At 61.8% G+C, this 55,954-nt stretch carries 52 protein-coding genes and 5 tRNA genes; 21 read left to right on the top strand and 36 right to left on the bottom strand.

Translation table 11 applies throughout. From position 1 onward, the window contains the following. Positions 1-188 precede the first annotated feature (188 nt). From PPA02S_RS17075 to PPA02S_RS23065, 5 genes are all read left to right on the top strand, one after another. Positions 189-779 (top strand): tail assembly protein, encoded by a 591-nt coding sequence (locus tag PPA02S_RS17075; RefSeq protein WP_028635520.1) that lies wholly within the window; start codon positions 189-191, stop codon positions 777-779. 11 nt (positions 780-790) lie between these two features. Next, a complete protein-coding gene (locus PPA02S_RS17070; RefSeq protein WP_028635519.1) occupies positions 791-1,153 on the top strand; it encodes a hypothetical protein in 363 nt (120 codons plus the stop codon). Next, entirely contained in the window at positions 1,153-1,767 is a 615-nt protein-coding gene (locus tag PPA02S_RS17065; protein WP_028635518.1) for a tail assembly protein, read from the top strand. Before PPA02S_RS17070 ends, PPA02S_RS17065 begins: the two co-directional genes overlap by 1 nt. Then, on the top strand, positions 1,716-2,351 hold the full coding sequence (locus PPA02S_RS23365) for a tail assembly protein (protein WP_345940169.1): 636 nt from the start codon (positions 1,716-1,718) through the stop codon (positions 2,349-2,351). The genes PPA02S_RS17065 and PPA02S_RS23365 overlap by 52 nt, the downstream gene beginning before the upstream one ends. Before the next feature lie 266 nt (positions 2,352-2,617). After that, positions 2,618-4,192 carry a hypothetical protein gene (locus PPA02S_RS23065; RefSeq protein ID WP_154660105.1) on the top strand — a complete coding sequence of 525 codons (1,575 nt, stop codon included), beginning with the start codon at positions 2,618-2,620 and terminating at the stop codon, positions 4,190-4,192. A 359-nt stretch (positions 4,193-4,551) separates the two neighbouring features. On the opposite strand, the gene PPA02S_RS17050 is transcribed toward PPA02S_RS23065, so the two are convergent. From PPA02S_RS17050 to phnN, 3 genes are all read right to left on the bottom strand, one after another. Continuing rightward, the gene (locus PPA02S_RS17050) at positions 4,552-5,451 is read right to left on the bottom strand and encodes an FRG domain-containing protein (RefSeq protein WP_028635516.1); all 900 of its coding nucleotides are present in this window, start codon (positions 5,449-5,451) and stop codon (positions 4,552-4,554) included. 124 nt (positions 5,452-5,575) lie between these two features. Next, a tRNA-Arg gene (locus PPA02S_RS17045) sits at positions 5,576-5,652 on the bottom strand. Positions 5,653-5,762: 110 nt separating this feature from the next. Beyond that, positions 5,763-6,356 carry a phosphonate metabolism protein/1,5-bisphosphokinase (PRPP-forming) PhnN gene (gene phnN / locus PPA02S_RS17040; RefSeq protein ID WP_028635515.1) on the bottom strand — a complete coding sequence of 198 codons (594 nt, stop codon included), beginning with the start codon at positions 6,354-6,356 and terminating at the stop codon, positions 5,763-5,765. Between the two features lie 345 nt (positions 6,357-6,701). Here phnN and PPA02S_RS17035 point away from each other — a divergent pair, with 345 nt between their 5' ends. Beyond that, positions 6,702-7,028, top strand: a complete 327-nt coding sequence (locus PPA02S_RS17035; protein WP_003254499.1) for an Arc family DNA-binding protein — start codon at positions 6,702-6,704, stop codon at positions 7,026-7,028. A 63-nt stretch (positions 7,029-7,091) separates the two neighbouring features. Here PPA02S_RS17035 and mgtE read toward each other — a convergent pair whose 3' ends face one another. From mgtE to alaS, 8 genes are all read right to left on the bottom strand, one after another. Continuing rightward, the gene (gene mgtE, locus PPA02S_RS17030; RefSeq protein ID WP_028635514.1) at positions 7,092-8,534 is read right to left on the bottom strand and encodes a magnesium transporter; all 1,443 of its coding nucleotides are present in this window, start codon (positions 8,532-8,534) and stop codon (positions 7,092-7,094) included. A gap of 347 nt (positions 8,535-8,881) precedes the next feature. Beyond that, a tRNA-Arg gene (locus PPA02S_RS17025) sits at positions 8,882-8,958 on the bottom strand. Positions 8,959-9,028: 70 nt separating this feature from the next. Continuing rightward, positions 9,029-9,105: transfer RNA gene (locus PPA02S_RS17020), tRNA-Arg, on the bottom strand. Positions 9,106-9,178: 73 nt separating this feature from the next. After that, a tRNA-Arg gene (locus PPA02S_RS17015) sits at positions 9,179-9,255 on the bottom strand. Between the two features lie 104 nt (positions 9,256-9,359). Then, positions 9,360-9,450: transfer RNA gene (locus PPA02S_RS17010), tRNA-Ser, on the bottom strand. A 72-nt stretch (positions 9,451-9,522) separates the two neighbouring features. Beyond that, the gene (gene csrA / locus PPA02S_RS17005) at positions 9,523-9,711 is read right to left on the bottom strand and encodes a carbon storage regulator CsrA (protein ID WP_023533771.1); all 189 of its coding nucleotides are present in this window, start codon (positions 9,709-9,711) and stop codon (positions 9,523-9,525) included. A gap of 167 nt (positions 9,712-9,878) precedes the next feature. Then, positions 9,879-11,114, bottom strand: coding sequence for an aspartate kinase (locus tag PPA02S_RS17000; protein WP_028635513.1), 1,236 nt, complete (start codon positions 11,112-11,114; stop codon positions 9,879-9,881). A gap of 85 nt (positions 11,115-11,199) precedes the next feature. Next, a complete protein-coding gene (alaS, locus tag PPA02S_RS16995; RefSeq protein WP_028635512.1) occupies positions 11,200-13,824 on the bottom strand; it encodes an alanine--tRNA ligase in 2,625 nt (874 codons plus the stop codon). Positions 13,825-14,196: 372 nt separating this feature from the next. Between alaS and PPA02S_RS16990 the strand changes: the two genes are divergently transcribed. Then, positions 14,197-15,033: a hypothetical protein gene (locus PPA02S_RS16990; protein ID WP_028635511.1), complete on the top strand. Its 837-nt coding sequence runs from the start codon at positions 14,197-14,199 to the stop codon at positions 15,031-15,033. Between the two features lie 5 nt (positions 15,034-15,038). On the opposite strand, the gene astE is transcribed toward PPA02S_RS16990, so the two are convergent. The 13 genes from astE to acs all read right to left on the bottom strand — a co-directional run bounded on the left by astE (position 15,039) and on the right by acs (position 29,535). Continuing rightward, positions 15,039-16,049: a succinylglutamate desuccinylase gene (gene astE, locus PPA02S_RS16985; protein WP_028635510.1), complete on the bottom strand. Its 1,011-nt coding sequence runs from the start codon at positions 16,047-16,049 to the stop codon at positions 15,039-15,041. A gap of 11 nt (positions 16,050-16,060) precedes the next feature. Continuing rightward, positions 16,061-16,351, bottom strand: coding sequence for a hypothetical protein (locus PPA02S_RS16980; RefSeq protein ID WP_016488488.1), 291 nt, complete (start codon positions 16,349-16,351; stop codon positions 16,061-16,063). A 14-nt stretch (positions 16,352-16,365) separates the two neighbouring features. Further along, positions 16,366-17,715, bottom strand: a complete 1,350-nt coding sequence (gene astB, locus PPA02S_RS16975; RefSeq protein ID WP_028635509.1) for an N-succinylarginine dihydrolase — start codon at positions 17,713-17,715, stop codon at positions 16,366-16,368. Between the two features lie 20 nt (positions 17,716-17,735). Then, on the bottom strand, positions 17,736-19,199 hold the full coding sequence (astD, locus tag PPA02S_RS16970; RefSeq protein WP_028635508.1) for a succinylglutamate-semialdehyde dehydrogenase: 1,464 nt from the start codon (positions 19,197-19,199) through the stop codon (positions 17,736-17,738). Continuing rightward, positions 19,196-20,227: an arginine N-succinyltransferase gene (gene astA, locus PPA02S_RS16965; protein ID WP_028635507.1), complete on the bottom strand. Its 1,032-nt coding sequence runs from the start codon at positions 20,225-20,227 to the stop codon at positions 19,196-19,198. Before astA ends, astD begins: the two co-directional genes overlap by 4 nt. Positions 20,228-20,296: 69 nt before the next feature. After that, positions 20,297-21,316, bottom strand: coding sequence for an arginine/ornithine succinyltransferase subunit alpha (aruF, locus tag PPA02S_RS16960; RefSeq protein ID WP_028635506.1), 1,020 nt, complete (start codon positions 21,314-21,316; stop codon positions 20,297-20,299). A 135-nt stretch (positions 21,317-21,451) separates the two neighbouring features. Next, positions 21,452-22,672 (bottom strand): aspartate aminotransferase family protein, encoded by a 1,221-nt coding sequence (locus PPA02S_RS16955; protein ID WP_028635505.1) that lies wholly within the window; start codon positions 22,670-22,672, stop codon positions 21,452-21,454. A gap of 271 nt (positions 22,673-22,943) precedes the next feature. Next, on the bottom strand, positions 22,944-23,924 hold the full coding sequence (gene argR / locus PPA02S_RS16950; protein ID WP_028635504.1) for a transcriptional regulator ArgR: 981 nt from the start codon (positions 23,922-23,924) through the stop codon (positions 22,944-22,946). 98 nt (positions 23,925-24,022) lie between these two features. Next, complete coding sequence (locus tag PPA02S_RS16945) at positions 24,023-24,787, bottom strand: ABC transporter ATP-binding protein (protein ID WP_028635503.1); 765 nt, start codon at positions 24,785-24,787, stop codon at positions 24,023-24,025. A gap of 22 nt (positions 24,788-24,809) precedes the next feature. Then, positions 24,810-25,508 (bottom strand): ABC transporter permease, encoded by a 699-nt coding sequence (locus tag PPA02S_RS16940; RefSeq protein ID WP_028635502.1) that lies wholly within the window; start codon positions 25,506-25,508, stop codon positions 24,810-24,812. After that, positions 25,505-26,194: an ABC transporter permease gene (locus PPA02S_RS16935; protein WP_028635501.1), complete on the bottom strand. Its 690-nt coding sequence runs from the start codon at positions 26,192-26,194 to the stop codon at positions 25,505-25,507. The genes PPA02S_RS16940 and PPA02S_RS16935 overlap by 4 nt, the downstream gene beginning before the upstream one ends. Positions 26,195-26,282: 88 nt before the next feature. Further along, complete coding sequence (locus tag PPA02S_RS16930) at positions 26,283-27,068, bottom strand: ABC transporter substrate-binding protein (RefSeq protein ID WP_028635500.1); 786 nt, start codon at positions 27,066-27,068, stop codon at positions 26,283-26,285. A gap of 505 nt (positions 27,069-27,573) precedes the next feature. Continuing rightward, positions 27,574-29,535 carry an acetate--CoA ligase gene (gene acs / locus PPA02S_RS16925; RefSeq protein WP_028635499.1) on the bottom strand — a complete coding sequence of 654 codons (1,962 nt, stop codon included), beginning with the start codon at positions 29,533-29,535 and terminating at the stop codon, positions 27,574-27,576. 395 nt (positions 29,536-29,930) lie between these two features. On the opposite strand from acs, the gene PPA02S_RS16920 reads away from it, so the two are divergent. Beyond that, positions 29,931-30,185 (top strand): DUF2790 domain-containing protein, encoded by a 255-nt coding sequence (locus tag PPA02S_RS16920; RefSeq protein WP_028635498.1) that lies wholly within the window; start codon positions 29,931-29,933, stop codon positions 30,183-30,185. A 95-nt stretch (positions 30,186-30,280) separates the two neighbouring features. Here PPA02S_RS16920 and PPA02S_RS16915 read toward each other — a convergent pair whose 3' ends face one another. After that, complete coding sequence (locus tag PPA02S_RS16915; protein WP_028635497.1) at positions 30,281-31,840, bottom strand: sigma-54-dependent phenylalanine hydroxylase transcriptional regulator PhhR; 1,560 nt, start codon at positions 31,838-31,840, stop codon at positions 30,281-30,283. 253 nt (positions 31,841-32,093) lie between these two features. On the opposite strand from PPA02S_RS16915, the gene phhA reads away from it, so the two are divergent. The 3 genes from phhA to PPA02S_RS23455 all read left to right on the top strand — a co-directional run bounded on the left by phhA (position 32,094) and on the right by PPA02S_RS23455 (position 33,566). Beyond that, positions 32,094-32,882, top strand: coding sequence for a phenylalanine 4-monooxygenase (gene phhA, locus PPA02S_RS16910; protein ID WP_028635496.1), 789 nt, complete (start codon positions 32,094-32,096; stop codon positions 32,880-32,882). A 39-nt stretch (positions 32,883-32,921) separates the two neighbouring features. Continuing rightward, entirely contained in the window at positions 32,922-33,278 is a 357-nt protein-coding gene (locus PPA02S_RS16905) for a 4a-hydroxytetrahydrobiopterin dehydratase (RefSeq protein WP_028635495.1), read from the top strand. Between the two features lie 159 nt (positions 33,279-33,437). Then, positions 33,438-33,566 (top strand): hypothetical protein, encoded by a 129-nt coding sequence (locus PPA02S_RS23455; protein ID WP_268933268.1) that lies wholly within the window; start codon positions 33,438-33,440, stop codon positions 33,564-33,566. A gap of 82 nt (positions 33,567-33,648) precedes the next feature. Here the strand turns inward: PPA02S_RS23455 and ydiJ are convergent, their stop codons facing one another. Next, a complete protein-coding gene (gene ydiJ / locus PPA02S_RS16900; RefSeq protein ID WP_028635494.1) occupies positions 33,649-36,669 on the bottom strand; it encodes a D-2-hydroxyglutarate dehydrogenase YdiJ in 3,021 nt (1,006 codons plus the stop codon). 150 nt (positions 36,670-36,819) lie between these two features. Here ydiJ and PPA02S_RS16895 point away from each other — a divergent pair, with 150 nt between their 5' ends. Next, positions 36,820-37,704 carry a LysR substrate-binding domain-containing protein gene (locus PPA02S_RS16895; RefSeq protein WP_028635493.1) on the top strand — a complete coding sequence of 295 codons (885 nt, stop codon included), beginning with the start codon at positions 36,820-36,822 and terminating at the stop codon, positions 37,702-37,704. 76 nt (positions 37,705-37,780) lie between these two features. Here PPA02S_RS16895 and PPA02S_RS16890 read toward each other — a convergent pair whose 3' ends face one another. From PPA02S_RS16890 to PPA02S_RS16865, 6 genes are all read right to left on the bottom strand, one after another. Further along, positions 37,781-39,199 (bottom strand): amino acid permease, encoded by a 1,419-nt coding sequence (locus PPA02S_RS16890; protein ID WP_161629601.1) that lies wholly within the window; start codon positions 39,197-39,199, stop codon positions 37,781-37,783. A 661-nt stretch (positions 39,200-39,860) separates the two neighbouring features. Next, positions 39,861-40,913: a 23S rRNA pseudouridine(2605) synthase RluB gene (gene rluB, locus PPA02S_RS16885; RefSeq protein WP_028635491.1), complete on the bottom strand. Its 1,053-nt coding sequence runs from the start codon at positions 40,911-40,913 to the stop codon at positions 39,861-39,863. A 149-nt stretch (positions 40,914-41,062) separates the two neighbouring features. Then, entirely contained in the window at positions 41,063-41,827 is a 765-nt protein-coding gene (gene scpB / locus PPA02S_RS16880; protein ID WP_028635490.1) for an SMC-Scp complex subunit ScpB, read from the bottom strand. After that, positions 41,814-42,653: a segregation and condensation protein A gene (locus tag PPA02S_RS16875; protein ID WP_487042803.1), complete on the bottom strand. Its 840-nt coding sequence runs from the start codon at positions 42,651-42,653 to the stop codon at positions 41,814-41,816. Before PPA02S_RS16875 ends, scpB begins: the two co-directional genes overlap by 14 nt. An 11-nt stretch (positions 42,654-42,664) precedes the next feature. Beyond that, a complete protein-coding gene (locus PPA02S_RS16870; RefSeq protein ID WP_033728206.1) occupies positions 42,665-43,294 on the bottom strand; it encodes an L-threonylcarbamoyladenylate synthase in 630 nt (209 codons plus the stop codon). A gap of 13 nt (positions 43,295-43,307) precedes the next feature. Next, the gene (locus tag PPA02S_RS16865) at positions 43,308-44,168 is read right to left on the bottom strand and encodes a PHP domain-containing protein (protein WP_028635487.1); all 861 of its coding nucleotides are present in this window, start codon (positions 44,166-44,168) and stop codon (positions 43,308-43,310) included. 67 nt (positions 44,169-44,235) lie between these two features. On the opposite strand from PPA02S_RS16865, the gene PPA02S_RS16860 reads away from it, so the two are divergent. The 5 genes from PPA02S_RS16860 (at position 44,236) to PPA02S_RS16840 (ending at position 47,903) form a co-directional block, all read left to right on the top strand. Then, on the top strand, positions 44,236-44,829 hold the full coding sequence (locus tag PPA02S_RS16860; protein ID WP_028635486.1) for a septation protein A: 594 nt from the start codon (positions 44,236-44,238) through the stop codon (positions 44,827-44,829). A gap of 1 nt (position 44,830) precedes the next feature. After that, positions 44,831-45,130, top strand: a complete 300-nt coding sequence (locus PPA02S_RS16855) for a YciI family protein (protein WP_028635485.1) — start codon at positions 44,831-44,833, stop codon at positions 45,128-45,130. 110 nt (positions 45,131-45,240) lie between these two features. After that, a complete protein-coding gene (locus PPA02S_RS16850) occupies positions 45,241-45,918 on the top strand; it encodes a response regulator transcription factor (RefSeq protein WP_028635484.1) in 678 nt (225 codons plus the stop codon). Positions 45,919-46,076: 158 nt separating this feature from the next. Beyond that, entirely contained in the window at positions 46,077-46,493 is a 417-nt protein-coding gene (locus PPA02S_RS16845) for a Spy/CpxP family protein refolding chaperone (protein WP_028635483.1), read from the top strand. Positions 46,494-46,562: 69 nt separating this feature from the next. After that, positions 46,563-47,903 (top strand): sensor histidine kinase, encoded by a 1,341-nt coding sequence (locus tag PPA02S_RS16840; RefSeq protein ID WP_028635482.1) that lies wholly within the window; start codon positions 46,563-46,565, stop codon positions 47,901-47,903. Positions 47,904-47,918: 15 nt separating this feature from the next. Here the strand turns inward: PPA02S_RS16840 and PPA02S_RS16835 are convergent, their stop codons facing one another. Then, positions 47,919-48,473 carry a nitroreductase family protein gene (locus PPA02S_RS16835; RefSeq protein WP_028635481.1) on the bottom strand — a complete coding sequence of 185 codons (555 nt, stop codon included), beginning with the start codon at positions 48,471-48,473 and terminating at the stop codon, positions 47,919-47,921. Between the two features lie 151 nt (positions 48,474-48,624). Here PPA02S_RS16835 and PPA02S_RS16830 point away from each other — a divergent pair, with 151 nt between their 5' ends. Continuing rightward, positions 48,625-50,079, top strand: a complete 1,455-nt coding sequence (locus tag PPA02S_RS16830; protein WP_028635480.1) for a TrkH family potassium uptake protein — start codon at positions 48,625-48,627, stop codon at positions 50,077-50,079. On the opposite strand, the gene PPA02S_RS16825 is transcribed toward PPA02S_RS16830, so the two are convergent. Beyond that, the gene (locus tag PPA02S_RS16825; RefSeq protein ID WP_028635479.1) at positions 50,036-51,097 is read right to left on the bottom strand and encodes an AraC family transcriptional regulator; all 1,062 of its coding nucleotides are present in this window, start codon (positions 51,095-51,097) and stop codon (positions 50,036-50,038) included. The genes PPA02S_RS16830 and PPA02S_RS16825 overlap by 44 nt on opposite strands. A 152-nt stretch (positions 51,098-51,249) precedes the next feature. On the opposite strand from PPA02S_RS16825, the gene PPA02S_RS16820 reads away from it, so the two are divergent. Further along, entirely contained in the window at positions 51,250-51,561 is a 312-nt protein-coding gene (locus tag PPA02S_RS16820; RefSeq protein WP_028635478.1) for an Mpo1-like protein, read from the top strand. Between the two features lie 3 nt (positions 51,562-51,564). On the opposite strand, the gene PPA02S_RS16815 is transcribed toward PPA02S_RS16820, so the two are convergent. Further along, positions 51,565-52,371 (bottom strand): UDP-2,3-diacylglucosamine diphosphatase, encoded by an 807-nt coding sequence (locus PPA02S_RS16815; protein WP_028635477.1) that lies wholly within the window; start codon positions 52,369-52,371, stop codon positions 51,565-51,567. A gap of 127 nt (positions 52,372-52,498) precedes the next feature. On the opposite strand from PPA02S_RS16815, the gene PPA02S_RS16810 reads away from it, so the two are divergent. Further along, positions 52,499-53,389, top strand: coding sequence for a DMT family transporter (locus PPA02S_RS16810; protein WP_028635476.1), 891 nt, complete (start codon positions 52,499-52,501; stop codon positions 53,387-53,389). Here PPA02S_RS16810 and PPA02S_RS16805 read toward each other — a convergent pair whose 3' ends face one another. Continuing rightward, entirely contained in the window at positions 53,390-53,671 is a 282-nt protein-coding gene (locus PPA02S_RS16805) for an Rdx family protein (protein ID WP_028635475.1), read from the bottom strand. 67 nt (positions 53,672-53,738) lie between these two features. Between PPA02S_RS16805 and PPA02S_RS16800 the strand changes: the two genes are divergently transcribed. Then, positions 53,739-55,925 (top strand): patatin-like phospholipase family protein, encoded by a 2,187-nt coding sequence (locus PPA02S_RS16800; RefSeq protein ID WP_028635474.1) that lies wholly within the window; start codon positions 53,739-53,741, stop codon positions 55,923-55,925. The last annotated feature ends 29 nt before the right edge of the window (positions 55,926-55,954 follow it).

Raw genomic sequence — 55,954 nt, 5'->3', positions numbered from 1 at the left:
AACACCCCCTGTTAAGTGCAAGGATCGCCAGCAGCCGGGCGTGTCTAGCTCGCCTGCCCTCGCTCTGTAATGACTAACTACGCAAATTTATGAGGTTATCCAATGAGTAGTGGGATCAATTGCACCCTCGTCGCCAAGATCTGCAGGGCCGGCTTCTGTAGTGAAACCTTCAATAATCGGAGTTGCCGATGAAACGAAAGATCAAGCTGTACGGCGTGCTGCGCCAGCGTTTCGGCCGCCAATACATCCTCGATGTGCACACCCCGCGGGATGCCATCCAAGCGCTGTGCAACATGGTGCCAGGCTTCGAAAAGTTCTTGGCCACAAGCGAGGAAAGGGGACTGGTGTTCACCGTCTTTTCCGGTACCAGGAATCTCTCTGCAGACGATCTGGACCTCAAAGGTGACGATGTAGGTGTTATTCGAATCGCGCCGATCATCCAAGGCAGTAAGCAGGCCGGCGTGTTTCAGACGATCTTGGGCGCAGTTCTTATCGTTGTCGGTGTGATGTACGACTGGAGCGGAAGCACTTCAACCGTGGGCATGGCAATGATCGCTGGCGGAGCTGCTATGGCCGCATCGGGCGTAGTGCAGATGCTTTCACCTACGCCCAACACGGGCGCCCTGGACCGCAACGAAGACGGCAACAATCCCAGCTATGGATTCGGCGGGGCGGTTACAACGATTGCCCAGGGCAATCCCTACCCGGTGCTGTACGGCGAGCGGGAGATCGGCGGGGCCGTGGAGTCTGGCGGCATCTACACACAAGACCAGCTGTAGACGAGGCACACATGACCACCGAAATTTCAAAGTCATCCTTTCAGCAGCGGTTCGCTCAAGCATGCAAATCGGAGCATTTCACTCTGCATGAAGGCGGCCCCTGCTATTCGCTGTGGAATGTGCAACACGTCAAGGACGGCAGCCACGCACTCCTTGACGGCGTTTTCTTCACAGAGGAGGAGGCGCAGATCTCCGCTGACCTTCTCCGAGGCACTATGCGTGGAGCGCGAGCATACAAGGTCATCTATGCCCCTACCTGGAGGCCCGACCCGGCCCGGGAGGCCGCAATCCGCCTGGAGGCGTTGCAGTGCCGCGAGATGCTTGCACGGCGCCTGGGCGTAAAACATACAACCCGCGAATTGGAGAATTTCTGATGGCTGCAGTCGTCCAAAGCAATCCGACCATGACCACCGTCTACCTGTCCGGCCCCCTGATCCGGAAGTTCTTCCGCAAGAAGGACTACTTGCTGGACAGCCAGAACACCTGGGAGGTGTTTCGAGCCTTGAAGGCAACGCTGGAAGGATTCGAGCAAGAGATTAAGCGCTTAGAAACGCTGGGCATGAGGTTCGCGATATTCCGTAATCGAAAGAACGTCGGAGAAGACGACTTCGAGCGCGGCGGCGCCACTGAGGTGCGTATCGTTCCGGTGGTTGGAGGCAGCAAGCGGGGTGGCGGCTTGCAGACGGTCCCCGGGGTGGTGCTCATCGCCCTGGCCTACTTTAACCCGTTTGGATATTTCTCAGGCCCGGCTGTTAGCGCTATGTACGCCGCAGGCGCGGCGAACGTAGCTGGGGGCGTGATGCAGATGCTAAGCCCCCAGGCACGGGGGCTATCACAGAGTGGCGCTCCGGAGAATCTGCCGTCCTACGCGTTCGGCAGCGCCAAAAACACCACCGCCAGCGGTAACCCCGTCCCGATCTGCATCGGTGAACGCCGCTGGGGCGGAGCTATCATCTCGGCATCGATCGAGGCGCAGGACAAGGCATAAGCGAACGACTTCGAACCATCAAACTGTCCGGCCAACTGGGTGAGCGCTTTGGGAAGGTGCACCGCCTAGCATTAGGCTCAGCGGCCGAGGCAGTCAGAGCGCTGGGCGTGCTGCTACCCGGCTTCAAGCAGTATCTGGTCAGCTCCAAGGTTCGCGGTGTTCCACGGCAAACGCAACATCGGTCAGGACGAGCTGGGCCACCCCCTGGTGCTGCTGACATCCTGATCGCGCCGGTCGTACTGGGGATCGCGCTGATGGCAGCGGCAACCATTGCCACTGGCGGCGTGGCCGGCCTCGCTATCGCAGGTGCAGGCGGATGGGGTGGCGCGCTGGCTGCCAGCAGCTTTGCTGGCGCCTCCGCTATGTTCGGCCTATCCCTGGCCATCGGCGGTGTCGCCCAGATGGTCACCGGCCAGCAGGCCAGGATCGACAGCAGCGAATCAGTTTACAACCGGCCAAGTTACAACTTCACAGGCATCAAGAACACCATAACCCAAGGCAACCCGGTACCGCTGTGCTACGGCGAGATGACCACCGGCTCTGCTCATCTCTCCCTCGGCATTATGGCCGAAGACCAGCAATAGACCTTTCGCAAAGGGTGTCCTCACTTTTGAGGATACCCCTGGCTCGGCAGGACCCCATTCAGGTAACGGCGCGCTTAAGAGATGTGAGCAAGGCTGCGCGCATCGATAGGGGTCCTTAAATGTGACCATGGCTCACTTCTAAAATACCCTACATTGAGGGTAATTCTCCCAGCTGTATAGATCACTCGTGGTCCAAGACGGCAACACTGCCACACCCATGGTCCCCAGTCGTGCCCTCGTGCCCTCAGTGGTGCCCATCCAGGGGCATGGGCACCACTGGAGAAAAAGGACACGAATGGGGGAGGCCTTGCGGGCGCATTGCGACCAAAGATCTCGCAGAAGGAATCGGATTCCGAACTACAATCCAGGGCGAATTGAAACCAGACGAAAACGAGGGATTTATGCTTTTTTGGGAATGGGAACAGCTAGGTCCTTGGAGCGAAGAAAACGCGATAGAAATAACAAACCCAGGAAAACTATTGCACCCAATTACAAAATTTAAAATCTGGAGAGATGAAAAACTTCAAATATTTATCGAAACAGCATCAAGCACCTTACCCAAACAAGACAAAGACTTTATTGAGGCAGGGACGGTGTATGAAAACAATGACTTTATCGAATTTACTGGCTTCAGCAAAGTAACTGCTAAAGCGAGCGGGATAGCCATATTGAGCACCAGCACAACATGCACTAATGGAGAGACCATAACCACACAATTAAGCTCGATACATACATTAGAATATTTCGATGACAGGCCAGACGATGTCGAACTAACGTTCGACTGGATAGCGAATATCGACATGCGCTCTTACATCTGGCCGGGCTTCACTGCGGACTTAGTGCAAAAGGTTTCCAAACGTCAATTTGGAAGGAGTAACACACTTGAACTGGTAGATATTAGTGATCGGGAGGGACTCAGCTCTCACAGTATAGAAATTAACGCCTGTGGCTACCGTACAATTGTCGGTTGTACACGCAACAAAGAAATAGAAGAAAAACTAAAGCCAGGATACATTTTATATCGTGGCAATCCTGACGATCTTACTCGAAAAAAAATTAGAGAAGCACTCTCTTTTGTGCTTGGCTTCCCCATCGTTCATATAGGTCATGCAAAGTTCTGCAAAAACAATAGAAGACTCCAGCTTTCAGCAAGGGAGGCGTACTCAATGGACGGCCGAGCCTTCAATGTCCATGCCTTACCACCCGCGCCAATCTGCCTAAAAATAGTAAGAATGCCAGAATCTCAGGTAGTCGAGCAGATGGTTAACGCCTATTGCGACAGCTACGAAGAGTTAAATCTGAAATCATTTAGCTGGAATTACTGGCACGCCGTAACTGCACCAGTACATATGGCGCCAGCCTACTTTGGGGCTTTGATTGAAAGCATGCAAGAGAATTACATAAAGAAAAAAGGAGAGAAATTTAATACCCGCATTACAAGTAAAGCTGGATATAAGGAGATAAGAAAACTCATACTTAATGCAACGAAGGATATAAAATTACCAGCCGACGAATTAGAGATGCTAATGGATAAACTCAATCAGGGAAACAAAATATCTCTAAAATTGAAATCCGAACGTTTTTTTACAGAAATGGGATTAACCCTGGGGGATCTTGAAAAGGCAGCATGGCAGCGACGGAATGACGCTGCACATGGCAACCAACTACATGACGGAGATTACATCGCTTTAATCAGAGATACCAAACTGCTCAAGTTAATCCTCCATCGCATCATTTTGAAAAGGGCTAGAATCAGCGACAACTATGTAGACTATTATTCGATAGGGTTTCCAATAAGAGAAATCAACGACCCAGTCGACGTAGCCTTTAATGAAAACTGAATACACAGCTTAAGCCCTAGGTTGTTGCTATTCAACCATGCAATACTGTGAGTAAATTTGTGAGTAGGTTTTTAAGCCCTTAACACAGTAGATATGTAATACAGGGGTTTCCGAGCATAGTTCGAGTCTCCCACACGACTCGAACCGTGGACCACAGGATTATGAGTTATTGGGCAACGCAGGAGCGGTGTCTATCACACCGCTTTTGGATCGGTGTCCTCAGGACAGGGGTACCGACGGCGACAGGGGGCTGCTGAGCGCCACTCCACGTATCAGGCCATAGGTGTCGTGAGTTTCGAGAACACTATGGCCTGATAGTTTTCTCCTGATCACTGGCAGGCAGACTCGGCTATGCTGCCTTAGGAACGTACTAGGACTTCCTTTTTATTCCAATGATGCCCAGCCGCTTCGATGTTCAAACCGTCCAGGACGGCCTTTCCTGCTCCGTCCGGTGTAGGGTAAATCTCAGCACCACTGAACCCAGCCTTGCAGCACAGCCGCAGAAGCCGGGCTGATTCGAACACGGGCAGTGTCAGCTTGAAAAGCGGCGAAGGAATATCATCGAAATAGTTTTCGAGGCCATGCACTTGAAATTCGCCGCGGCGTGATCCCGAATGAGGGTGGATGCTGAAAAGGCCACCCTGGGCTGCTAGATGTTTGCTAACGACCCCGGGTGACGTATGGAGCCTTATCTGCTGATGGAGTCCCAGCCCAGATCGATTCATAACCCAGATCGCTAGACGTTGCTCAGCAACCCAGGAGTTAAAGTTAGCTAGAGCAAAGCTTGCGGCAAAGTAGAGCGAGGTGAATGGCTTGGTAGTCCAGTCAAGCAGTCTTGTGGGCACGCCGTGATGTTGTGCCATCGCCATCAGATCAAGTACCTCTGGGTTAGGCCAGAGCGAAGGTTCTTTGAGATAACGGTCTGCGGTTTGAGATTCAATTACGTCTCTCCTAAAGCCCGGAGAGTCGTTGGGCACAGCTATCCCGATAGAATCGCAGTGGCGAGCAAACTCGTTGAGCATGAGGATTTCGTAAAAAACCATCTCACTCGCGTCGACCATTTCGGGATGGCAAACCCTAGGAGGCTGCTGGCGCGGCCTCAGTATGGATGGCACAAGTGGCCACCGGGCGTCGGCCTGGCCCCGGTAGATCAAGTCCTCTGGACCATCACTGACCTTTGAGATCGGCGAAACGGCAAGCCAGAGCTCGTCTGCAGTTTCGTAATGGCGCTCAACGAACGCGGGATGCTTCCTTGCCATAAACCCTCCTCGCACGAAAAAAGCCCCGCCAGATCGTCTCTGTGCGAGGCTTCGTTTGCACCCACCCAGCACCCACGTCCTTGTGACGCGTAACTGCTGATTTCGGTGGAGGCCTTTGTTTATATGGCGTCCCAGGCAGGAATTGAACCTGCAACCTTCCCCTTAGGAGGGGGATGCTCTATCCAATTGAGCTACTGAGACGCAGCGGCCGGCAGCAGGCGCTGCACAGCGGAACGGCGAGCATGTTAACCAGCATGCCCGGGTTTGTCATGTGCTGAGCAGGGTTTTTCGCGTAATCCTTTTCTGCCCCGTCATTCACCCGGCACAACCCCTTCCTGGTGAAGCAGTTCGAACAGGGCGCCGACGGCGGCCTGCAGGGTGGTCGAATTGTCCAGTATGCGCACGCTCGGGTCGTAGGTGGACTGCAGGCCGGCATTGCGAGCCAGGCGCTGCTCCACCTCTTCCAACGTTTCGCGACCGCGTGCCAACAAGCGCTGGCGCAGCACGTCAGGCTGCACATCCAACCGTATCGCAAGCAGGTCGGGGTAACGCTGACGCGCCTGTGGCAGGTAGGCCCGCGAGCCATTCACCAACACGGAGATACCGTTTGCCAACCAGTCATCCACCTGGCGGGGTATGCCGTAGCCCAGCCCATTGGCTTGCCAGTGCATGGCAAACGCGCCCTCCTCGCGCAGCGTGGCGAACTGCGCAGGTGTTACACCGATGGCGGCCTCACCCTTCGATTCGGCAGAGCGGGTGATGATTCGGCGGGCAACCTGAACCCCCGCCACCGCAAGACGGTCTCGGGCGGCGTCGATCAGGGAATCTTTCCCGGCACCTGAGGGTCCCATGAGTAGTATCAATTTGCCGGTGCATGAAGGGGTACCGCTTGCGTCATGGTGCATAGTCACTATGCTCTTGAGTAGGAAGCCGGCGCATTTGAGGATTTTTCCAAGCTTTTTTGCCGGGTTTTGCTACGAATCAATGGCTCAAGCCTGACGTTCGTGACCAGGCGTAAATGTGAAACTTTTCGAACCAGTGCTCATTTCTGATAATTGGTACTGGCAAAAAGCCTTTATCCGGCTCACTATTTGTCACAGAATTGACGCCAAGGAAACGGCGGTAATGAGGCAATATGTGCGTCCATTTTCACTGCCGGTTGAACATTTTGTCGTTGCTACGGTCTTATTTCCACCCCGCGCGGCCAATTTGAGAACCGCTTCCCCTGAACCAAAATCTGGTCAACTTATATGCGCCCAATGAAACAGGCTATCTATTCGAGCCGCACTGCTGACAAGTTCGTCGTCCGCCTGCCAGACGGGATGCGTGAGCGCATTGCCGAGGTAGCACGCAACCACCACCGCAGCATGAACTCGGAAATCATCGCACGCCTGGAGCAGAGCCTCATCCAGGAGGGTGCGCTCGGTGATGAGTTGAGCATGCGCCTGGACAGCCCCGAGCTGTCGTTGCACGAGCGCGAGCTGCTGCAACGCTTCCGCCAGCTGTCGCACCGCCAGCAGAATGCACTGGTGGCCCTCATCGCTCACGATGTGGAAATGGCCGCAGACGCCTCCTGAGTTTTTCAGGCCCATAAAAAAGCCAGCGAAAGCTGGCTTTTTTATGGGCGCGGTGTGTACTGCCTAAAGCAGGAACACCGTGGCAAGGCCCAGGAAGATGAAGAAACCGCCACTGTCGGTCACGGCGGTGATCATTACACTGGAGCCCATGGCAGGGTCCCGCCCCAGGCGGGTCAGGGTCATGGGGATTAGCACCCCCATCAATGCGGCCAACAGCAGGTTCAGCGTCATCGCGGCCGTCATCACCAGGCCCAGCGACCAGCTGCCGTACAGCCAGAACGCGACAGCGCCGATTACCCCGCCCCAGATCAAGCCATTGAGCAGCGACACCGCCAGCTCCTTGCGCATCAACCGGCTGGTATTGCCCGGCGACACCTGGTCCAGCGCCATGGCGCGGACAATCATGGTAATGGTCTGGTTGCCAGAGTTGCCCCCGATCCCTGCAACGATCGGCATCAGTGCAGCCAACGCCACCAACTTCTCGATGGAGCCTTCGAACAGGCCAATGACCCGCGAGGCGACAAAAGCGGTAATCAGGTTGATGGCCAGCCAGGCCCAGCGGTTGCGCAGCGAACGCCACACCGAAGCGAAGATGTCTTCTTCTTCGCGCAGGCCGGCCATGTTCAGCACTTCGCTTTCGCTCTCTTCGCGAATGAGGTCGACCATTTCGTCAATGGTCAAACGGCCGATCAGGCGCCCAGCCTTGTCCACCACCGGCGCCGATACCAGGTCGTAACGCTCGAACGCCTGAGCTGCATCGTAGGCGTCTTCCTCAGGGTGGAACGACACAGGGTCGGTAGCCATCACATCAGCCACCTTCTTGTCCGGGTCATTGACCAGCAGACGCTTGATGGGCAATACGCCCTTGAGGATGCCGTCGTTATCCACCACGAACAGTTTGTCGGTGTGGTTGGGCAGCTCCTTCAGGCGGCGCAGGTAACGCAGTACAACCTCGAGCGTGACGTCTTCGCGGATGGTGACCATCTCGAAGTCCATCAGTGCACCGACTTGCTCCTCGTCGTAGCTCAGCGCCGAGCGCACACGCTCACGCTGCTGGGCATCGAGGGTTTCCATCAGCTCATGAACGACGTCACGGGGCAATTCAGGCGCAAGGTCGGCCAGTTCGTCGGCGTCCATGTCCTTGGCCGCGGCGAGCAGCTCGTGGTCGTCCATGTCGGCGATCAACGACTGGCGAACGGCGTCGGACACTTCCAGCAGAATGTCGCCATCGCGATCCGAGCGCACCAGCTGCCAGACCGTCAGGCGGTCTTCCAGGGGCAAGGCTTCGAGGATGTAGGCGATGTCGGCGGGGTGCAGGTCATCGAGTTTGCGTTGCAGCTCGACGAGGTTCTGGCGATGGACCAGGTTTTCGACCAGGTCGTTGTGCGCGCCTTCCTGACGGTGGGTGAGGTCTTCGACCAGGCGCTGACGCTGCAGCAGTTCGACAACCTGAGCCAGGCGGTCCTGCAGGCTGTCTTGAGTTTTCTTTACTTCTACTTCGGTCATAGGCGAACTCCACTCCCAGCAGCGGAGCACGCCGGGGGAATCAATCGATTGGATCTAGCGGTATGAAAACGGTTGGTAAGTGACTACTGGGTAAGTCCATGGTGGTTTTCCACAAGCCCCGGCGGGGCTGACGGGCGCAATCATACACGGGTCGCGGCGCTAGATCGCTTAAATTTTTGGGCAGAACAATCGTTTGCGCGATAGAGATGGGACAACACTCGAAGCCTTCCGTGCCACAGATAATCCTGAGCAGGAAAGCACAAGCATGTGACGGATGCAGGCGCGGGATTAACAATCGCGCACAAACAAAAAGCCCGCTCATGTGAGCGGGCTTTTTGTATTGGGTATGGCGGACTCAGCAGGATTCGAACCTGCGACCGCTCGGTTCGTAGCCGAGTACTCTATCCAGCTGAGCTATGAGTCCATGGTGGTAGTTTTAGACCAGATTACCACTGGTGGTTGAAGCCGCTTTGCAAGCAAAACCACTTCAAAAGTGGCGGACTCAGCAGGATTCGAACCTGCGACCGCTCGGTTCGTAGCCGAGTACTCTATCCAGCTGAGCTATGAGTCCGTCGTTGGTAGTTTTAGACCAGATTACCACTGGTTGATTTGAAGCAGCCTTGCAAACAAAGCCACTTCAAAAGTGGCGGACTCAGCAGGATTCGAACCTGCGACCGCTCGGTTCGTAGCCGAGTACTCTATCCAGCTGAGCTATGAGTCCGTGTCTTGCCGCGCATTATAGGTCACTAAAACATTTTTGCAAGAACTTTTCGTTTAAAAACAACTACTTAGCGTCTTACTGTTTACAGCGCCCTAAGCGAATAATGGCGGTGAAGGGGGGATTCGAACCCCCGATACCCTTATGAGGTATACTCCCTTAGCAGGGGAGCGCCTTCGGCCACTCGGCCACCTCACCGCAACACGAGGCGAATATTAAACAGGCTCTTCCTCGTTTGCAACCCTTTTTTTGAAAAAAACTTCAAAAGAATTAAAGGCTTGGCTCTTCGTCCTTCTCGTTCTTGATCCGCAGGTAGATTTCTTCACGGTGCACGGCCACTTCTTTAGGGGCGCTCACACCGATGCGTACCTGGTTGCCTTTGACGCCGAGCACCGTCACGGTGATCTCGCCATCTCCAATGATCAGGCTCTCGGCGCACCGACGAGTCAGAATCAACATAGCTTTCTCCTTACGCAAAACATTCAGGGATTACAGTCTTGGGGTTCGGCACCGCGCCGTGGACGACGGCACGGGCGCCGGTTGCCCATCGCGCATGGCAGGACAGGGCCTGCGCAACGGGCAGAAACGCGAAGGGCGCGGCAAGCCGCGCCCTTCCAGGCAAGGCGTTACTCGCTCTGTCGGGCAGGCGCATCAAGCTCGAACGCGGTATGCAGTGCACGTACCGCCAGCTCCAGGTACTTCTCTTCGATCACCACGGACACCTTGATCTCGGACGTGGAAATCATCTGGATGTTGATGCTTTCCTTGGCCAGGGCCTCGAACATGCGGCTTGCAACGCCGGCATGCGAACGCATGCCTACGCCGACGATGGACACCTTGGCGATCTTGGTATCGCCGATCACTTCCCGGGCACCCATCTCGCGAGCAGTGGCTTCCAGCACGCTCTGGGCCTTCTCGTACTCGTTGTGGTTAACGGTGAAGGTGAAGTCGGTGGTGTTATCGTGGGCAACGTTCTGCACGATCATGTCGACCTCGATGTTCGAGGCGCTGATCGGGCCGAGGATCTTGTAGGCCACGCCAGGGGTATCAGGCACGCCGCGGATGGTCAGCTTGGCTTCATCACGGTTGAAGGCGATACCGGAAATGATCGGCTGTTCCATGGATTCCTCTTCATCAATGGTAATGAGGGTACCCGGACCCTCCTTGAAGCTGTGCAGCACGCGCAGCGGAACGTTGTACTTGCCGGCGAACTCCACCGAACGGATCTGCAGCACCTTGGAACCGAGGCTGGCCATTTCCAGCATCTCTTCGAAGGTGATCTTCTCCAGGCGACGGGCCTGCGGCACCACCCGTGGGTCGGTGGTGTAGACGCCATCGACATCGGTGTAGATCTGGCACTCGTCAGCCTTCAATGCAGCCGCCAGGGCCACACCAGTGGTGTCGGAGCCGCCACGCCCCAGGGTGGTGATGCTGCCATGCTCATCCACACCCTGGAAGCCCGCTACCACGACCACGCGCCCGGCCTTGAGGTCGGCGCGAATCTTCTGGTCATCAATTTGCAGGATGCGCGCCTTGTTGTGCGCGCTGTCGGTGAGGATGCGCACCTGGTTGCCGGTGTAGGACACCGCCGGCACACCACGCTTGATCAGGGCCATGGCCAGCAGGGCAATGGTCACTTGCTCGCCGGTGGACACGATCACGTCCAGCTCACGCGGAACCGGTTGCTCGCTGATCTGCTTGGCCAGGTCGATCAGGCGATTGGTTTCACCGCTCATGGCCGACAGCACGATCACCAGGTCGTCGCCCGCTTCGCGGTGTTTCTTGACCTTATCGGCTACCTGTTCGATCCGCTCGATGGAACCGACAGAGGTGCCGCCAAATTTCTGTACGATCAACGCCATTTCAATGGTGCCTCAGCCCAAAGGGCCCCAAAAAACAATCCAACATGAAGGGCAAGCCGGCCCCCAGGCCGCCCTGCCCTTCATCTCAAAGTCCCTGCTCTGCGAACGGCACGGCCAGCGCCAGGGCCTGGTCCAGCGCGGCGACGTCTACGCCACCGCCCTGTGCCATGTCCGGGCGCCCGCCGCCCTTGCCGCCCACTGCCGCAGCGGCTTGTTTCATCAGTTCGCCAGCCTTGAGTTGGCCGGAGAGGTCTTTGGTCACGCCGGCCACCAGCACGACCTTGCCCTCATGCTCGCTGCCCAGCAGGATCACTGCATGGCCGAGCTTGTTCTTCAGCTGATCGACCAGGGCGAGCAGCGCTTTGCCATCCTGCCCATCCAGGCGGGCGGCTAGCACCTTGGCGCCCTTGACCTCCACGGCCGCATTGGAGAGATCATCCCCTGCGGCGCTGGCGGCCTTGGCCTGCAGCTGTTCCAGCTGCTTCTCCAGCTGGCGGTTGCGCTCGAGCACAGCCGACAGCTTGTCGATCAGGTTGTCGCGGTTACCTTTCACCAGTTGCGCGGCTTCCTTCACCTGCTCTTCGGCAGCGTTCAGGTAGGCCAGCGCAGCAGCGCCGGTGACAGCTTCGATACGGCGCACGCCGGAAGCCACGCCACCTTCGCTGATGATCTTGAACACACTGATGTCGCCGGTGCGCTTGGCATGGATGCCGCCGCACAGCTCCACCGAGAAATCACCGCCCATGGTCAGCACGCGCACGGTATCACCGTACTTCTCGCCGAACAGCGCCATGGCACCCTTGGCCTTGGCGGTCTCGATGTCGGTCAGCTCGGTTTGCACCGGCGTGTTCCTGCGCACTTCGCGGTTGACGATGTCTTCCAGGGCCTTGATCTGCTCCGGTTTAACCGCCTCGAAGTGGCTGAAGTCGAAGCGCAGACGCTGGCTGTCGACCAGCGAGCCTTTCTGCTGCACGTGCTCGCCCAGCACTTGGCGCAGAGCTTCATGCAGCAGGTGGGTAGCGGAGTGGTTCAGCGAGGTGGCGTGTTGCACCTGCTCGTCAACCTTGGCCTGCACCGGCGAACCAATCACCAGCGCACCGCTGGCCACCACCCCATGATGCAGGAACGCGCCGCCGGTCTTGGTGGTGTCGCGCACGTCGAAACGCGCAACACCGGCCTGCAGGAAACCGGAGTCGCCCACCTGGCCGCCGGACTCGGCGTAGAACGGTGTGCGGTCAAGCACGACCACACCCTGCTCGCCCTCGCCCAGCTGGTCCACCGCCTGGCCGTCCTTGTACAGGGCGATGATCTTGCCCTCGCCTTCGGTAGCGTCGTAACCCAGGAACTCGGTGGCGCTGTCGACCTTGACCAGGCTGTTGTAGTCCATGCCGAAGGCGCTGGCGGAACGCGCACGTTCACGCTGCGCGTCCATTTCACGCTCGAAACCAGCCTCGTCGATGGTCAGCTCGCGTTCACGGGCAATGTCGGCGGTCAGGTCCATGGGGAAGCCGTAGGTGTCGTACAGCTTGAACACCACGTCGCCTGGTACAACGTCGCCCTGAAGCTGGGCCAGGTCCTGCTCGAGGATGCGCAGGCCCTGCTCGAGGGTTTTGGCAAACTGTTCTTCTTCGGCCTTGAGCACACGCTCGATGTGCGCCTGCTGGCTTTTCAGCTCAGGGAAGGCTTCACCCATTTCGGCCGCCAGTGCGCCGACGATCTGGTAGAAGAAGCTGCCCTTGGCACCCAGTTTGTTGCCGTGGCGGCACGCGCGGCGGATGATGCGACGCAGCACGTAGCCACGGCCTTCGTTGGACGGCAGCACACCGTCGGCGATCAGGAAACCGCAGGAGCGAATATGGTCGGCGACCACCTTCAGCGAGGCCTGGCCTTCATTGCTGCAACCGATGGCCTTGGCAGCCGCCGCCAGCAGGTTCTGGAACAAGTCGATCTCATAGTTCGAGTGCACATGCTGCAGCACGGCGCTGATGCGTTCCAGGCCCATGCCGGTGTCTACCGAAGGGGCCGGCAGCGGGTGCAGTACCCCGTCCGCGGTGCGGTTGAACTGCATGAAGACGTTGTTCCAGATCTCGATGTAGCGGTCGCCGTCTTCCTCGGGCGAGCCGGGTGGGCCGCCCCAGATGTCGGCGCCATGGTCGTAGAAGATCTCGGTGCACGGGCCGCACGGGCCGGTGTCGCCCATGGTCCAGAAGTTGTCCGACGCGTAGGGTGCGCCCTTGTTGTCGCCGATGCGTACCATGCGCTCGGCAGGCACGCCGACTTCTTTGGTCCAGATGTCGTAGGCTTCGTCGTCGGTGGCGTAGACGGTGACCCACAGCTTGTCCTTGGGCAGGTTCAGCCACTTGTCCGAGGTCAGGAAGGTCCAGGCAAAGGTGATGGCGTCACGTTTGAAATAGTCGCCAAAGCTGAAGTTGCCCAGCATTTCGAAGAAGGTGTGGTGGCGCGCGGTGTAGCCGACGTTTTCCAGGTCGTTGTGCTTACCACCGGCGCGCACGCACTTCTGGCTGCTGACAGCACGGGTGTAGGCGCGCTTCTCCGCACCGAGGAAGCAGTCCTTGAACTGGTTCATGCCGGCATTGGTGAACAGTAGGGTGGGGTCGTTGTTCGGAATCAGCGAACTGGACGCGACTCGGGTATGTCCCTGCTCTTCGAAGAAGCGAAGGAAGGCTTCACGGATTTCTGCGCTTTTCATAGGTTCTTCCACGGAAACGGCGGCCCGTCTGGGCAAAGCGTCGACGAAACGACGGCAAAGGGCCGCATTATATCGGTCCTGTAGTCTCGATGCAGTGTGTTTATGCGATACAAACCGCGCTTTCGGCGGTTTTTCGGGGCATGCACGCGAAAACGACATGCCCCGATGCTAAAGCCTGCCTTTTGCTACTGGCAAGCCATTAGCGCTCATGCCCGGGCAAAATGGAACAGGCGGTGAGTTAAAAGGATTTCATCTACGCTCGCCCCTGCCCTGGCGCTAGCACAGGCCTTACCTGCACGGTGCTAGATGTGCAATGCACCGCGCTGCCGCGCGCTCCGTAGTCTGGCCTTTCATTCTCTGGAGGCCCCGAACATGACGACACCTGTAGCAACCACACACCTGCTGGATGCAAATGACAAAACCCGAATTGCGGCCCACGGCGAAATGGATGAAGCCATTGCCCACGACATCGTGAGCGAAGCCGGCCTGCACAGCACACGGATCTATTACGATTACGAGCTGTTCGACCTGCACACCTCGCCACTGGCAACCCTCCAGCGCAGGCTGATCACCGCCTACGATGGCGATGAGCGCATCGGGGAGTGCGACGAGATCCTGGCGTGGTTGTCGAGCCCCGATGCAGAGCTGAGCCAGGACAAGGACATCACCCTGAAGGTGGCCGGCCAAACGTTCATCATCCAGCACGCCACTGCCGAGCAACGCCTGCACCTGCTGTTTCTGGGTAACGACGCGCCGGAAGGCATCGGCCAAGGTATCGCCCAGCCGCTGCGCGTGGACAACCATGCCGACCCGCACAACCGCTTCGATGTGACGGCGCTCGACAACCTGTACCTGTATGGCACCCCCCAGTTCCAGGCAAGGGTGTACGAGCAGTTGCTGCTGCTGCCCGGCTACCCGGCGCTCAAGCAGTTGCTGGATACCGCACGCCAGCGCTACGAAACCGTGCCGGACATGGTGCTGATGCAATGCTACGCAGGCCCGGCCCAGTTCGGCCCAGGCTTCGACCTGGAGCGGGTGATCCCCAACGAGCACGCCCACCGGGTGTCAGGCGACTACACCGCGGTGCTCTATGACCCGTACGAAGCCAGCGGCCTGGACGGTTTGACCACACTGGCAAGGTTGCTGCAACAAGCCTACGACGCGCTGGCGCCAGACGTGCTGCTGCCCGCCCCGGCCACCGGCGGCTAAGCGGGTCAGGGCGAAAGGTCGTGCCCCTCTGTGGGCACGATCAGGATCCCGGCCCTGAGGCCGTTCTTCACCTTCGGGTTGGGAAAGATGATGCGCGCGCCCTCTTCTTCCACCACCCAGCGCATTTCTGCCAGGTCTTCGGCCAGCAGGTAGCCCTTGCTCAATTCGGAGAAGTTCTCGATGTCGGCGGGCAGGTGCAAGTGGAAACTGTCGCTGTGCTTGATGATTTCACGGGCCACACTGAACAGTTGCAGCCCATCGAGTGACTGCTCTGCCTGCGGCTCGGTCGCCTCCAGAATGCGTACCAGGCGCGCTGCCAGCTTGTCGAGGTTCACTTCGTCGTTCTGGCCAAACGGCCGCGCCTTGCCCAGTTCCAGCGTAAAGGCTTCGGCATCGAGTTGCTCATAGGTGAAGGCACTGAACGTGATGGACGGCTTGCGCTGCAGCAGCACCGCCTGCATGCCCGCCGCTGCCAGCCGTGCCAACTCACGGCGCGAATGCTGGCGACCCTCCTTGAAGGGGTACAGGGCGAACTGCTCGACCTTCGAGCCACGAATGGCCGTGTGCAGGTCGTAATGCAGGCGGCTACGGCCAGGCTTGCTGAAGAACACCCGGGCAAACTGCTCCAGCTCTGCAGCCCGCAAGGCTTCCATGCCGCTGGTCTGCTCATGGCGGCCATTGAACAGGCGGTTGATGTCCTGCTCGATGTAGCGCTCGCCCTTGATGATGGCAGCGGGGTTGCCGAACAGAAACAGCACCCGCGCCCTGGGCACGATTTCGCCTTTGGCCACACCGTGCAGCAACTGCTCAAGCAGTTCGATAGGCGCCGTCTCGTTGCCATGAATGCCGGCAGACAGCAACACATCGAGGCCGCAGTCGTCGCCTTCGGCTGGGCGCACTTCCAGCGCGCCATGCCCCAACCAGCGCAAACGCACGCCCTGGGTGGTCACTTGGGTCTTCTCGGCCGGTTCATGGCCGGTAAGGGTCAGCTCAAGCAGTTTGCCAAGGGCGAGCATAGCGGGCTTCCTTAGTGGTGGTGGCCGCAGTCCGGGCCGTGCACGTGATCGTCGTCTTCACCCACCTCTGCCGGTTCCATTTCCAGCTGCAGGCTGACCAGGTTGGTGGCCATCGGGCGCAGCAGCAGGTTGGCGTATTCGGTGTCGTCCTCATCCACGTCCACCCCGATCAGCAACTGGCCACGGCCGTCCTGCTGAATCCACACTTCCTTGCCTTGCCAGACCACGGCAAAGCGGGTGCACGAGGTTTCCAGCTGGGTGCCGTCTTCATCTTCAAGGATCAGGCGCAGGGCATCGGTCATTGCAAAGTCTCTCTTCAAGGTTGGCGTTGGAACGGGTATACCGAGCCCAACTTGAGTATCTGGGTCAATTCGTCCAGTGCGGTTCGGCACTCCACCAGCAACTGCGGGTCGGCCAGGTCCGAATCGACCAGGCGGTCGCGGTAGTGGCGGTCAACCCACTGCAGCAGCGTGTCGTACAGCGGGGCGGTCATGATAACGCCTTGGTTCACCGCCGCCAGTTCCGTTTCAGTCAGGGCTACACGCAGGCGCAGGCAAGCCGGCCCACCGCCGTTGCGCATGCTCTGCTTGAGGTCGAACACCTGCACCTCCTGCACGGGCGTACCCTGGGTGGTCAGTTGCTCCAGATAAGCCCAGACTCGCTCGTTGTTGCGGCATTCCTCGGGTACCACCAGCAGCATCGAGCCGTCGGCGCGGCTGAGCAATTGGCTGTTGAACAGGTAGGAGCGCACTGCATCCTCCACCGTCACTGCCGCCCGTGGCACGCTGATGGCCTGCAACGTACCGCCCTTGCCGGCCAGTTTGCTACGCAACTGGTCGAGCACTGCCTCGCTGTCCAGGAAGGCATCCTCGTGGTGGAACAGCACCTCACCATTGCCTACCGCGATCACGTCGTTGTGGAACACACCCTGGTCGATCACCGCCGGATTCTGCTGAGCATAGACCACGCCGTCCTCGCGCAGCCCATGCAGGCGCGCCACGGCCTGGGACGCCTCGAGGGTCTGCCGGGCGGGGTATTTCTGCGGCGCCGGGTAGCGGCTGTCGAAGGCACTACGCCCGTAGACGAAAAACTCTACGCCAGGCTCGCCATAGGCGCGGCAGAACCGGGTGTGGTTGGCGGCGCCTTCATCGCCGAACTGAGCCACGGCCGGCAACGCGGGGTGGTGCGCGAAGTGAGCCGGGTGCTGGAACATGGCCGCCAGTACCCGGCTGGTGGTGGGGTGTTCGATACTGCGGTGGTACTTGCAGTTGAGGTTGGCGGCCGTGAAATGCACGCGCCCGTCGACGGTATCGGCACTGGGGCTGACGGTGGCGGCGTTGGCCACCCACATACTGGAAGCCGAACAACTGGCCACCAGCAGCGGCATGGCCTCACGTGCAGCACGCTGGATGACGTCAGCGTCGCTGCCGGTAAAGCCCAGCTGGCGCAGCGCGGCAACATCTGGGCGCTCCTGGGGGGCCAGCACACCCTGCTTGAAACCCATGTCGGCCAGCGCTTTCATTTTCGCCAGGCCCTGGCGCGCCGCCTCGCGAGGGTTGGAGCCCTGCTGGCTGTTGCTCTGGGAGGCCACGTTGCCGTAGGACAGCCCGCCGTAGTTGTGGGTCGGCCCCACCAGGCCATCAAAATTTACTTCGTAGGATTTCATCGGCTAGGCTCCGACCGTTGTTATAGGGTGATACCCGGCGTCAGGGTCGCCGGCAATGCAAGGCTGTCGGCCTCCAGCGAAGCCACCGGGTACGCGCAATAGTCGGCCGCGTAGTAGGCGCTGGCGCGGTGGTTGCCACTGGCACCCACGCCGCCGAACGGCGCGCTGCTGGCAGCCCCGGTCAGTTGCTTGTTCCAGTTGACGATGCCGGCGCGGCTGCGCAGCCAGAAGTACTGGTAACGGGCGCGGGAGTCTGAGAGCAGCCCCGCAGCCAGGCCGTACTGGGTGGCATTGGCTTCGTCGATGGCAGCATCCAGGCCCGAGTACCGAATCACCTGCAGCAGCGGGCCGAAGAACTCCTCGTCCGGGCGTTCGGCAACGGCTGTGACATCGACAATGCCCGGTGTCAGCAAAGCCGCGCCCGGCTGCGGCTGGGTCATGCCCAGCAGCTGTACTGCGCCTTTGGCCACCAGGTCGGCCTGGGCGCTGAGCAGTGCCTGGGCGGCCTGCAACGAGATGACCGAGCCCATGAACGGCGCAGGCTGCTGGTCGAACGCCCCCACGGTCACGGTTTTGCACACCTCAACCAGGCGCGCCAGCAGCGCGTCACCCCAGGCCCCCTGCGGCACCAGCAGGCGCCTCGCGCAGGTGCAGCGCTGGCCGGCGGAAATGAATGCCGACTGGATGATGGTGTACACCGCCGCCTGCACATCCTTGACCTCATCCACCACCAGCGGGTTGTTGCCGCCCATCTCCAGGGCCAGGATCTTGTCCGGGCGGCCGGCGAACTGCTGGTGCAGCAGGTTGCCGGTGCGGCTGGAGCCGGTGAAGAACAGCCCATCGATGCCCGTGTTGGCAGCCAGCGCCACACCGGTTTCACGGGCACCCTGCACCAGGTTCAGCACGCCTGCGGGCAGGCCGGCGGCCACCCAGCAATTTACCGTCAGCTCCGCGACCTTGGGCGTCAGCTCGCTGGGCTTGAACACCACGCAGTTGCCGGCCAGCAGGGCTGGCACGATGTGGCCGTTGGGCAGGTGACCGGGGAAGTTGTAAGGCCCAAACACCGCGACCACCCCGTGGGGTTTGTGCCGCAGCACAGCGGTGGCGTCGGCCAGCGGCCCGCTTTTCTCACCGGTGCGCTCCCGGTAGCTCTGTACCGAGATAGCCACCTTGTTGATCATGCTGGTGACTTCGGTGGCCGATTCCCATAACGGTTTGCCGGTTTCTTCACCAATGCAGTAGGCCAGCGCATCGGTATGCAGCTTGAGCTGCGCAGCGAACTGTTCGAGCACGCTGATGCGCGCCTCCAGGCTAAGCTGAGCCCAGGCCGGAAAGGCCTGCCGGGCCGCTTGTACCGCAGCCTCCACCTGGCCCACATCGGCGCCCTGCCCTTGCCAGACCACAGCCTGGGTCACCGGGTTGAGCGATTGCAACGCTTCGCCGTGGCCGGCGTGCCAATGACCTGCAATGTAGTGGGTAGTCATCGCTGGCCCTCCCGGCCTGCCGAAAGCGGCACGGCGCGTACGTTGTCCCCGGCCCCCATGCGCAGGCGCTTGGCGGTCAGCGGGTCGACCACCAGCGTACCGGCAGCCAGGCGCGCGGGTGCAGCCGTGATGCGGCAGTCGTCACGCTTGCGGTTGTGAATGATGTAAGGGGTGGCGTCGTCGCCTGGGGTACCAATTGCCAGTACCAGGGTCTGGCTGTCGCGCACCGCACGGATCCTGTCGGTGTCGCACTCGATGGCCGGCCCGGCGTCGAAGATGTCTACGTAGCCCTGGTAGTTGAAGCCTTCCTGCTTGAGCATCGCCAAGGCCGGCTCGGTATCGGCGTGTACCCGGCCGATCACGCTGCGCGCCGCCTCGGACAGGAAGCAGGTATACAGCGGGAACTTGGGCATCAGCTCAGCGATGAACGACTTGTTGCCCACGCCCGTCAGGTAGTCGGCCTGGCTGAATTCCATCTTGAAGAAGTGCCGGCCCAGGCACTCCCAGAACGGCGAGCGGCCCTGGGCGTCGGACATGCCGCGCATTTCGGCAATGATCTTCTTGCCGAACAGCTCGGGAAACTCGGCGATGAACAGCATGCGGGCCCGCGACAGCAGGCGGCCATTCAGGCCGCAGCGGTGGTCATGGCGCAGGAACAACGAGCACAGTTCGGAGTTGCCGGTCAGGTCGTTGGCCAGGAACAGCGTGGGGATCTCGCGGTAGATCTTCAGTTCCTGGGAGGCGCTCACCGTCAACCCGACCCGGTAGTTGTACCAGGGCTCGCGCAGGCCCACGGCGCCGGCGATGGCACTGATGCCCACCACCAGGCCCTCGTCGTTTTCCAGCACGAACAGGTAATCGGTATCGGCACGCTCGGCTTCGCCACGGAAGGTCTTTTCCGCCCAGCCCACGCGATGCCCAAGGCGCTCTTCGTTGGCCGGCAGGGTAGTCAGGCCGGTGGTGCCGGTGCTGCGCGCCAGCTCGATCAACGCAGGCAAGTCGCTGCTGCGTACAGGACGAACGATCATGCTATCTCCTTGTGCGTCGGCATCGGCCGGCGCGAAACACGTCTAAACCTGCAACGTCGCCCTCAGGCCTCAAGCGGCAACCAGGCGCACGCTGGCACCCTCGCCCACCCCTAATGCATCTGCCGCTTCCTGGCTCAGGCTCACTGGCTTGCCAGGCACCCAGTCCAAGTCCAGCAGCACGGCGCGGTAGTCCTGCAACTGGCCATTGCACACCAGGTACGGGCGCCCGCCCTTGCCGGCAGCCTGCTCGACTTTCACCGGCACCACGCGGCTCTGGGCGATGGAACGGATGCCAGAAGTGCGCGCATGCAGGGTGGGGCCGCCATCGAAGATGTCGATGTAGTGCTCGGTTTCGAAGCCTTCGCGCATGAGGATGTCGAACGTGATCTGTGCCCTTGGGTGCACCTGGCCCATGGCCTCTTGCGCCTGGTCAGGCAACAGCGGCACGTAGATCGGGTAATGCGGCATCAGCTCGGCGAGGAACGTGCGGCTTTTCAGCCCGCACAGGCGCTCGGCATCGGCGTAGTTGAGGTCGAAGAAGTTACGCCCAATGGCATCCCAGAACGGCGACTCGCCCTGCTCGTCGCTGAAGCCGACTATTTCGGTGACCACCGAATCGGCGAAGCGCTCCGGGTGGGCTGCCATGAACAGCAGGCGACCCCGAGAGTTGAGTTCTGCCCAACCGCTGTTCACCAGTTCTGGCAGCACGTAAAAGCTGGTCAGCAGGCTGTTGCCCGTCAGGTCATGACACAGCGAAAGCACGTGGATCTTGTTGTGGATCTTCAACTCGCGCGAGGCGTGGACGAAGGTTTCATTGCGAAAACTGTAGAACGGCTCGGAATAGCCGGCCGACGCAACGATGGCCGAGCAACCGGCCAACTGGCCGGTCTGGCTGTCTTCGAGCACGAAGAAATAACTTTCCTCACCGTTGAAGCTCACCTCGGCGGCAAAGGATGTTTCAGAGGCGGCGATCTTGTCGCCCAGGCGGGCAGTATCGTCCGGCAGAGACGTGACACCAATCGGGCTGTCTGCAGCCATGCGCTGCACTTCGTTCAGATCAGCCATTTGCGCAGGGCGCATCACCAGCATGGTGTCACTCCTTTGGAAGACGCGCCGTTCACGGCGTCACGTAAAAACGGCAGGCGCCTGGGCACCTGCACTGAAATCGGGTTTCACCGGCCTGCCCTGGGTGGGGCCAGGCCGGTGAAGGCACAGCAGGCCGGGTCAAGCCTGGGTCAGCGTGGCCACAGCACGTTCGAAGCGGTCCAGGCCGGCATCGATGTCGGCATCTTCCACCACCAGGCTGGGCGCGAAGCGCACCACGTCTGGGCCGGCCTGCAGCACCATCACGCCTTCTTTCTCGGCCGCATTGAGCACGTCCTTGGCCTTGCCCTGCCAGGCAGGGGTCAGGACGCAGCCCAGCAGCAGCCCCACGCCACGCACCTGGCTGAACAGGTTGTAGGTGCTGCCGATTGTTTCCAGGCGCGACTTGAAGCGCTCATGCTTGGCCTTGATGCCCGCCAGGGTCTGCGGCGTATTGACCACATCCAGCACCGCACAGGCGACTGCGCACCCCAGCGGGTTGCCGCCGTAGGTGGTGCCGTGGGTGCCGACGGCCAGGTGCTTGGCCAGTTCGGCGGTGGTGAGCATGGCGCCGATGGGGAAGCCGCCACCCAGGCTCTTGGCGCTGGTGAGAATATCCGGGGTGACGCCGTAATGCTGATAGGCATACAGCGAGCCGGTGCGGCCAACACCGGTCTGCACTTCGTCGAAGATCAGCAAGGCATTGTGCTGGTCACACAGCGCGCGGGCACCTTCAAGGTAGGCCTTGTCTGCCGGGACCACACCGCTTTCGCCCTGGATCGGCTCGATCACCACCGCGCAGGTCTTGTCGGAGATCTGTGCCTTCAACGCTTCCAGGTCGTTGTAGGGCACATGGCTGATACCAGTGATCTTCGGGCCGAAACCGTCGGAATACTTGGGTTGCCCACCCACACTGACGGTAAACAGGGTGCGGCCGTGGAAGCTGTTGACCGTGGCGATGATCTCGTGTTTTTCCGGGCCAAAACGGTCATGGGCAACACGGCGGGCCAGTTTGAAGGCCGCTTCGTTGGACTCGGCGCCCGAGTTGCAGAAGAACGCACGGTCGGCGAAGGTGGCCTCCACCAGTTTGTGGGCCAGCCGCAGTGCGGGCTCGTTGGTGAAGACGTTGGAAACGTGCCAGAGGGTGTTGGCCTGCTCGGTCAGGGCCTTGACCAGCGCCGGGTGGCAATGCCCCAGGGCGTTGACCGCGATGCCGCCCGCGAAGTCGATCAGCTCGCGACCGGTCTGGTCCCAGACGCGGGAACCCTCGCCTCGCACAGGAATGAACGCCGCCGGGGAATAGTTGGGGACCATCACCTGATCGAAATCGGCACGTTGCACCGGGGCTTGCTCAACGGACATCTGAGTCTCCTGAAGAGGAACGCTGGCCTGGAAGTGGCGAGCGATGGGGGGGATTGTAAGGATTGGACTGCGCCCGGCCTTGCGGCCAAGCGACAACTTGTTACAGCGCAACACCCGGTTTTAACCAAGCTTTCGGCAATGCGACAAACACTGTCGCAATCGCGCAGTGTACGGCAGAGCGAAGACTGGGTGAACGGGTGTTCACATATAGAGGGCTGTGAGGTGTTCACCGCCGGGAGTGCGGCGCCCACGCGACCACGTTGCGACGAACTCAGCCCTTATCGACCGCCGCCGAACTCAATTCGAACGGGCTGCTGCTGCGCCGCTGGTTGCGGTCTTCCCGCGGCGTGGCACCGAAGAAATTGCGGTAGGCACTGGAAAAATGCGGCCCCGAAGAGAACCCGCACGACAGGCCGATCTGGATGATCGACTTGCTGGTCTGCATCAGCATCTGCCGTGCCTTGTTCAGGCGCAGTTCCAGGTAGTACTGGCTCGGCACCCGGCTCAGGTACTGTTTGAAGATGCGCTCCAGTTGCCGGCGCGAAACGCACACGTGCTGGGCGATTTCGTCGGTGGTGAGGGGCTCTTCAATGTTGGCTTCCATCAGCAGCACCGCCTGGGTGAGCTTGGGATGGCTGGACCCCAGCCGGTTCTGCAACGGGATCCGCTGGCGCTCGCCCCCTTCACGGATGCGCTCGACCACCAGTTCCTCCGACACAGCCCCCGCCAGCTCTGCCCCGTGATCACGGGCCAGCACCGCCAGCAGCAGGTCGGTCACCGCCATGCCGCCGCAGGCCGTGAGGCGGTCGCGGTCCCAGTCGAACAGGTGACTGGTGGCAATTACCTTGGGGAAACGCTCGGCGAAATCATCCTGCCAACGCCAATGCACCGCCGCCCGGTAACCGTCCAGCAGGCCCAGCATGGCCAGCGGATACACCCCGGCAGACAACCCGCCCACCATGCACCCACTGCGGGCCAGTTGCTTGAGGGCAGCGGACAGGGCGGCGCTTATACCGGCAGGCGGTTCGTCGGCCAGCACAAACAGCTTGTGGCAGCCTTCGAGGCGCCCGTTCCACGCCTCGCCAGGCAAACGCCAGCTGCCGTCCTGGGCAGGCTCGGCCTGCAGAAAGAGCAGGTCGTAGATCACCTCAGGGTGCACCCGCTGCGCCACCTGCAAGGCTTCCTCTGCCAGCGCCAAGGTCAGGGGCCTGGTACTGGGCCAGATGAGAAAACCGATTCGCTGGGTGGTCATAGGGTGCGGTCCGAAACCTGGGGTCGTTCGATTCAATGCGCCGGGTCAGGCTGCGCGTGAAACGCAGCATGCCCTATTGTGGTGCAAAAAAGCAGCCTTTACTTGAGGCTGCCAGACAGGAACTGCTTCAGGCGCTCCGAGCGCGGGTTGGCCAGCACGTCACGCGGGCAGCCAGTCTCTTCCACCAGGCCCTTGTGCAGGAACACCAGCTGGTTGGACACCTCGCGGGCGAAGCCCATCTCGTGGGTGACCACCACCATAGTGCGGCCTTCCTGGGCCAGCGCCTGCATCACCTTGAGCACATCGCCCACCAGCTCCGGGTCCAGGGCCGAGGTGGGCTCGTCGAACAGCATCACTTCCGGCTCCATGGCCAAGGCGCGGGCAATGGCCACGCGCTGCTGCTCACCGCCCGACATGTGCCCCGGGAAGGCGTCCTTGCGGTGGGCCACCCCCACCTTGGCCAGGTAATGCTCAGCCTTTTCCAGGGCTTCCTTGCGGTTCATGCCCAGCACATGCACCGGGGCTTCGATGATGTTCTCCAGCGCGGTCATGTGCGACCACAGGTTGAAATGCTGGAACACCATGGCCAGGCGTGAACGCATGCGCTGCAACTGGCGGGGGTCGCCGGCCTTGAGCGCGCCGTCCTTGCCTGCCACCAGCTTCAGCTCTTCGTTGTTGAGCAGGATCTTGCCCGCGTGGGGCTGCTCCAGCAGGTTGATGCAGCGCAGGAACGTGGACTTGCCCGAACCGCTGGAGCCGATGATGCTGATGACGTCGCCAGCCTTGGCCGCCAGAGAAACGCCCTTGAGCACCTCATGGCTGCCGTAGCGCTTGTGCAGGTCTTGGACTTCGAGTTTGTACATGCTGTCGATTCTCACAAAGCGGTCAGTGCTTGCGCGGCGCCAGGTAGCCGAGCCAGCGGCGTTCGGCCATCTTGAACAGGCGCACCAGGATGAAGGTCAGGCACAGGTAGAACACGCCCGCCGTGATATAGGCCTCGAAGGGCAGGTAGTACTGAGCGTTGACCGTACGCGCAGCGCCGGTGATGTCGATCAGGGTAACGATCGACGCCAGGCTGGTGGTCTGCAGCATCATGATCACTTCGTTGCTGTACTGCGGCAGTGCACGGCGCAGGGCGGACGGCAACAGGATGCGGCGGTACATCTTCATGCGCGACATGCCCATGGCCTTGGCCGCTTCGATCTCGCCATGGGGCGTGGCCTTCAGGCTGCCAGCGATGATTTCGGCGGTGTAGGCACTGGTGTTGATGGCGAAGGCCAGGCACGCACAGAACGTGGCGCTGGACAGCAACGGCCAGAACACGCTTTGGCGCACGGCTTCGAACTGGGCCAGGCCGTAGTAGATCAGAAACAGCTGCACCAGCATCGGTGTGCCACGGATCACGTAGGTATAGAGCCAGGCGGTGAGGTTCACCACCGGTTGCTTGGACACCCGCATCAACCCCAGCGGAATGGCCGCCAGCAAGCCGAAGAACAGGGAGATGGCCAGCAGCTTGAGCGTGGTCAGCAGGCCGTCGATATACATCGGCAAAGCGTCCCAGACCACGTTGTAGTCGAAGATCATAGTTCAGCCACCTTCACGCCCACCGAGTAGCGGCGCTCCAGATACTTCAGCGCCAGCAGCGACACACTGGTCAGCACCAGGTACAGCGCGGCCACCGCCAGGAAAAAGGTGAACGGCTCACGCGTGGCGTCGGCCGCCTGCTTGGCCTTGAACATCATGTCCTGCAGGCCCACCACCGAGATCAGTGCAGTGGCCTTGGTCAGTACCAGCCAGTTGTTGGTAAAGCCCGGGATCGCCAGCCGGATCATCTGCGGCACCTGGATACGGAAGAACACCTGACGGGCGCTCATGCCATAGGCAACGCCCGCCTCGGCCTGCCCTTTGGGAATACCCAGAAACGCACCACGGAAGGTTTCCGACAGGTAGGCGCCAAAGATGAAGCCCAGGGTACCGATACCCGCCAGCAGCGGGTTCAGGTCGATGTAGTCATCGTAGCCAACCAGCGGCGCAACGCGGTTGATGATGTCTTGCCCGCCATAGAAGATCAGCAGGATCAGCACCAGGTCCGGGATGCCGCGCACCACCGTGGAATACAGGTCGCCCAGCCATGCCAGCCAGCGCACGGGCGACAAGCGCAGCGCCACGCCGATCAGGCCGAGCACGATGGCCAGGGCCATCGACGACAGGGCGAGCTGTAGCGTCAGCCACGCCCCGTCGAGGATGACTGCCCCGTAGCCTTTCAACATGTTGTGGTCCTCGACCTAGAGAATGAAAAATGGTGCAAACCTCAGAACCTCTGCTGTTTGCACCATTGCACAGGGGTTGCCCGAAGCCTTAGTTGGTTTCCGGGCCGTAGATGTCGAAGTTGAAGTACTTCTTCTCGATCTCTTTGTACTTGCCGTTGGCACGGATGGCGGCGATGGCCGCGTTGATGCGGTCGAGGTTTTCCTTGTCCCCTTTGCGCACGGCGATGCCGACGCCGTCACCGAAGTACTTCACGTCGGTGAACGATGGGCCGACGAAGGCAAAGCCCTTGCCCGCATCGGTTTTCAGGAAGCCATCTTCCAGCAGGGTGGCATCGGCCACGGTGCCGTCCAGGCGGCCTGCCGCCACATCCAGGTAGATTTCGTTCTGGGTGCCGTAAGGCACAACGGTAGCGCCTTTGGGTGCGAGCACTTCCTTGGCGAAGCGGTCGTGGATCGAGCCGCGCTGCACGCCGATCTTCTTGCCCTTGAGTTCATCCAGGCTGTCGCTGACGGTGGAGCCTTCCTTCATCACCAGGCGCGCGGGTGTGAGGTAGTAACGGTTGGTGAAGTCAACCGACTTCTTGCGGTCGTCGGTGATGGACATGGACGACAGGATGGCGTCGATCTTGCGCACCTTCAGGGCGGGGATCAGGCCGTCGAATTCCTGCTCGACCCACGTGCACTTGGCCTTCATTTCTTCGCACAGGGCATTGCCGATGTCGTAGTCGAAACCGGCGATGCTGCCGTCGGGCTGCTTGAAGGCGAACGGAGGGTAAGCGGCTTCGATGCCGATTTTCAGCGGTTTTTCATCGGCCTGCGACACCAGGGAAAACACAGACAGCGCCAGGGCGCCAAGCAGTGCGAGCTTCTTCATCAGGTAACTCCATCGGTACGGGGCAATACAAGGCAGGTAACGGCTGCCCGATATGCGAATGGGTACAACGCGAGCCGCGCAGGGTTCGACCAAGGTCGCAGACCACGAGCGAGTGAGTGGCATTTTAACGACAGCCCGGTAGTCGATATTTCTTCAAAGCGACAACTACTTACAGAAGCGCTTGAAACCACTGCGGGCGATGTTGACAGCCTATGCAAAATATGCAAAAGCGCAAGAATATAGAACCTACGAGTCTAGCAATTCCCGGGCCTATTATTGGCAAAGCCTTGTAGTACGGCAAGTCCGGCGTTTCGCCAGCTGCCCAACGCTTTGAAAATGCCCAGGAATGGGCACGGAGTGTTTCCTGGCGCCCCGGTGTGGTGCGCGGCGGTGACAGATCGGGTTACCGATGAATGTCGGGTAACAATAAAGCAAAAACCCCGCCGAATGTTCGGGCGGGGTTTGCAGGGGGCCACTAACCACCGGCTTGCCGGCGATGGCCGGCTCAGGCAGTCGCCAGGTTCATCGCCTTGTGGGTGTCGATCAGGTGCTGCACCACCCCAGGGTCTGCCAGGGTCGAGATATCACCCAACGCATCGTACTCCCCCGTGGCGATCTTGCGCAGGATGCGGCGCATGATCTTGCCCGACCGGGTTTTTGGCAGGCCCGGGGCCCACTGAATGACGTCTGGCGAAGCGATCGGGCCAATCTCCTTGCGCACCCAGTTCTTCAGTTCCAGGCGCAATTGCTCGGTAGGCTCAATGCCGGCATTGAGGGTGACGTAGACATAGATGCCCTGGCCCTTGATGTCGTGCGGCACACCCACCACGGCGGCTTCAGCCACTTTGGCATGGGCCACCATGGCGCTCTCGATCTCGGCGGTGCCCATGCGGTGGCCGGACACGTTGAGCACGTCATCCACACGGCCGGTGATCCAGAAGTAGCCGTCCTCGTCGCGGCGCGCGCCGTCGCCGGTGAAGTACATGCCGCGGAAGGTCTTGAAGTAGGTATCGACGAAGCGGTCGTGGTCACCATACAGCGACCGCGACTGGCCCGGCCAGGAGTCGAGGATGACCAGGTTGCCCTCGGCGGCCCCCTCGATCAGGTTGCCCAGGTTATCCACCAAAGCCGGCACCACACCAAAGAACGGCCGGGTGGCCGAGCCTGGCTTGAGGGCCGTGGCACCTGGCAGCGGGCTGATCAGGATGCCCCCGGTTTCGGTCTGCCACCAGGTGTCGACGATCGGGCAGCGCTCCTTGCCCACGGTCTTGTAGTACCAGTTCCAGGCTTCGGGGTTGATCGGCTCACCCACCGAACCCAGCAGGCGCAGGCTGGAGCCGTCGGCGCCGTCTACCGCTGCCTGCCCCTCGGCCATCATCGCGCGGATGGCAGTGGGTGCGGTGTACAGGATGTTGACCTTGTGCTTGTCGACGATTTTCGACACGCGGGTGATGTCCGGGTAGTTCGGCACGCCTTCGAACAGCAGCGTGGTCGCCCCGTTGGCCAGCGGGCCGTAGACGATGTAGCTGTGGCCAGTCACCCAACCCACGTCGGCTGTGCACCAGTACACCTCGCCCGGGCGGTAGTCGAACACGCGCTCATGGGTGAGCGCCGCGTACACCAGGTAACCCCCGGTGGTGTGCAGTACGCCCTTGGGTTTACCGGTGGAGCCGGATGTGTAGAGGATGAACAGCGCTTCTTCGGCGCCCATTTCTTTCGGTGCGCAGTGGCTGGAGGCCACTTTCATCAGGTCTTCGTACCAGATGTCGCGATGCTGGTGCCAGGCGATGTCGCCACCGGTGCGCTTGCACACGATGATCTTCTGCACACTGCTGGTTTCCGGGTTGGTCAACGCCAGGTCGACATTGCCCTTGAGCGGCGTACGGCGGCCACCGCGCACACCCTCGTCGGCAGTGATCACCACCTTGGACTTGCAATCGATGATGCGCCCGGCCAGGGCCTCGGGGGAGAAACCACCGAATACCACCGAGTGGATCGCGCCGATGCGGGCACAAGCCAGCATGGCCACCACGGCCTCGGGGATCATCGGCATGTAGATGGTGACCACATCACCGCGGTGCACATCCTGCCCGCGCAGGGCGTTGGCGAACTTGCAGACCTGCTCGTGCAGCTCGCGGTAGGTGATGTTGCGGTGCTCGGAAGGGTCGTCGCCCTCCCAGATGATGGCCAGCTGGTCACCGCGCTCTTCGAGGTGGCGGTCGAGGCAGTTGGAGGAAACGTTCAGAGTGCCGTCGGCGAACCACTTGATGTCCACATGGTGGTCGTCGAACGAGGTCTGCTTGACCTTGGTGAACGGCTTGATCCAGTCCAGACGCTGGGCCTGCTCACGCCAGAAGCCGTCCGGGTTGATCACCGATTGCTGGTACATGGCCTTGTAGGTGGCCTCGTCGGTCAGGGTGGTGGCCGCGATCTCGGGACGAACGGGATACAGTGGAGCCGCACTCATCTTGTTTACCTCGGTGTAATAGTTGTTTTTGTATGGGACCGTTGTAACTGTACCAGAGCGATAAAGGCCATTCGACGTTGGTAGTAATTTCCCCGGCAGGTCGCTGGAAACTGCGCAGGCCATGCCTTCACCGCTCGGCATTGCACGCCCCAGGCGGACCACAAGATTGTTACCAATTCTGCCAAAACACTTTATCAAAAGCGCCACTGTTTCAAGTTGAACCGCCGCCCTAGAATTCACCTCGCCAACAACGGCACATGGATTAACGACTGACACCCGCCCCCACACAGGCAACCGTTAATCTTCTTATTAAAGTAACTGATTGCAACAACTGCAGTCGCGGCGCCCAGTGTGCCGCGTGCGCCCCCTCACGGCCTTATATAGGTAAACGAAAAATGAAAGCGTTACTGGTATTGGTACTTGGCAGCTTGTGCGGTGCGGCAATGGCCGACGACGTCAAGGTTGCCGAGCAGATTCCGGTCGAACAGTACAGCTACTCGCAGCACCTGGACATCGCCCACGTCATTTCCCTGAGCGAAGTACCCAATGTCTGCGAAGTAGTACCGGCGCGCATGACCTACGAAGACTCGCAGGGCCAGCGACACATCCTTGAATACCGCGTCATGGGCGGTGGTTGCTCGAATGGGTGATACCGTGTGAACGGGGCCCTGCGGGGCCCCTTCGCGGTGATACCCGCCGCCACAGGGAGCCTATATAACTGCCTAACGCGTCATCATTAATAAGTTTATTCCAGCGACTTGCCGAGATGATAATCCCGCAACTTGTTGGCAATCGTAGTATGCGATACGCCTAGCCGCTTGCCCAATGCGCGACTGCTCTTGAACTCCCCCATCAAACTTTCCAACACGGCCTTTTCAAAACGCCCCACAATCGCGGAAAGATCACCCTCCAGCGAAAAATCCCCCAACGGTTGACGGACGCCATAATCAGGCAGGCGCACATGCTCACTTTTCACCACGCCTCCTTCCGATAAAGAAACCGCCTGGAACACTACGTTTTCCAGTTGCCGTACATTACCCGGCCAGTTATAGGCGGCCAGTTTTTCCCGTGCAGCGGCGGCCAGCCGTGGCAGGGGGCAACCAATCTGCCGGCTGGCCTGGTCGAGAAAATGCTCCACCAGCCCGTCCAGGCCATCCATGCATTCACGCAGGGGCGGAATATGCAGGGACAGCACATTGAGGCGGTGGTACAGGTCCTGGCGGAATTCACCCCGCGCACAGAGTTCGGACAGGTCAACCTGGGTGGCGCAGATCACCCGCACATCCAGGTACACCTCTTCGTCGCTACCCACCCTTCGGAAGCAGCCGTCCTGCAAGAAGCGCAGCAGCTTCACCTGCAGCCGCGGGCTCATCTCCCCTACCCCATCGAGGAACAACGTACCGCCAGCGGTCAGTTCCAGCAGCCCCAGCTTGCCCTCCGCACGGGCGCCCTCGAATGCCCCGGGGCCATAACCAAACAGCTCGGTTTCAGCCATGGATTCCGGCAACCCGGCGCAGTTGAGGGCCATCAGCGGCGACTGGCCACGGGGGCTGGCCAGGTGACAGGCGCGGGCCAGCAGCTCTTTACCCGTACCCGTCTCGCCTTCGATCAGCAACGGCGCATCCAGCGGCGCCATGCGCCGCGCTTCACGGACAACGGCGGCCATCACCCGCGAACTCTGGAAGATGCTGTCGAAGCCGCGCAACTCCTGCTTGCGCACATTGTAGATGCGCTCGCCGATACGATCGGCGCGGTGCAGTGTCAGCACCGCACCCGCCAGGGCCTCGCTGTCATCGTGCTCGGATTGAAGCGGTGCGATATCCGCCAGGAACACCCCCCCTTTCACCTGGACCCGCAGCCCGTTGATACGCGACTTGTTGGCCCGCACCAACTCCGGCAGGTCGAAGTCCTCCACGTAACGCGCCAGCGGCATGCCGGGCACCTCGTCTACCCGCACCCCCAGCAACTGCGCCGCAGCCCGGTTGGCGGCGACGATGCTACCCGCCATGTCTACGGACAGTACCGGAAACTCCAACGCCCCGAGCAAGGCATTGAGCTCCATGTGCCGCCGCTCGCTGGGCATCAACCCCACTCGCTTGACCCCGAACACCCCGGCAATGGCCTCGAACTTGGGCCGTAACGCCTGGAACTGCAAATTGATCAAGTTGGGGCAATGCAGGTAGATGGCATTGCCGTGGTCACCCCCCACCTCGCCGCGCAGCACGTTGATACCGTATTCCACCAACAGGTTGAGGATGTCCCGCAGGATGCCTATGCGGTTCTGACAATGCACTTTGATACGCATGCGCGCTCCAAGACCCGATGTTTATCATCCAGCCTGTGAAAATGTGTAAAGTTAAATTTCCAAGATCAGACTATTCACCGCCTGTATGCAGCGGATTTTCCAACGGCCAGGCCGATTTGTAAAATAATCGTTACGAAACGCACGCTCATTACCCTCATGCTGTGCGCATCACCCAGTGCAACCGCCGCCTGGAAGCGCTATTCCTGATGCATGTCCTGAACACAACAAGAACAGCGTTCACCAGGAGACACCCATGAAGCACACGCAGTACGTGGCAAGAGAGCCCGATGCGCAGGGGTTTATCGATTACCCGCAGCAAGATCATGCGGTGTGGAATACCCTGATCACCCGCCAACTGAAGGTCATCGAAGGCCGCGCCTGCCAGGAGTACCTGGACGGCATCGATCTGCTGGGTCTGCCCCATGACCGCATTCCACAATTGGGTGAAATCAACAAGGTGCTCGGTGCCACCACCGGCTGGCAGGTGGCCCGCGTACCTGCCCTGATTCCCTTCCAGACCTTCTTTGAACTGCTGGCCAGCAAGCGTTTCCCTGTGGCCACGTTCATCCGCACCGCTGAAGAACTGGATTACCTGCAAGAACCCGACATCTTCCACGAAATTTTCGGCCACTGCCCGTTGCTCACCAACCCCTGGTTCGCCGAGTTCACCCACACCTATGGCAAGCTGGGGTTGGCCGCGAGCAAGGAGCAGCGGGTGTTCCTGGCGAGGCTGTACTGGATGACCATCGAATTCGGCCTGATGGAGACTCCGCAGGGCCGCAAGATCTACGGCGGCGGTATTCTCTCGTCACCCAAGGAAACCGTGTATAGCCTGTCGGGCGAACCGGAACACCAGGCCTTCGACCCGATCGAAGCCATGCGCACGCCCTACCGTATCGACATTCTGCAGCCGCTGTACTTCGTGCTGCCGAACATGAAGCGGCTGTTTGACCTGGCCCACGAAGACATCATGGGCATGGTCCGGCAAGCTTCGCAGCTGGGCCTGCACGCCCCGAAGTTTCCGCCCAAGGCGGCTGCCTGAGCCGCCCTGCCGATAACAACTCGAACTGGAAAACACCCTATGAACGCCTTGAACCAAGCCCACTGCGAAGCCTGCCGGGCCGATGCGCCAAAGGTCACCGAGCAGGAACTGGCCGAACTGATCCGCGAAATTCCGGACTGGAACATTGAAGTTCGCGACGGCCATATGGAACTGGAGCGTGTGTTCCTGTTCAAGAACTTCAAACATGCCCTGGCTTTCACCAACGCGGTCGGCGAAATCGCCGAGGCCGAAGGCCACCACCCCGGGCTGCTGACCGAGTGGGGCAAGGTGACGGTGACTTGGTGGAGCCATTCGATCAAAGGCCTGCACCGCAACGACTTCATCATGTGCGCGCGCACCGACAAGGTCGCCGAGGGTGCCGAAGGCCGCAAGTGATAGCGGCGGGCGGATCCGTCCGGTATCCGCCCGCTATAGCAACCGGCGAACGGGAAAAATCGAAACTGTCATCCAGACTTGTGTATCCTGCCTCAGCTTTGTGAAGCCTTACACGCGCCTGGCGCAGCCTTTTCACTCACACTTGCGAGGAACGACGAGATGCATGAAATCCCGAACTTTCCCTTCCCAAGCCTGAACCCCGAAGAGCCCACCGTTACCGCCCACGCCGAGCCGGCACCTGCACGCGAGCAGGAGGGTGACGATCAACCCAGCGCCGAACAGGACTAGAACTCGCGCGCCGACAGTGTGAAAACGGCTGACCTGCGGGCTACCCCCGTCATCACGTTTTCACACTCCCCACACCTGGGGCTCAACCCCGGGCGTACTGCAACACCACTTCCAATGGGTGACGCATCTGCCGCTCGGTCATGCGCTTGACCTGGCTGCGGCACGAATAGCCCGTTGCCAACGGCTCCCCTTCCTTGTCCAGCTTGGTTGCCCAGGACTGCTCGAAAATGGTTTTCGAGGTGTGCTGGTTGCGAGCCTCATGGCCATACGTGCCCGACATGCCGCAACAGCCGGTAGCTTCGGTCACCAGCTTCAAACCCAGACGCTGGAATACCTGCTCCCACTGCCGGGTGCTGGCGGGCGCATTGGTTTTTTCGGTGCAGTGCGCCATCAGGCGGAAGCTGGCCGTGGCGCCGGTCGCCTGCTCTGGCAGAGCATTGAGCAGCCATTCCTGGGGTAGCAGCACCGCCGGGCAACCCTGCAGGCCAGGCACTTTCTGATACTCTTGGCGGTACACCAAGGTCATGGCCGGGTCCAGGCCCACCAGCGGCACCCCGCAATCAGCCAGCGCTTGCAGTTGGGTAGCATTGCGGATGGCCGCCTTGGCAAATGCCCCCAGGAAGCCCTGCACATGCAAAGGCTTGCCATTGGCACTGTAGGGCGCCAGGAACACACGGTGGCCCAAACGGTGCGCCAGGTCGATGAAGGCCGACAGCAACGGTGTCTCGAAGTAGCGGGTGAACGCATCCTGTACCAGCACGATGCTGCGCTCGCGCTGGGCCGGGGTCAGCTCGCGCAGCGCCGGCACCGTAGCCACACCCACGCGGCAGCGGGTCAGGGTGGCCTGGAAGTTGAAGCGGCTGATCAGCGGGCTGTCGACCATGCCTACCTTGTCGGCCAACAGGCGGCTGACCCACCTCGACCCCATCAGCGCGTTGTACAGCCCTGGCGCATGGGCCAGGTAGGGGATGGTGAACTCCAACGAACCGATCAGGTAGTCACGCAGGGGCCGCTGATAACGCCCGTGGTACAGCTCGAGGAAGCGCGAACGGAAGTCCGGCACATTGACCTTGATCGGGCATTGCCCTGCGCAGGATTTGCACGCCAGGCAACCGGCCATGGCGTCGTACACTTCATGGGAAAAGTCGCCCTCCCCCTGCTGGCGGGCGCGATTGTTGCGCAGGCGCGCCGGCAGGCCTTTAAGCCAGGCCACCTGGCCACGCGCGCTGGCCAGCACGTCTATACCGGCATCGCCCTGCAGGCGCAGCCATTCGCGCATCAGCGAAGCGCGGCCTTTGGGCGAATGCCGGCGTTCACGGGTGGCCTTCCACGACGGGCACATGGCGTCGTTGGGGTCATAGTTGTAGCAGGCACCGTTGCCGTTGCAGTGCACCGCACTGCCGAAGCTCTGCCAGACCCGCTCGTCGATGGTACGGTCAAGGTCACCGCGCAGGGTCACGCCATCGACCCGGGTCAACCCCTCGCTACTGCCGGGAGGGGTGCAGATTTTGCCCGGGTTGAGCTGGTTATGGGGATCGAACGCTGCCTTCAGCCGCTGCAGCGACGGGTAGAGTTCGCCGAAGTATTCAGGGACGTATTCCGAACGCAAGCCTTTGCCATGCTCACCCCAAAGCAGGCCGCCATAACGGCGGGTCAGTGCCGCGACGGCGTCGGAGATGGGCTTGACCAACGCGGCCTGAGCCGGGTCTTTCATGTCCAGCGCCGGGCGCACGTGCAGCACCCCGGCATCCACATGCCCGAACATGCCGTAGGCCAGGCCATACCCATCGAGCAACGCGCGGAAGTCGGCGATGTAATCGGCCAGTTGCTCGGGTGGCACCGCAGTGTCTTCCACGAAGGGTTGCGGGCGCACTTCACCCTCCACGTTGCCCAGCAAACCCACAGAACGCTTGCGCATGGTGTAGACCCGGGTCACCGCCTCGGCGCCTTCGGCCAGGGTGTGGCCCAGGCGCTCGACACCGGTGTCGTTGCGCAGGTGCTCGATGAACGCCTGCACCTTGCTGTTGACTTCGGCAGGGTCGTCGCCGCAGAACTCCACCAGGTTGATGCCCAGGGTCGGGCGCTCGGGGTCGGCCGGGAAGTACTCGGCAACGCTGTGCCAGACGATGTCCTTCATCGCCAGCATCAGCACCTTGGAATCGACTGTCTCGATCGACAGGGGCCGGTGGGCCATCAGCGCGTTGGCATCGCGCAGGGCATCCATGAAGCTGCCGTAACGCACGTTCACCAGCACCGCGTATTTGGGAATCGGCAGCACATTCAGCTTGGCCTCGACCACGTAGCCCAGCGAACCCTCGGCACCGCACAGCACGCTGTTGAGGTTGAAGCGGCCGTGCTCGTCGCGCAGGTGTGCCAGGTCGTAGCCGGTCAGGCAGCGGTTGAGCTTAGGGAAGGTGGCCTGGATACGTTCGGCCTGGGTGTCGTAAATCTCGCGGGCCATGCGATACACCTCGCCCACACGCCCCGGCGCCTCACACGCCGCCTGCAACGCAGCGTCGTCGATCGGCTGGCTGTGCAGGTGCTCACCACCCAGCAGCACGCTGTGCAGCTCCAGCACGTGATCGCGGGTTTTACCGTATGTGCAACTGCCCTGGCCGCTGGCGTCGGTGTTGATCATGCCGCCGACGGTGGCGCGGTTGGAGGTGGACAGCTCAGGGGCAAAGAACAACCCGTGGGGTTTCAGGGCCGCATTGAGCTGGTCCTTCACCGTACCGGCCTGCACCCGCACCCAGCGCTCCTGCACGTTGATCTCGAGGATGCGGTTCATGTGCCGGGACAGGTCGACCACGATACCGTCGGTCAACGACTGGCCATTGGTACCGGTACCGCCGCCACGCGGGGTCAGCTTCACCGCCTGAAAACGCGCCTCATCCATCAAGGTGGCCACACGTGCCACATCATCGGCATCCAGCGGGAACACCGCCGCCTGGGGCAGGCGCTGGTAGATGGAGTTGTCGGTGGCCAGCACCGTGCGGGTGCCATAGTCGGCGCTTATCTCGCCACGAAAGCCGCTGTCGCGCAGGGCCTGGAGGAATGCAGGGTAATCGGCGGTGGGGGCAACGGTTTGCAACTGGGCGATCATCGATGGATGGCCTCGGAATAATGGCGGTTCGCGGGATCAGTGTCGTGCCGGCATGGGTCGGTGCTGGCCTGATGACGTAGGGGGCCATGTTCCTGTAGTTTTGCCTAAGGGGCAAACGGATAATCCTGCCGCTATTAATGACTTTGATGAATGAATTACCGCCACCTGACCCCTTCCATGTCGCTGCTGCTGGCCTTCGAGGCGGCAGCGCGGCACCAGAGCTACACCCGCGCCGCCGCAGAGCTGTCGCTGACGCAAAGTGCCGTAAGCCGCCAGGTGCAGGCACTGGAGCAGCAGCTTGGGCTGACCTTGTTCCGCCGCGAGGGGCGCCAGGTCCAGCTGACCGATGTGGGGCGCCTTTATCAACGCGAACTCAGCGAGGCCTTGGGGCGCATCCGCAGCGCGACCTTGCAAGCGCTGGCCTACCAGTCCGGGGTAGGCACCCTGCGCCTGGCCACCCTTCCCACGTTCGGCTCCAAATGGCTGCTGCCGCGCCTGCACGCGTTCTACCAGGCGCACCCTGGCATGCTGGTGCACATTCATTCACGCATCGAAGCCATCGACTTCGACACCAGCGAAATCGATGCGGCCATCGGTGTAGCCACCCATGACCTGCCTGGGCTGGTCTGCCACCGCCTGCATGCAGAGCAACTGGTGGTCATCCTGCCCCCGCAGGCGGCCACAGATCGCCAGGGCTGGCCGCCCGCGCGCATCAGCGAACAGGTGCTGTTGAACGTGGCCAACAACCCCCATGCCTGGGGCGAATGGTTTTCGCACCACGGCCTGCCGCACCGGGCCATGCGCCTGGGGCCAAGCTTCGAATTGACGTCGCACCTGATCCAGGCGGTAAGGGCCGGCATCGGCATCGGCCTGGTGCCGCGCATTCTGGTGGAAGATGAACTGGCAAAAGCCGAGCTCTACAGCCCAGGCATGGCCTTCGCCAGCGAGCGCAGCTACTACCTGATCTACCCGCCCAGAAACGAAGGGCTGCCTTCGCTCAAAGCATTCAAAGGTTGGTTGCTGGCGCAGATCTGAACGGGCAGCGGCAGCCAATAAAAAACCCGAAGCCGTGCAGGGGCTTCGGGCTTTCGTCTACCCAGACCGCGGCGCTTTACTTCGCTACGCCGCCTGCCGCGTTCTGCGCACTGGCACTGCGACGTGACTTGACCACGTACGAAACGAACATCACCAGCAACCATACCGGAATCGCGTAGACCGAGTTCTGGATGCCCGGAATCTGCAGCATGATGCCCAGGATAAGCAGCACGAACGCCAGTACCAGGTAGTTGCCGTAGGGGTACCACAGCGCCTTGAACAGCGGCTGCTGGCCGCTACGGTTCAGGTGCTGGCGGAACTTGAGGTGCGAATAGCTGATCATCGCCCAGTTGATCACCAGCGTTGCGACCACCAGCGACATGAGCATTTCCAGCGCGTTGGCCGGCATCAGGTAATTGAGCAGCACGGCGATCAGCGTCACCGCTGCCGATACCAGAATCGACCGCACGGGCACCCCACGGCTGTCGACCTTGGCCAGCGCTGCAGGTGCATCGCCCTGCTCAGCCATGCCCAGCAGCATGCGGGCATTGCAGTAGGTGCCGCTGTTGTACACCGACAGCGCTGCCGTCAGCACCACGAAGTTCAGCAGGTTGGCGGCCACGTCGCTGCCCAGCAGTGAGAACACCTGCACGAATGGGCTGCTGCCGTAGCTACCACCAGAGGCATCGATGCTCGCCACCAGGGTGTCCCACGGGGTCAGCGACAGCAACACCACCAGCGCGCCCACATAGAAGATGAGGATACGGTAGATAACCTGGTTGATCGCCTTGGGGATGACCGTTTTCGGCTTATCTGCTTCGGCAGCGGTGAAGCCGAGCATTTCCAGGCCGCCGAACGAGAACATGATGAAAGCCAGGGCCATCACCAGGCCGCTCACGCCATTGGGGAAGAAGCCGCCATGGGACCAGAGGTTGGTCAGGCTCGCGTCCGGGCCGCCATTGCCGCTGGTGAGCAGGTAGGCGCCCAGCGCGATCATGCTGACGATGGCGACCACCTTGATGATGGCGAACCAGAATTCAGCCTCGCCAAACAGCTTCACGTTCATCAGGTTGATGGCGTTGATCAGTACGAAGAACGCAGCCGCCGTGACCCAGACCGGGATCTCCGGCCACCAGTAATGCACATACTTGCCCACCGCCGACAGTTCGGACATGCCTACCAGGATGTAGAGGACCCAGCAGTTCCAACCGGACAGAAAGCCCGCAAAGCCGCCCCAGTAAGTGTGGGCGAAGTGGCTGAACGAACCTGCCACGGGCTCTTCGACGATCATCTCGCCAAGCTGGCGCATGATCAGGAAGGCAATGAAACCGCAGATGGCATAGCCCAGAATCATCGACGGGCCTGCCGATTTCATCACCCCGGCCGAACCCAGGAACAGCCCCGTACCGATGGCGCCACCGAGCGCGATCAACTGGATGTGGCGATTTTTCAGGCCCCGCTTGAGCTCGCCTGAATGCATGTTGGGTTCAGTCATGAACGAAGTCACCTGCATTGTTTTTATCTGTGACGGAATCGGACCCACCGCGCTTGTGGCGCAGCGGAATGGGCAAGGTGATTACCTTGGGTTTCCTGAGCGAGGTGCCGCCGTGGGCGGATCAGCCTGGTGTGGTCAGGAGTGCGCGGTACGCAAGGGGGTCACAGGTAAAACGCGGCGCACTGTATAACCCTGCAAACGCGCAGGCGTCAACGCATCGCGTCTTTTCTTCGGCGAAAAGCGCAGCGTTCCTGTGGGATTTGCCGTTGAAGGCGAGCTGATCGGCGTACATGGCGCCTCCATTTGTTGTTTTAGCAGCCGGGCTCTGTGGCGGGCTTTTGCACGTGGCAATGGGGGGTATGACACCGTGGGGCGGGGGTTTGGGCAAGAGGGGGGTGACGGGGTATGGGCGAAGTAGACCGCGTCGCGGCGGCAATATTTCTTTACGTAGGCACGAAAAGTCTGAAATGCGGGGATAGGCTGGGGGTGGGCGTATAGTTTTTTTTACAGACTGGTTTGGAAACTTGCCAGTCGCCTGAACGGTTGCTGCGGTTCGGGTGATGGGGATGAGGCTAGCGGGGATTTTGCCTGTGTGCGGTAGCGCTTGCGAGATCGGGCACCGCTTTGGCGGCGCTCGATCTCACAGGCCGAACGAGGCCGATCAGCCGCGTGGCTTGCCGCGGCCACGGCCGGCCGGCTTGTCGCCGTGCGGCTTGTCGGTACGCTTGCGCATTTCGCTAGGCCGCTCAGCCACGGCACTGCCGCGGTTGGGCTTGCGCGGGGTTTCTTCGCGGGCTGGGCGCTCGGGCGCACTGTCCTGTGCAGGGCGCAGGCTGCGCACGCGCTCGCCACGGCCCAGCGGGCGGGACGACTTGCGCTGCAGGCGCTCCATCTTGTCCTTGGCCTTGAGGTTCATGGTCGGCAGCGCTACTGGCTGCAAGCCCACTTCGGCGGCAAGGATGTCGATTTCGCCCTGGCTCATTTCACGCCAGCGGCCCATCGGCAGGTCCGAATTGAGGAACACCGGGCCAAAACGCACGCGCTTCAGGCGGCTGACCACCATGCCCTGGGACTCCCACAGGCGACGCACCTCACGGTTACGCCCTTCCATGACCACGCAGTGGTACCAGTGGTTGAAGCCTTCACCACCCGGCGCCTTCTGGATGTCGGTGAATTTCGCCGGGCCGTCTTCGAGCATCACACCCGCCTTCAGGCGTTCGATCATCTCGTCGTCCACCTCACCACGCACCCGCACCGCATATTCACGGTCCATCTCGTAAGAGGGGTGCATCAGGCGGTTGGCCAGCTCACCGTCGGTGGTGAACAGCAGCAGCCCGGTGGTGTTGATGTCGAGGCGGCCGATGTTGATCCAGCGGCCCTCTTTCGGGCGCGGCAGGCGATCGAATACTGTCGGGCGACCTTCTGGGTCGTCACGGGTACAGATTTCACCGTCGGGCTTGTTGTACATGATCACCCGGCGGGTCGCCTCGGCGGCTTCCTCGCGCTTGATCAGCTTGCCGTCAACGGCAATGGCATCGTGCAGGTCGACACGCTGGCCAAGGGTAGCGGCAACGCCGTTGACCTTGATGCGGCCCTGGCTGATCCAGGCCTCGACGTCACGGCGCGAGCCCACGCCAATGCGCGCCAGCACTTTCTGCAGCTTCTCGCCAGCGGGTGGGGTAATGTCGGTTTGTTGCAGGTCTTGCTCACTCATCTGGGCACCTCCCGGTGTAGGAATGAAAACAGGCATTTGGCAGCGAATGCGCCAAAAGGCCGCGCATCATACGCGGTTCAGCGTGGGAACGCACCGCAGCTTAGCGGGTTTTAACAGCTAGACGCGGTCTTTCTGCCCAGTGGAAGCGCTCAAGGCTCCAGCTTGCCCAGGCTCTCTGCGGCAGGCTCGGTTTCGCGCAGGTCGTCGAAATCGGTCTTGAGCCCCTGCTCCATGGCGTCGAGCTCCACCAACAGGCTTCGGAAGCTGGTTTCGTCCTTCGGTGGCGCAGGGTCTTCCTCTTCCCCAAGGCTGGCATCAGCCAACGCCTGCAAGTGGGCGGGCACCGGTGCGTCATCCGGGTCCAGCAGCGGCTCGGGTTCCATTTCCCGCAGGGCGGCAAGGGCGGGCAGGTCTTCCAGGCTTTTGAGGTTGAAGTGGTCGAGAAACGCCTTGGTGGTGGCGAACATCGCGGGCCGGCCTGGTACCTCGCGGTAGCCCACCACGCGAATCCACTCACGCTCCATCAGGGTTTTGACGATATTGCTGTTCACCGCCACGCCACGTACGTCTTCGATTTCACCGCGAGTGATAGGCTGGCGGTAGGCGATCAGGGCCAGGGTTTCGAGCAGCGCCCGCGAGTAACGCTGGGGGCGCTCTTCCCACAGCCGGCCCACCCAGGGGGCATACGCCTCGCGAATCTGCAGGCGGTAACCGCTGGCTACCTCCTTGAGTTCGAACGCACGGCCGTTGCACGACTTGCCCAACACCTCCAGGGCCTGGCGAAACACTTTCGGCTCGGGGCGCTCGGCCTCTTCGAACAGCTCGTACAGGCGCTCCAGAGACTGGGGTTTGCCCGAGGCCAGCAGGAAGGCTTCAATCAGCGACGCCAGGTCGCGCGGTTCATTCAGGTTCATCGGGTTCTTCAACAGAGGCCGGGCGTAGCCGCACATGAATGGCGGCGAAGGCCTCATTCTGCACCAGTTCCACCAGCGTTTCCTTCACCAGTTCGAGAATGGCCATGAAGGTGACCACCACCCCCAGCTTGCCTTCTTCCGGCGTGAACAGCTCGACAAAGGGTACGAAGCCACCGCCCTTCAGGCGCTCGAGTACCTGGCTCATGCGCTCGCGGGTCGACAGGGTTTCGCGGGTGATCTGATGGCTTTCGAACAGGTCATTGCGGCGCATCACCTCGGCCATGGAAAACAACAGTTCTTCCAGGCTGACTTCGGGCAGCAGCTTGCGCACCTTGGCCTGCGGCGCCTCCAGGCACGGCACCAGCACCTCGCGCCCCACCCTCGACAACCCGTCGATGCCCTCGGCGGCGGCCTTGAACCGCTCGTACTCCTGCAGCCGGCGGATCAGTTCGGCGCGCGGGTCGCCCTCCTCTTCATCCACGTCGACAGCGCGCGGCAGCAGCATGCGCGACTTGATCTCGGCAAGCATGGCCGCCATCACCAGGTACTCGGCAGCCAGCTCCAGGCGCACGCTTTTCATCAACTCGACGTACCCCATGTACTGTCGGGTAATTTCCGCCACCGGGATGTCGAGAATATCGATGTTCTGCTTGCGGATCAGGTACAGCAGCAGGTCCAGCGGGCCTTCGAAGGCTTCGAGGATGACTTCCAGGGCATCGGGCGGGATATACAGGTCCAGCGGCAGCTCGGTGACCGCCTCGCCATACACCAGCGCCAGTTGCAGCTGCCTGGGCACCTCGGCCTGGGGGGCCGGGGCCTCAGGCATTGATACCGGGTTCACGCGCTGACCAGGAACGGCGCCGGGTCGCCACAACCTTCGCGGATCAGCGCCGGCTCGTCGCCAGACAGGTCGATGATGGTGGAAGCCTTCAGGTCGCCATAGCCGCCGTCGATCACCAGGTCCACATGATGCTCCAGGCGTTCGCGGATTTCGTACGGGTCGGTCATTGGCTCTTCGTCGCCGGGCAGAATCAGGCTCACGCTCATCAGCGGCTCGCCCAGCTCTGCCAGCAGCGCCAGGGTGATGGCGTGGTCCGGCACGCGCAGGCCGATGGTGCGGCGCTTCTCGTGCAGCAACAGGCGCGGCACCTCGCGGGTACCGTTCAGAATGAAGGTGTAAGGGCCCGGCACATGGGCCTTGAGCAAGCGGAAGGTGCCGGTGTCGACCTTGGCGTACAGCCCCAGCTGCGACATGTCGCAACACATCAGGGTGAAGTTGTGGGTCTTGTCCAGCCCGCGCAGGCGCCGGACCCGCTCGATGGCGGCCTTGTCACCGATCTGGCAGCCCAGGGCGTAGGCCGAGTCGGTGGGGTACACCACCACCCCACCCTTGCGGATGATCTCCACCGCCTGACGGATCAGCCGCGCCTGCGGGTTCTCCGGATGAATCTGGAAAAATTGGCTCACGTACTCGTCCTGTTCATGCCGACATTGGCTGTTCATGGCTGAAACGGCGCCACAGAGGTGGCAGGTCCTCGGGCAAAGGCCGGTAGGCACCGATCTCGCCCCAGGTGCCGGGGCCGTGGAAATCACTGCCAGCGCTTGCCAGCAGGCCGAATTCACGGGTAAGGATGGACAGGGTACCCACCTGCTCGGCGGGCATCATGCCGTTGACCACTTCAAGCGCCTGCCCCCCTGCCTGAATATAGTCGGCTATCAGCCGTCTGCGCTTGCTGCGTGTCAGCGTGTAATGCATCGGGTGGGCCAGGCTTACCCAGGCATTGGACTGCCGCAGGGTGGCAACGGTTTCCTCCAGCGTGGGCCAGTGCTGCTTGACGTCGCCCAGCTTGCCGGCACCCAGCCATTTGCGAAACGCCTCGCCGCGGTCCTTGACGTGCCCGGCCCGTACCAGGTATTCGGCAAAATGCGGGCGCGCCGGCGCGTTGCCGCTGTCGCCCAGTGCGTGCTGAACCTGGCGTGCGCCTTGCAGCGTGCCGGGCATGCCCTTGGCGGCCAGGCGTTTGTCGATCTCTTCGGCGCGCAGCCAGCGGCCGCGGTGCAGCGCCTCGATGGCGGCCAGCAACGGTGGGGCGTCCAGCGGGAAGTCATACCCCAGCACGTGGATGGTGGCGCCACCCCAAGTGCAGGACAACTCCACCCCGCTGACCCAGTGCATGCCGTGCGACTGGCAGGCCTGGCGCGCTTCGGGCAGGCCTTCGAGGGTGTCATGGTCGGTGAGCGCCAGCGTTCGCACCCCATGCTCGAAGGCCCGGGCGACCAGGACCGAAGGCGACAGGGCGCCATCGGAGGCCGTGCTGTGACAGTGCAGATCAACATTCATGGAGTAGCGCTTTCGCTGGAATCGATGTTTGTTATTATGCCGTCACATCCCGGTTCTGGCTGCCATTGTGAAACAATTCATCGATTTCATCCCGCTGCTGCTGTTCTTCATCGTCTACAAGCTGGACCCGCGCCCTGTCGAACTGGCTGGGCACAGCTTCGAGTTTGGCGGCATCTACAGCGCCACGGCGATGCTCATCGTCAGTTCGCTGGTGGTCTATGGCGCCCTGTTCCTGCGCCAGCGCAAGCTGGAAAAGGGCCAGTGGCTGACGCTTGTCGCCTGCCTGGTGTTCGGCGGCCTTACCCTCACCTTCCACAGCGAAACCTTCCTCAAGTGGAAGGCACCCGTGGTGAACTGGCTGTTCGCCCTGGCCTTCGCGGGCAGCCACTTCATAGGTGACCGGGTGCTGATCAAGCGCATCATGGGCCATGCCCTGACCCTGCCAGATGCCATCTGGACGCGCCTGAACCTGGCCTGGATAGGCTTTTTCGTGTTCTGCGGTGCCGCCAACCTGTTCGTCGCCTTCACCTTCCAGGACTTCTGGGTGGACTTCAAGGTGTTCGGCAGCCTGGGCATGACCGTGCTCTTCCTGGTGGCACAGGGCGTGTACCTGTCCCGCCACCTGCACGATGACCCCTCTACCTCCAAACCCAAGGATTGACATGCTCTACGCCATCATCGCCAGCGACGTCGCCAACTCCCTGGAAAAACGCCTGGCTGCACGCCCTGCGCACATCGAGCGCCTGCAGCAGCTCAAGGCCGAAGGCCGTGTGGTGCTGGCCGGCCCGCACCCGGCCATCGACAGCAACGACCCGGGCGACGCCGGTTTCAGTGGCAGCCTGATCGTTGCCGAATTCGATTCGCTTACCGCCGCCCAGGCCTGGGCCGATGCCGACCCCTATATCGCTGCGGGCGTGTACGAACAGGTCGTGGTCAAACCCTTCAAGCAAGTTATGCCTTGATCGCCCTGGCGGCGCCACGCCGGTCACAGTTGCACGCGGGCCTTAGGACTGCGGTATCTTTGCCACTGGCGGACCAACGAGTCGCCGTCAATGGTTGAATTGAGTGAGTCATGAGCGAGCTGTTACTGATTGATGATGACCAGGAGCTGTGCGACCTGCTCGCCAGCTGGCTGACCCAGGAAGGCTTCAGCGTGCGCGCCTGCCACGATGGCCAGGCCGCACGCCAGGCGCTGGCCGATCAGGCGCCGGCCGCCGTGGTGCTGGACGTGATGCTGCCCGATGGCAGCGGCCTGGAGCTGCTCAAGCAGCTGCGCAGCGAACACGCCGAACTGCCGGTGCTGATGCTGTCTGCCCGGGGCGAGCCCCTGGACCGTATCCTGGGCCTGGAGCTGGGTGCTGACGATTACCTGGCCAAACCCTGTGACCCACGGGAACTCACCGCGCGCCTGCGCGCCGTGTTGCGCCGCAGCCACCCCACCGCCACCAGCAGCCAGCTGGAGCTGGGCGACCTGGTATACAGCCCTGCCAGGGGCGTGGCCAGTATCGACGGCCGGGAAATGACCCTTACCCTGTCCGAAAGCCGGATTCTCGAGGCCCTGCTGCGGCAGCCGGGCGAGCCGCTGGACAAGCAGGAACTGGCGCAGATCGGCCTTGGCCGCAAGCTGACCCTGTACGACCGCAGCCTGGACATGCATGTGAGCAACCTGCGCAAGAAAATCGGCCCCCATGCCGACGGGCGCCCGCGTATCGTCGCCTTGCGCAGCCGCGGTTACTACTACGCCCAGTGAGCAATGCGCTGCACTAACCAACGGTAGGCCGTGCGCAAACGGCTTGCAGCGCCCCCTGCCCCTTTACCTTTCCTTTACCCTGCACTGACGGCGCTTGACGGTCACCGCCCTAGACTGTGCCCATCCGGTCACTGCCGGCCTATGAAAGGAGAGACACCATGCGCAAGACCCTCACCGCCCTGCTGTTCGCCGCCGCCCTGCCAACCGTGGCCATGGCCATGCCTGATGGCGGCCCACGCCCGGACGGCCCGCACCACCGCGGCGGCCCGGCCTTCCATGAGCTGGACCTGACCCGCGACCAACGTGAACAGGTGGGCAAACTGATGGGCGAGCAAATGCAGCAGCGTCGCGACATCACCGAGCGTTACTTGGAGAAGCTGCCAGCTGCCGACCAGAAGGCCATGAAAGACGAACTGCAGGCCAGCCGCGACAAGACCGACAGCGCCGTACGCAACCTGCTCAAGCCTGACCAGCAGAAGAAGTTCGACGAACTGCAGAAAGAACGCGCAGCCAAACGCGCCGAATGGCAGGAATTCCAGACCTGGAAAGCTGAAAAAGCCAAGAAGGCCCAGTAAGCTTTCAACTCGACGCCCGCCCCGCATCAGGCCAGCCTGGTGCGCGGCGGGCTTTTACCGTTTGCGGAGGTGCTCGTGCGTTCATTGTTCTGGCGCATTCTGGCCAGTTTCTGGCTGGCCATCGCCCTTGTGGCAGGGTTGTCGATCCTGCTGGGGCACATGCTCAACCAGGACGCCTGGATACTCAGCCGTCACCCAGGGCTCAATACCCTGGCCAGTCAGTGGGCCAAGCACTACGAGCAAGAGGGTGTAGACCCGGCGCAGCGTTTTCTGGAGCGGCGCAAGGACCGCTACAAGATCGACGTGCAGGTGCTGGACGACAGCGGCGATGCCGTGGTCCCGGGTACCTTCCCGCGCCGGGCCGCCGCCCTGGAGGCACGCCAGCACAATGATGAACGCCGCTTGCCGTGGCGCCGGCTGACCGAGGAATACACCAGCCCCAAGTCGGGCAACTCCTACCTGCTTATCTACCGCATTCCACACCCGGCCCTGGACGCCTGGCACCGCGAGAGCCTGCTGTGGCCACTGAGTGCGCTGGGGATCGCGCTGGTGGTGCTGACCCTGTTCAGCCTGCTGGTAACGCTGTCGATCACCCGCCCGTTAAGCCGGCTGCGCAGCGCCGTGCATGACCTGGGCCAGACCACCTACCAGCAGAACAGTCTGGCGCAACTGGCAGCCAGGCGCGATGAGTTCGGCGTACTGGCGCAGGATTTCAACAAGATGGGCGCGCGCCTGCAGAGCACGATCGGCAGCCAACGCCAGTTGCTGCGCGACGTGTCTCACGAGCTGCGTTCGCCACTGGCCCGGCTGCGCATTGCCCTGGCCCTGGCCGAACGGGCGGACCCCGAGCAGCGCGAGGCCCTATGGCCACGCCTGGCCCGCGAGTGTGACCGGCTGGAAGACCTGATCAGCGAGATTCTCACCCTGGCCAGGGTCGATGCCGACCAGGCCCATGCCGAACCGGTCGACCTCAATGCCCTGCTGGGTAGCGTGCGCAAGGACGCACTGCTAAGCGCCCCCGAACAGGACGTGCGCCTGGAAGCGCAGCCGGGCCTGACCCTGCAGGGCTGGCCCACGCTCATCGAGCGCGCCGTGGATAACCTGCTGCGCAACGCACTGCGCTTCAACCCGCCAGGCCAGCCCGTGGAGTTGCGCGCTGTACGCGAAGGCGATCAGGTGCGGGTGAGCGTGCGTGATCACGGCCCAGGCGCGGCGGCGGCGCACCTGACGCGGCTGGGTGAACCGTTCTTCCGCGCGCCGGGGCAGGAGTCCCCAGGCCACGGCCTGGGGTTGGCCATCGCCCGCAAGGCGGCCGAGCGCCATGGCGGCGGCCTGACGCTGGAAAACCACCCGCAAGGAGGCTTTGTGGCGACACTGGAGCTGCCAGTGGCCGAGGCCGCGGGCAGTTGAGGCAAGGGCCGCTGCCTAGCCCCAGGTACAGACGAAATCGGCGGTTTGCAGCACGGGCGCCGTACGCGGCTCGTTCAGCGGGGTACCCACGTACAGGAAGCCGATCAGCTCTTCATTGTCCGCAAGGCCAAGGCCTTGGTGCACATGCGCATCGAAAGCCAGGTCACCGGTGCGCCACACCGCACCGATACCTTGGGCGTGGGCGGCAATGAGGATACCGTGCGCCGCACAGCCGGCAGCCAGACGCTGTTCGGATTTAGGCACCTTGAAATGATCCTGCAGGCTTGCGACCACCACGATCAGCAGCGGCGCCCGCAGCGGCATCGCCCGTGCCTTGTCCAGCGCCGCCTCGGTCGCCTCGCCTTTGCCCTTCACGGCCTCGGCGAACAGCTCACCCAAACGCTCGCGCGCGGCACCCTCGATGGTGAGGAACCGCCAAGGCCGCAACTGGCCATGGTCCGGCGCACGCAAGGCGGCCTGGAACAGCGCTTCACGCTGGGCCTCATTGGGCGCCGGGTCGGTCAGGCGTGGCACGGAAACACGGTTGAGCAATGCGTCGAGAGCCTCCATCGGCTACCCTCCTGATAATTGAATGTGCGGTCATTCTCAGGCTGCAAGCTACAAGCTGCAAGCAGCACGGCAGGCAGCTGCCGATTGGGCTTGAGCCTGCGCGCCTCGCAGGTAGAATGGCGCCCTTCCGTTCCGAGCCCGAGCACAGCACATGGCGTTGCCGACCCTGAGGATCATTGGTTTCATCATCGGCATCTTCCTGATCACGCTGGCGGTGGGCATGGCCGTCCCCATGGCGACACTGGTGATCTTCGAACGTACCAGTGACATGCCGTCGTTCCTGTGGTCGAGCCTGATCACCTTCCTGGCAGGCTTGGCGCTGGTCATCCCGGGGCGCCCCGAGCACGTGCACCTGCGCCCGCGTGACATGTACCTGCTGACGGTATGCAGTTGGCTGGTGGTCTGCGTGTTCGCCGCGTTGCCGTTTCTGCTTACCCAGCATATCAGCTACACCGACGCTTTCTTCGAAAGCATGTCGGGCATCACCGCCACGGGCGCCACCGTGCTCAGCGGGCTGGACACCATGTCGCCCGGCATCCTGATGTGGCGCTCGATGCTGCACTGGCTGGGGGGGATCGGCTTCATCGCGATGGCGGTGGCGATCCTGCCGCTGCTGCGTATCGGTGGCATGCGGCTGTTCCAGACCGAATCCTCCGACCGCTCTGAGAAGGTCATGCCACGCTCGCACATGGTGGCCAAGTCCATCGTGGCGGTGTACGTGGGCTTCTCGATACTGGGTGCGCTGGCCTTCTGGTGGGCCGGCATGAGCCCGTTCGACGCCATCAACCATGCCATGTCGGCGATCTCCACAGGTGGCTTTTCTACCTCGGACCAATCCCTGGCCAAGTGGGACATCCCTGCCGTGCACTGGGTGGCCGTGGTGGTGATGATTCTTGGCAGCCTGCCGTTCACCCTGTATGTGGCCACCCTGCGCGGCAACCGCGGCGCGCTGATCCGCGACCAGCAGGTACAGGGCCTGCTCGGTATGCTGGTGGCCACCTGGCTGGTGCTGGGCACCTGGTACTGGTACACCACCAACCTGCACTGGCTGGACGCCCTGCGGCACGTTGCGCTGAACGTCACGTCGGTGGTCACCACCACCGGCTTTGCCCTGGGCGACTACAGCCTGTGGGGCAACTTCTCGCTGATGCTGTTCTTCTACCTGGGCTTCGTCGGCGGCTGCTCCGGCTCAACCGCCGGGGGCATCAAGATTTTCCGCTTCCAGGTGGCCTACATTCTGCTAAAGGCCAACCTCAACCAACTGATCCACCCACGTGCGGTGATCAAGCAGAAGTACAACGGCCACCGCCTGGACGAAGAAATCGTGCGCTCCATTCTCACGTTCTCGTTTTTCTTCGCCATCACCATCTGCGTCATGGCGCTGCTGCTGTCGCTGCTGGGCGTGGACTGGATGACCGCGCTCACCGGCGCTGCCGGTACCGTTTCCGGGGTGGGGCCTGGGCTTGGAGAGGTGATCGGCCCATCGGGCAATTACGCCAAGCTGCCAGATGCCGCCAAGTGGATCCTGGCCAGCGGCATGCTGTTGGGGCGTCTGGAGATCATTACCGTGCTGGTGTTGTGCATGCCTGCATTCTGGCGTCACTGACCGCATCGGCCTGGGTACCCAGGCGGGCGCGGTATTCGGTGGGGGTGGTGTCGAACCAGCGGCGGAAGGCCCGGTAGAAATTGCTGGGGTCGGCGAAGCCCAGCAGGTAGGCGGTTTCCAGCAGGGTCATGCCAGGCTGGGCCAGGTACTGCTCGGCCAGTTCGCGCCGGGTGTCATCGAGCAACGACTGAAAACTGGTGCCCTCTTCCTGCAAGCGCCGCTGCAGCGTGCGTTGCGACAGGTGCAGGGCCTGGGCCAGGGTTTCGCGCTTCGGTTCCCCTTGGGGCAGGATGCGGCAGAGCACCTGACGCACCCGATGCGTCACTCGGGTTTCAGAAAAGCGTGCCAGGTACTCGCCGGCAAAACGGTCATGCAGCACGGCCATGGCTTCGTTGGCGGTCGGCAGCGGTGCCTCCATGTCAGCGCGCTCGAACACCAGTGCATCGTGAGGCGCACCAAAAACCAGGGGCGAATGGAAGGCGACTTTGTACGGTTCCACGTTTTTCGGCTGGGGGCCTTGCACCAAAACCCGGCGCGGCTGCACCGGCCGGCCGCTCAGCCATTTGCACAGCGCCAGCGCACAGGCCAGGGACGCCTCGGCACTGTGCCGGGTCGGCGGCAGGTGATCGCCATGCACGGTCAGGATCAACGAATAGCCCTCGGCACCCAAGGTGAAACTCAGGTCGGAGCTTTCGGCGATGATGCGCTGGTAGCGCACCAGCCGCTCGAAACCTTCCGCCAGGGTACGGCTGGACATCAAGGCGTAGCCCACCACGTGGAACGAAGCGGGCCGCACCACGCGCGCCATGTTCAGGCCGATGGCCTCGTTGCCCGAGAGCTCGACGGCCAATTGCCAAAGCCGGGTCATGGAATCTTGCGCAAAGCGTGCGTCAGGGTCGTCAAGGGCGGCGAAATCAAGCCCCAACTGCCGGAACATGGCCTGGCAGTCCAGCCCCTCCAGCTCGAGCGCCTTCACGATCCCTGATGCCCAGCTGGCTGACGTGGTTCTTTCGCTCATGGCATGCTTCTTATCCTGACCGCGCCTGCGGTGAACCCCAAGGATACTCAATTGGCGCCTATTGTCACTGGTCGGCCCCGCCAATGACTCTAGACTCGAATCAGGCTCCACGCCGTGCATCCCGTCCAGAAGTCCCAACCCGGAGCACTGACATGCACCCCACCGCGCCATTTCGCAGCTTTGCCGAGTTCTACCCATATTACCTGGGCGAGCACAGCAACCCCACGTGCCGCCGCCTGCACTTCGTTGGCACCAGCCTGGTGATCGCCCTGCTGGCCTACACCCTGGGCAGCGGCAAATGGCTTCTACTGCTGGCAGTACCGGTGGTGGGCTATGGCTTCGCCTGGGTCGGGCATTTCTTCTTCGAAAAAAACCGGCCAGCCACCTTCACCTACCCGCTCTACAGCCTGATCGGTGATTTCGCCATGTTCAGGGATGTACTGTTGGGCAAGGTTCGGCTGTAGCCCTCACACCTGAACAGGCGCCTTCTGCACCACGGTGCCAGCCTGCGCCTCGGCCAGCCGATACAGTTCGATCGTGCCATCCCAATGCTCGATCAGCGCGGTGCACGACTCGACCCAGTCCCCACAGTTCAAGTACTCCACTTCCCCTACCTTGCGCATCTCGGCGTGATGGATGTGCCCGCACACTACCCCGTGAAAGCCACGGCGGGTGCATTCGTGGGCGATGGCTTGCTCAAAGTCGCTGATGAAGTTCACCGCGCCCTTGACCTTGTGCTTGAGGTAAGCCGACAGCGACCAGTAACCATAACCATACCGGGCACGCCAGTGATTGAGCCAACGGTTGAGCACCAGGGTGAACTCGTAGGCGCGGTCGCCGAGAAACGCCAGCCAGCGATGGTAGCGGGTGATCACATCGAACTGGTCACCGTGCACCACCAGCAGGCGGCGGCCGTCAGCGGTCAGGTGCTCGGCCTCGTCCACCAACTGGATATTGCCCAGTACCAGCTTTGAATAACGGCGCAGAAACTCGTCATGGTTGCCGGTAACGTAGATAACGTCCGTACCCCGCTTGCTCATGGTGAGCAGGCGGCGGATGACGTTGGTGTGGGCCTGCGGCCAGTAGATGCCGCCACGCAGCTTCCAGCCGTCGATGATGTCACCCACCAGGTAGATACGGTCGGCCTGATAAGCCTTCAAAAACCGTGACAAGTGCTCGGCCTGGCAGTCACGGGTGCCCAGGTGCACGTCCGAGATCCACAGGGTACGCACCCGCTGCTTGCGTGAGGGGCGGGACAGTTCGGCATGGGTCATGGGCAGGCTCCGGCGCTGTTTGCTGGAGACTGGCAGCCGGGTATGACAGTGCCATGGCAAAACGGTGACCGATGATGGCAGGGGCCGGATCATGCACAATGCCCTGCCTGCCTGAGGAAACTGCTCGATGAACCACCGCACTGCCCTGGGCGCCTTGCACATAGGCGCGTTGTTTTTCGGCCTGACCGGCGTGCTCGGCAAGCTGGCCGCCAGCGCCAGCCCGTCGGTCATCGTGTTTGGCCGGGCGGGCTTTGCAGTACTGGCCCTGGCGGCCTTTGCCAGCCTTGCCGGCCCCGGCTGGCGCCGGCCCTGCGCCCGGGACAGCCTTCAATTGCTGCTCGGCGGCCTGCTGCTGGCCGGGCACTGGGTGAGTTTTTTTATCGCTGTGAGGGTGGGCGGCGTGGCCATCGCCACGCTGGGCTTCGCCAGTTTCCCGGCCTTTACCGTAGTGCTCGAAGGGTTGCTGTTCCGCGAGCGCATCCGGGCTAAAGAAGCGGTACTGGTACTGCTGGTAAGCGTTGGGCTGGTGTTGGTAACACCTTCCTTCGACCTTGCCAGCGAAGCCACTGGGGGCCTGCTCTGGGCGCTGCTTTCGGGACTGCTGTTTTCACTGCTGTCGCTCACCAACCGGGCACGCTCAGGTGGCCTGCCAGCGGTGCAGGCCGCGCTGTGGCAGAACCTGGTGGTCGGGCTGTGCCTGTTGCCCTTCGCCACCCCTGACCTGGCCGAGGTCACGGCCATGGACTGGGTGTGGCTGGGCCTGCTCGGGGTTTTCTGCACGGGGGTGGCCCACAGCCTGTTCGTCGCCAGCCTTGGCGTGGTCAAGGCGCGTACAGCGGCGTTGGTGTTCTGCATGGAGCCCATTTACGGCATTGCCCTGGCCTGGCTGATCTTCGCCGAAACCCCGAGCCCGCGCATGCTGCTGGGGGGCGTGCTGATCCTGTGCTCCATTGTGCTGGCCAGCCGCCAGGGCGCGGCGCAACCAACCAGGCAACGGCCACAGGCGCGGCACGGGTAATCAGCGGTCGTTGTGCCCCAGGTCGCGCTGAGGGTCGATCTGATCGCGCACGCGCTGCTTCAATACCTTGGCCTCGGGGAAGCCGCCATCGGCCTTGCGCTCCCAGATCTGCACACCGTTGCAGGTGATGCGAAACACCCCACCCGTACCAGGCTGCAGTGCCACCTGCCCCAGGTCGTCGGCAAATGTGCTGAGCAGCTCCTGGGCCAGCCAGCCGGCGCGCAGCAACCACTGGCACTGGGTGCAATACGTGATGACAATTTCCGGTTTGCTTTCGGCCATGGTGGCGGGTCTCCAGGTGGGTGGCCGCTTATACTAGCGGGCTTTCGCCTCCGGTTTGAGACCTACGATGCGCCGTTCGCTGTTCTGCCTGCTGCTTACCTTCGCCTGTTTCACGGCAATGGCCGCCGAGCCTGCCCGGCCTAAAGTCGGCCTGGTGTTGTCTGGCGGTGCGGCCCGTGGCCTGGCCCACATCGGCGTATTGAGGGCGCTGGAGGAACAGGGCGTGCATATCGATGCGATTGCCGGCACCAGCATGGGTGCGGTGGTGGGCGGCCTGTATGCGTCGGGTTACAGCGTTCAGGAGCTGGAACACCTGGCCACCACCCTCGACTGGCAGCAGGCGCTCTCTGACGCGCCCCCTCGCGAAGACGTGCCGTTTCGCCGCAAGCAGGACGACCGCGACTTTCTGGTGCGGCAAAAGCTGAGCTTTCGCGACGATGGCAGCCTGGGCCTACCGCTGGGGGTGATCCAGGGGCAGAACCTGGCGTTGCTGCTGGAGAGCAAGCTGGCCCACACCGCCGACACGCGGGACTTCGACAAGCTGCCGATCCCGTTCCGCGCCGTGGCCACCGACATCGCCAGTGGCGAAAAAGTGGTGTTCAGCCAGGGGCACCTGCCCCAGGTGATCCGCGCCAGCATGTCCATCCCGGCAGTATTCGCCCCCGTAGAACTGGATGGCCGCCTGCTGGTGGATGGCGGCATGGTGGACAACATTCCGCTGGATGTGGCCCGGGACATGGGGGTAGACGTGGCCATCGTGGTCGATATCGGCACCCCGCTGCGTGACCGCAAGCAATTGTTGACGGTGGTCGACGTGCTCACCCAGTCGATCACCCTGATGACCCGGCGCAACTCCGAGGCGCAGCTGGCCAACCTGCGCCGTGACGATATCCTCGTGCAACCGCCACTCGCTGCCTATGGCGTGGCCGATTTCAGCCGCGCCAGGGACATGATCGATGCCGGCTACCGCGCCGCCAGCCTGCTGGCTCCGCGCCTGGCTGCGCTGGCCCGCCCCGAAGGTGACGGCGAGCTGGCGGTGGCTCGCTCGCCCCACCAGCGCACCCCTGTGATTACCGCCATCAAAATTGAAAACGACTCGAAGGTGAGCGATCAGGTGATCCGTTCGTACATCCGCCAACCGATCGGTGCCCCGCTGGAGCTGAGCCACCTGGAAACCGACATGGGCACCTTGTACGGCCTGGATTACTTCGACCGGGTGCAGTACCGCGTGGTGCACAAGGGTGATGACAATACCCTGGTCATCAACGCGCGGGGGCGCCGCGGCGGCACCGATTACCTGCGCCTGGGCCTTAACCTGTCGGACGACCTGCGTGGAGAAAGCGCCTTCAACCTGGGCGCCAGCTACCGGGTGAACGGCATCAACAGCCTGGGGGCCGAGTGGCTGACCCGCGGCCAGATCGGTGATGAGCAAGCGCTGTACAGCGAGTTCTATCAACCCCTGGACGCCGGTTCGCGCTACTTCGTGGCGCCGTACCTGGACATGGGCTCCAGCAACATCGTGGCTTCATTGCAAAACGACCCTATTGCCGAGTACCGCCTGGAGCGGTATGGGTTTGGCATCAACGTGGGCCGGCAGATCGGCAACAACGGCGAAGTGCGCCTGGGGGCGGGCAAAGCCTGGGGCCAGGCCGAAGTACGTATTGGCGCCCAGGACCTGCCCAAGGTCAGTTTCAATGAAGGGTTCTATGAGCTGAAGTACTCGTTCGACACACTGGACAACGTCTACTTTCCACACCACGGCGAAGACATCAGCCTGAGCTTGCGCAAGTTCGACAAGTCACTGGACTCTGACGTCAACTATCGTCAATGGTTGTTCAACCTGGACAAGGCCATCGGCAGCGGGCCGAACACCTTCGTGCTGGGCGGGCGCTATGGGCGCACGCTGGATGCCACCGATGTGGTGACCTCCAGTTTCGTGATGGGCGGTGCGCGGGAGTTGTCTGGTTTCCGACAGGGCTCGGTGACCGGGCAGAACGTGAGCCTGATGCGCATGGTGTATTACCGCCGCCTGACCCCGCAGGCGTATGTGCCGCTGGACTTCCCGCTGTACATCGGCGGCTCGCTGGAGCGCGGCAGGGCCTGGAACAACGACAATGAGTTCGACAGTGGCTACATCAACGCCGCTAGCATCTTCCTGGGCCTGGAAACACCACTCGGGCCGCTTACCTTCACCTACGGCGCCAACAGTGCCCACGAGCAGGCGGTGTACCTGAACCTTGGCCAGACGTTCTAGGCCCGCAAGGATGCTATGCCCCTGTGGGA

The organism is Pseudomonas parafulva NBRC 16636 = DSM 17004 (assembly GCF_000730645.1).
In the GTDB taxonomy this organism is placed as follows: domain Bacteria; phylum Pseudomonadota; class Gammaproteobacteria; order Pseudomonadales; family Pseudomonadaceae; genus Aquipseudomonas; species Aquipseudomonas parafulva.
This window is presented reverse-complemented; position numbering and strand designations above follow the sequence as displayed.

What these genes read in the sequence shown, in the direction of transcription:
- PPA02S_RS17075 (WP_028635520.1), top strand. Translation starts at nt 189, where the DNA reads ATGAAACGAAAGATCAAGCTGTACGGCGTGCTGCGCCAGCGTTTCGGC.
- PPA02S_RS17070 (WP_028635519.1), top strand. Translation starts at nt 791, where the DNA reads ATGACCACCGAAATTTCAAAGTCATCCTTTCAGCAGCGGTTCGCTCAA.
- PPA02S_RS17065 (WP_028635518.1), top strand. Translation starts at nt 1,153, where the DNA reads ATGGCTGCAGTCGTCCAAAGCAATCCGACCATGACCACCGTCTACCTG.
- PPA02S_RS23065 (WP_154660105.1), top strand. Translation starts at nt 2,618, where the DNA reads ATGGGCACCACTGGAGAAAAAGGACACGAATGGGGGAGGCCTTGCGGG.
- PPA02S_RS17050 (WP_028635516.1), bottom strand. Translation starts at nt 5,451, where the DNA reads ATGGCAAGGAAGCATCCCGCGTTCGTTGAGCGCCATTACGAAACTGCA.
- phnN (WP_028635515.1), bottom strand. Translation starts at nt 6,356, where the DNA reads ATGCACCATGACGCAAGCGGTACCCCTTCATGCACCGGCAAATTGATA.
- PPA02S_RS17035 (WP_003254499.1), top strand. Translation starts at nt 6,702, where the DNA reads ATGCGCCCAATGAAACAGGCTATCTATTCGAGCCGCACTGCTGACAAG.
- mgtE (WP_028635514.1), bottom strand. Translation starts at nt 8,534, where the DNA reads ATGACCGAAGTAGAAGTAAAGAAAACTCAAGACAGCCTGCAGGACCGC.
- csrA (WP_023533771.1), bottom strand. Translation starts at nt 9,711, where the DNA reads ATGTTGATTCTGACTCGTCGGTGCGCCGAGAGCCTGATCATTGGAGAT.
- PPA02S_RS17000 (WP_028635513.1), bottom strand. Translation starts at nt 11,114, where the DNA reads ATGGCGTTGATCGTACAGAAATTTGGCGGCACCTCTGTCGGTTCCATC.
- alaS (WP_028635512.1), bottom strand. Translation starts at nt 13,824, where the DNA reads ATGAAAAGCGCAGAAATCCGTGAAGCCTTCCTTCGCTTCTTCGAAGAG.
- PPA02S_RS16990 (WP_028635511.1), top strand. Translation starts at nt 14,197, where the DNA reads ATGACGACACCTGTAGCAACCACACACCTGCTGGATGCAAATGACAAA.
- astE (WP_028635510.1), bottom strand. Translation starts at nt 16,049, where the DNA reads ATGCTCGCCCTTGGCAAACTGCTTGAGCTGACCCTTACCGGCCATGAA.
- PPA02S_RS16980 (WP_016488488.1), bottom strand. Translation starts at nt 16,351, where the DNA reads ATGACCGATGCCCTGCGCCTGATCCTTGAAGATGAAGACGGCACCCAG.
- astB (WP_028635509.1), bottom strand. Translation starts at nt 17,715, where the DNA reads ATGAAATCCTACGAAGTAAATTTTGATGGCCTGGTGGGGCCGACCCAC.
- astD (WP_028635508.1), bottom strand. Translation starts at nt 19,199, where the DNA reads ATGACTACCCACTACATTGCAGGTCATTGGCACGCCGGCCACGGCGAA.
- astA (WP_028635507.1), bottom strand. Translation starts at nt 20,227, where the DNA reads ATGATCGTTCGTCCTGTACGCAGCAGCGACTTGCCTGCGTTGATCGAG.
- aruF (WP_028635506.1), bottom strand. Translation starts at nt 21,316, where the DNA reads ATGCTGGTGATGCGCCCTGCGCAAATGGCTGATCTGAACGAAGTGCAG.
- PPA02S_RS16955 (WP_028635505.1), bottom strand. Translation starts at nt 22,672, where the DNA reads ATGTCCGTTGAGCAAGCCCCGGTGCAACGTGCCGATTTCGATCAGGTG.
- argR (WP_028635504.1), bottom strand. Translation starts at nt 23,924, where the DNA reads ATGACCACCCAGCGAATCGGTTTTCTCATCTGGCCCAGTACCAGGCCC.
- PPA02S_RS16945 (WP_028635503.1), bottom strand. Translation starts at nt 24,787, where the DNA reads ATGTACAAACTCGAAGTCCAAGACCTGCACAAGCGCTACGGCAGCCAT.
- PPA02S_RS16940 (WP_028635502.1), bottom strand. Translation starts at nt 25,508, where the DNA reads ATGATCTTCGACTACAACGTGGTCTGGGACGCTTTGCCGATGTATATC.
- PPA02S_RS16935 (WP_028635501.1), bottom strand. Translation starts at nt 26,194, where the DNA reads ATGTTGAAAGGCTACGGGGCAGTCATCCTCGACGGGGCGTGGCTGACG.
- PPA02S_RS16930 (WP_028635500.1), bottom strand. Translation starts at nt 27,068, where the DNA reads ATGAAGAAGCTCGCACTGCTTGGCGCCCTGGCGCTGTCTGTGTTTTCC.
- acs (WP_028635499.1), bottom strand. Translation starts at nt 29,535, where the DNA reads ATGAGTGCGGCTCCACTGTATCCCGTTCGTCCCGAGATCGCGGCCACC.
- PPA02S_RS16920 (WP_028635498.1), top strand. Translation starts at nt 29,931, where the DNA reads ATGAAAGCGTTACTGGTATTGGTACTTGGCAGCTTGTGCGGTGCGGCA.
- PPA02S_RS16915 (WP_028635497.1), bottom strand. Translation starts at nt 31,840, where the DNA reads ATGCGTATCAAAGTGCATTGTCAGAACCGCATAGGCATCCTGCGGGAC.
- phhA (WP_028635496.1), top strand. Translation starts at nt 32,094, where the DNA reads ATGAAGCACACGCAGTACGTGGCAAGAGAGCCCGATGCGCAGGGGTTT.
- PPA02S_RS16905 (WP_028635495.1), top strand. Translation starts at nt 32,922, where the DNA reads ATGAACGCCTTGAACCAAGCCCACTGCGAAGCCTGCCGGGCCGATGCG.
- PPA02S_RS23455 (WP_268933268.1), top strand. Translation starts at nt 33,438, where the DNA reads ATGCATGAAATCCCGAACTTTCCCTTCCCAAGCCTGAACCCCGAAGAG.
- ydiJ (WP_028635494.1), bottom strand. Translation starts at nt 36,669, where the DNA reads ATGATCGCCCAGTTGCAAACCGTTGCCCCCACCGCCGATTACCCTGCA.
- PPA02S_RS16895 (WP_028635493.1), top strand. Translation starts at nt 36,820, where the DNA reads ATGAATTACCGCCACCTGACCCCTTCCATGTCGCTGCTGCTGGCCTTC.
- PPA02S_RS16890 (WP_161629601.1), bottom strand. Translation starts at nt 39,199, where the DNA reads ATGACTGAACCCAACATGCATTCAGGCGAGCTCAAGCGGGGCCTGAAA.
- rluB (WP_028635491.1), bottom strand. Translation starts at nt 40,913, where the DNA reads ATGAGTGAGCAAGACCTGCAACAAACCGACATTACCCCACCCGCTGGC.
- scpB (WP_028635490.1), bottom strand. Translation starts at nt 41,827, where the DNA reads ATGAACCTGAATGAACCGCGCGACCTGGCGTCGCTGATTGAAGCCTTC.
- PPA02S_RS16875 (WP_487042803.1), bottom strand. Translation starts at nt 42,653, where the DNA reads ATGCCTGAGGCCCCGGCCCCCCAGGCCGAGGTGCCCAGGCAGCTGCAA.
- PPA02S_RS16865 (WP_028635487.1), bottom strand. Translation starts at nt 44,168, where the DNA reads ATGAATGTTGATCTGCACTGTCACAGCACGGCCTCCGATGGCGCCCTG.
- PPA02S_RS16855 (WP_028635485.1), top strand. Translation starts at nt 44,831, where the DNA reads ATGCTCTACGCCATCATCGCCAGCGACGTCGCCAACTCCCTGGAAAAA.
- PPA02S_RS16850 (WP_028635484.1), top strand. Translation starts at nt 45,241, where the DNA reads ATGAGCGAGCTGTTACTGATTGATGATGACCAGGAGCTGTGCGACCTG.
- PPA02S_RS16845 (WP_028635483.1), top strand. Translation starts at nt 46,077, where the DNA reads ATGCGCAAGACCCTCACCGCCCTGCTGTTCGCCGCCGCCCTGCCAACC.
- PPA02S_RS16835 (WP_028635481.1), bottom strand. Translation starts at nt 48,473, where the DNA reads ATGGAGGCTCTCGACGCATTGCTCAACCGTGTTTCCGTGCCACGCCTG.
- PPA02S_RS16830 (WP_028635480.1), top strand. Translation starts at nt 48,625, where the DNA reads ATGGCGTTGCCGACCCTGAGGATCATTGGTTTCATCATCGGCATCTTC.
- PPA02S_RS16825 (WP_028635479.1), bottom strand. Translation starts at nt 51,097, where the DNA reads ATGAGCGAAAGAACCACGTCAGCCAGCTGGGCATCAGGGATCGTGAAG.
- PPA02S_RS16820 (WP_028635478.1), top strand. Translation starts at nt 51,250, where the DNA reads ATGCACCCCACCGCGCCATTTCGCAGCTTTGCCGAGTTCTACCCATAT.
- PPA02S_RS16815 (WP_028635477.1), bottom strand. Translation starts at nt 52,371, where the DNA reads ATGACCCATGCCGAACTGTCCCGCCCCTCACGCAAGCAGCGGGTGCGT.
- PPA02S_RS16810 (WP_028635476.1), top strand. Translation starts at nt 52,499, where the DNA reads ATGAACCACCGCACTGCCCTGGGCGCCTTGCACATAGGCGCGTTGTTT.
- PPA02S_RS16805 (WP_028635475.1), bottom strand. Translation starts at nt 53,671, where the DNA reads ATGGCCGAAAGCAAACCGGAAATTGTCATCACGTATTGCACCCAGTGC.
- PPA02S_RS16800 (WP_028635474.1), top strand. Translation starts at nt 53,739, where the DNA reads ATGCGCCGTTCGCTGTTCTGCCTGCTGCTTACCTTCGCCTGTTTCACG.